This is a genomic window from Paenibacillus sp. cl130 (assembly GCF_900116035.1).
GTDB classification, from domain to species: domain Bacteria; phylum Bacillota; class Bacilli; order Paenibacillales; family Paenibacillaceae; genus Paenibacillus; species Paenibacillus polymyxa_B.
On record NZ_FOYG01000001.1, the window covers coordinates 271,450 to 329,120 of the forward strand.

Genomic DNA, 57,671 nt, shown 5'->3' on the forward strand with positions numbered 1-57,671 from the left:
ATGACTTCACCGATATCCGTGATGAAGATATTTTCAGGCTCTATACCTACGCCTTCAGCAAGAAGAGCGTGACGACGTTGCATTCTAAACTCACCATGAATTGGCAAGAAGAACTTTGGTTTCATCAGATTCAGCATCAGCTTGAGTTCTTCCTGGCTTCCGTGTCCAGAAACGTGGATACCTGGATTAGCTGCGCTGTAATATACATTGGCACCCAGACGGAACAGTTCATCAATTGTGCGTCCAACGTATTTTTCATTACCCGGTACCGGAGTAGCTGCGATGATGACTGAATCCCCTGGAAGAATGTCAACCTTTCGATGTGTGGAACGAGCCATTCTTGTCAAAGCGGACATCGGTTCACCCTGACTGCCTGTGCAGAGAATAACTACACGATCCGCTGACATTTTGCCAACTTCTTCAGGCTCAATCAGCATTCCATCTGGAATTTCCAAATAGCCCAAGTCCGAAGCAATACCTACGACATTAACCATGCTTCGACCAATAACTGTTACTTTACGTCCCGTAGCTTCAGCAGCATTAATTACCTGCTGAATACGATGTACGTTAGAAGCAAAAGTGGCTACGACCACACGCTGTCTCGACTTGCGGAAAATGTCTTCCAGGACAATACCAACGCTCTTTTCCGAAGGTGTAAAGCCCGGTTTCTCGGCATTTGTACTGTCTGACAAAAGAGCCAGTACACCACGTGTGCCAATTTCAGCCATACGCTGCAAATCTGCATATTGTCCGTTCACCGGAGTATGGTCAAATTTGAAGTCACCTGTATGAACAACAGCGCCTTCAGGAGTATCAATACATACACCTACAGAATCCGGAATACTATGGTTGGTTCTGAAGAAAGTTGCTTTTAGTGTGGAACCCAGCTTGATTTCGGAATCAGCATTGATCAAAATACGTTTGGTTTCACCAAGCAGATTCGCTTCCTTCAGCTTGTTTTCCACCAATCCCAGCGTCAATTTGGTACCATATACTGGTACATTCAAATGTTTCAACACGTAAGGCAAACCGCCGATATGGTCCTCGTGACCATGAGTCAGCACAATGCCTCTTACTTTGTCGCGGTTCTCTGTAAGGTAGGAAATATCAGGAATAACGATATCAATGCCCAGCATGTCCTCTTCCGGGAATTTCAGACCGGAATCCACCACGACAATGTCATTGCCGTATTGAACGACATACATATTTTTCCCGATTTCACCGACGCCGCCCAAAGCGAAAATCATCAATTTATCGTTGTTTGTTTTTTTAGACAAATGAATCTAAACCTCCTATGGTAGTTGGACGTCGTACCTTGATTTGTTTATTTAATTTTCAAAAAAATACCGCACCCAGTCACTTGACCCCATTATACATGATTAAAATAAGAAAAAACAAGTCATCCTGTTCGTTACGCTAGGTTTCCCATTGCCGTCTGAAACCATTAGTATCTGTCATTTTATCTACATACATGGTTGAAAGCACAGCAAAAAGGACGTCCTATAAGAACGCCCTTCACGCTGGAGAACCTTGTCAGACAATAAACTCTATCGGTTTTGTACCTACCGACTGCCCTTAACAAGGATACTCCTTAGTATTAATTAACAGCTTACATTCCTATTTCTCTTTAGCGGGTAAATAATTTCTTAATAAATTCCGCTTCATCCTCAGTTGGAGGAATGAGTGGCAACCGAACCGAACCTACCTTAATCCCCCGTAATTCCAATGCATATTTTACTGCCACCGGATTAGGCAGAGGATGAGGACAGCCAAACAAACCCTTGAAAATCGGGAACAACTGCTGATGCAACTTGGCTGCCTCCTGCGAGTGTCCTCCTACAAGTGAATCGATCATCTGCTTCATTTCAGCACCTACCACATGACTCGCTACGCTGATAATACCATAAGCACCTACAGCCATAGCAGGCAACCCAGAAGCATCATCCCCGGAATAAACCAGAAAACCTTCTGGCGCTGACGCTGCAATCTGTGTGACCTGCGCAAGTGATGCACATTCTTTGGTTCCCACAATGTTCGGAATTTGTGCAAGACGCAGCGTTGTTTCAGCTGTTAGACTCGCTCCAGTACGGCTTGGAACATTATACAGTATAGCTGGAAGGGATGTGGAGTTTGCAATACTTTCGAAATGCTGATACATCCCTTCCTGATTCGGTTTATTATAATATGGTACTACCAGTAGAACACCATCTGCTCCTGCCTGCTCCGCGGCACGGGTTAGATGAATAGAGTGACGCGTATTGTTGCTTCCAGTCCCGGCAATAATTTTACATCGTCCAGCTGCTTTTTCTACAACAAATGCAAACAACTTGATTTTTTCATCATCGCTCAGGGTAGGAGACTCCCCTGTTGTTCCAGATACAACAAGTGACTCTGAGTGCTGTTCTTCTATTAAGTAATCAATCAACGAGGACAATGCAGTCCAGTCAATCTCTCCTTGCTGATCAAAAGGTGTCACCATTGCGGTAATCAATCTGCCGAAGTTCACCATGCTGCCTCCTTTTTGCAAGTCCGAGCACGGACAATGCACCTATTGATGGAGTTCAAATTTATTATGCAATGCGCGTACAGCCTGCACCATATCTTCTTTTTTAACAAGTACCCAGATCGTCGTGTTGGAATCTGCGGATTGAAGGATCTGTACGTCTGATTCTGCCAATGCCTCCACAATCGTCGCCATAATGCCCGGTACCCCGTTGATACCACCGCCTATGACAGAAACTTTAGCACACCCGGCCAGTATCTTAGGTTCTAGACCCAAACCGTTCAATACTTCAACCGCTTTGCTTCCATCATGATCGAACACAGTATAAACTGCCCCCGATGGAGTTACGTTAATAAAGTCAACGCTGATTCCATGTTCAGCCATAGATTTGAATACTTGTAATTGCAAGTGCTCCAAACCCGGCTTTAATTCAACATTAATCTGAGTGACATTGCCGACATACGCAATACCGGTCACGAAACGGTCTACGATGTCTGCCTGCACGTCTTTAAAGCCTTCCGGGTGGGTAACTAACGTACCTTCTCCTTCAGAGAAGGTAGAGCGAACACGGACCGGGATATTAGCCTGCATGGCGATTTCAACAGCACGAGGATGGATAACCTTTGCTCCCTGATGAGCCATATTGCAAATCTCCGTATAGCTAACATGTGTAAGTGGCTTTGCATTTTCCACAATGCGCGGATCGGCGGTTAATATACCATTCACATCCGTATAAATATCGACCATATCCGCATGTAGAGCAGCACCCAGAGCAGTAGCTGACGTATCGCTGCCGCCCCGACCCAAGGTGGTCATATCACCGTCTGCTGTTTGTCCCTGAAAACCTGTCACAATGACAACTCTGCCTTGGTTCAACTCTTCAACAACACGGTCTGGCTTTATATCCAAAATACGAGCATTGCCGTATTGATCATCCGTAATAAAGCCCGCCTGTGCCCCAGTTAGCACCGTAGCAGGAATACCTTCCTTCTCCATCAGGCTGCATAATGTAGCAGCAGAAATGATTTCACCACAGCACAGCAGTAAATCCCGCTCGCGCTTCGGAAGACTGTCGCCGTTAGACGCCGCCCAATCCAGCAGCGTGTCGGTGGCATAAGGCTCTCCTTTTCTCCCCATTGCCGACACAACAACAACCAATTGAAGATTTTGCTCCAGCTCCCGCTTCACATGTGCCAGCACAAGTTGACGTGCTTCAGGTGTGGACAGCGAGGTTCCCCCAAATTTTTGCACCAAAATACCCATTATTCTTCCCCCATATCGGAACGTTACTCCGCGTTTGCAGCAATAATTTCCGCGATTTGCACCGCGTTCCATGCCGCTCCTTTGAGCAGATTATCGGATACAACCCACAAATTCAATCCACGGCTATTGCCCAAATCACGGCGTACACGCCCCACAAATACGTCAGGTTTTCCAGCAGCTTCGGATGCCAGTGGATAAAGCTGAGCAGCAGGATCGTCCACTAGCGTTACTCCCGGTGCCGAAGCCAGCAGATTGCGGATTTCTTCTAAATCATAATCTTTTTTAAGTTCTACATATACAGATTCCGAGTGACCGTATACAACAGGAATACGTACACACGTTGCTGTTACGTCCACAGATTCGTCACCCAGTATTTTTTTCGTTTCACGTACCATTTTCATTTCTTCCAGTGTATAACCATTGTCCTGGAATTTATCGATTTGCGGGATAGCATTGAAAGCAATCTGATGCTTTACTGGCAACGAGCCTACTGGCAACAGATCAGGCTGAACTTCATCACCGTTAAGAATCGCTGCGCTTTGACGATTCAATTCATCAATAGCTCGGCTTCCAGCCCCGGAAACGGCCTGGTATGTGGATACTATGATACGAGAAATGCCATACTGATCATATAATGGTTTCAAAGCAGCTACCATCTGAATGGTGGAGCAGTTCGGGTTCGCAATAATTCCTTGATGCTCGGCAATTTTGTCGCTATTCACCTCAGGCACTACAAGAGGAGCTGTCGGATCCATTCGGAATGCATTGGTGTTGTCAATGCAAACCGCCCCATGACGAACAGCATGCGGCGCCAATTCCTTACTTACGTCTCCACCTGCACTAAACAAAGCAATGTCGATTCCTTCAAAGCTGTCGGGGGTAGCAATCTCTACTGGAATTTGCTGACCTTTAAAGCTAATTAACGTGCCGGCAGAACGAGGCGAAGAAAGAAATTTGATTTTGTCCACAGGAAAATCCCGTTTTTCCAGCAGATTTACGATCTGTTCTCCTACAGCGCCTGTTGCTCCAACGACAGCTACATTAAACTTTCTATTGCTCATCTGGTGTATCTCCCCTTCTCGACTAAAAAACCATTTTTTATTCTGAAAGCATCCACCGCCAACAAGAAATTAGACTCGATACAATATCGAATCATCTTCTAGGCGAGGGATGCTCAGCAGTTAACTATAGTACTTCATGGGGTCTTGCGTTCCACAATCATCGGCTGAAGCTGTTTACCTTGCAATGCTTCATAAGCAGCCTCGGGAATCAACTCCATGTTAGCTACAAGCGAGTTCGGCTTTTTAACTGGATTGTCCTGTCCGAACGGCACAAAAAAGATATTTTTGGCTACGAGTAATTTGGCGATATTGGCAGCATTTAGACCCAGTCCATCATTAGTAGATATGGCTAAAAGAAGTGGACGACCGTTGCGCAATTGCGCCTTGGCAGCCATCAAAACCGGACTGTCTGTCATCGCATTCGCTAACTTACTCATTGAATTCCCCGTCAAAGGTGCAATCACCAGCACATCGAGTATTTGGGAGGGACCCAGTGGCTCAGCCTCCACAATTGTAGAAATGATATCATTCCCTGTTATATCTTTCAACTGTTTTTGCCAACTTTGCGAAGTACCAAAGCGAGTATCCGTTGTTAGTACTGTATTGGATATAATAGGAATGACCTTCGCACCCTCATCAACAAAGCGCTGTATAACAGGCATTACCTCTTCAAATGTGCAATGTGAGCCTGTAATTGCATAACCTACTGTTTTCCCTTGCCAACTCATTGTGCATCCCCCCGATCAGGATTATCTTCCATTAACAACTGCACCAGCGTATTCGCTATAATGGCACCAGCAGTTTTGGGAGCAACAATACCGGGAAGACCAGGGGCAAGCATAGCCTTGATTCCACGCTTTTCCGCATAACGGAAATCACATCCGCCCGGGGCGGAAGCAAGATCTATAATCACGGTGCTCAATGGCAATTTAGACAGGATTTGCGCTGTGATAATCATAGAGGGTATCGTATTAAAAATCAAGTCAACTCCCTTTGTCTCTTGCGCTAAATCCCTTGTCATAAAAGGCTTCCAACCCATTTCCACGGCTCTCGCTGCATCCTCTGCCCGCCGTACTCCAACCTTCACTCTGGCTCCCAACCCCTGTAGTGCCCTTGCCATGGTAAATCCAGTCCGTCCCATGCCTAGAACCATACAATCTGCACCGTGAATCGTAAAATCGGTATGCTGAATGGCCATCATCAGTGCGCCTTCGGCCGTAGGTATAGAGTTGTATATGGCCACATCATCTCTCTCCAGCAGCTCTACCAGCTTTAACTCATGTCTGGTACAAATTTCTTTTAAGTACGTCCGCGCCATCCCTGTATATACAACACAATGCGGTGGAAGAGCAGCAGCATGCTCATTCAGAAACTGGAGCTTCTGTGCTCCAAAAAGTGCATTTACGTTGCCTTCCTCATCGCATCCCACCACCGGCAAAATCAGTGCGTCTGACGATTCCAGCAGCTTGACAGACATTGGTTCTAGTGTCACTCCTTTGAGTGGTACTTCAAGCTTGTCAAAACCGACCACACTGACGGTAGCATCCATGTCCACACATTTGCGGATTACCTCAAGCTGCCTCGCATCGCCACCCAAAACAACGACGCGTATTCCTGTTAGCATCCGGATCACTCCTTTCCGAGACACGATATGCTTTTAGTCTATGCGAGTGCCCGGAGAGGGGTGAAAAAACACAAAAAAAAGCCGCCCCTTTATGAGGCGACCTTTATTTGCATGCTTACTCTTAAGCAAGAAATTTGAAGATTTTACAAAATAGACATTCGTACATCGCAAACCAACCATAACCTCAGCGTCCTGTATGGCCAAAGCCTCCAGCACCACGCACTGTTTCAGATAATTGGTCTACTTGTTTCAGCTCTACCTCAGGTACAACCTGAAATACCATTTGTGCAATTCGCTCATTGCGCGTAATCGTGAACGATTCCTCGCCCAAATTAATAAGAAGTACCTTAATCTCCCCACGATAATCCGCATCAATCGTTCCCGGTGTATTGAGACAAGTAATACCATGCTTAAGAGCCAGTCCACTTCGCGGACGGATCTGTGCCTCCAATCCCGCTGGCATAGCTATTGCAAATCCAGTTGGAACGAGGCAACGTTTGCCGGGTTCCAGTACCAGATTTTCCTGTACTGCTGCATACAAGTCAAACCCTGATGCAAGCTCTGACATTTTGCGGGGCAGCTCAATATCTTCATTGCCCGCGAGTCTGTTAATTTCCACGTAAGTTAACAAAATAGTCCCTCCTCATATCCTTTACCGCTGAATCACTCGCTCCCACCATCGACAGGGCAAACGGCTCCGAGAACATCCGATCCAGCACTTTATTCACATCATTTGCCGTCACTTGCTCGATATGCTCGATCATTTGATCCAGCGTATAATGCTGACCAAGCATCAATTCATTTTTTCCAAGCCGATTCATCCGGCTACCTGTACTTTCAAGGCTTAAAATCAAACTTCCTTTTAATTGCTCCTTACCTTTACGAAGCTCATTAGCGTCCAAACCGTTGACAGCCACATCTCGTAAAAGCTCCAGCGTCAAATCCAGCACGTCCTTTGTTTGCTTAGGAGCCGTACCTGCATAGATCGTGAACATACCACTGTCCGCATGGGAGCTATGATAGGAATAGACCGAATAAGCCAGTCCACGCTTTTCCCGAATTTCTTGAAACAAACGTGAACTCATGCCGCCGCCGATCGCGTTATTCAGCAAAACCATAGCATACTGGAGTTCGTCACCCGTTGCAAATCCAGGCAGGGATAAACAAATATGATTTTGCTCCGTTGCTTTCTCATGATACAACAGCTCACCGTTAAACGCAGGTACTGTCAGCGGCGAAACGGTTCCATGAATATCAAAATGTCCAAAATGTCGCTCCAACAATTCTACCAAGCGATCATCAACATTACCAGCCACACTGATAACTGTATTGTCGATTGTATAATGCTCCCTCATATAATGGCTGAGATGTGAGCTATCCATAGCAAGCAGGTGATCTTCGGTTCCGAGAATCGGATAAGCCAGTGGATGTTCACCATAGGCCGCGCGAGATACAAGATCATGCACCATATCATCCGGTGTATCCTCGTACATGGAGATTTCCTCCAAAATCACATTCTTCTCTTTTGCCAATTCTTCCTGATCTAGTTTGGAATTAAAAAACATATCAGACAGCACATCAACTGCGATCGGTAGATGCTCATCCAACACCTTGGCATAATAGCATGTATATTCCTTCGAAGTGAAAGCATTAACATTTCCTCCGATGGCATCGAATTGCTCAGCGATTTCCTTAGCGTTAAAACGCTCTGTTCCTTTGAAAAGCATGTGTTCGATAAAATGAGAAATACCGCTATTGTCCGGCGTTTCATTTCGGGAGCCGGTTTTAACCCAGATACCGAAAGAAACAGAACGCACGGTTGGAATTTTTTCAATGACCACTCTTAGGCCGTTTTTGAGTTGAATTCTTTCCACGATTGGCCCTCCTAAACTGAATTGCATACTTAGCCATAATGTTCAATCCTAACAGAAAAAAGACGTTCACTCAACCGGAGCAGGTAGCTGTCGATCAGGGGAAAGTGTCTGACTGACAGTTCCGAGCACAAGTCCCTTACTACGAATGGCATGGATCATGCCTTTGAGAGCAGCCGCTGAGGAATCTGTTGGGTGCATTAATATCAGTGTGCCTGATTCAACCTTACTACTGATTTTGTTAATCACCGATTCCGGTGACGGATGTTTCCAATCTACAGTGTCCAATGTCCACAACACTGTTTTGAGCCCACGTTCTGCTGCTATATCCACCGTTTGCTGATTAAAATCGCCCGATGGAGGGGCAAACCAGTTATTTTTGACGCCCAAAGTTTCTTGAAGAAGCTCTTGTGTCTTTTCAATTTCTTGTGTGGCTCTGGCCCGACTCAGACGGCTCATATTCGGATGAGAGTAAGCATGATTCGAAAGCTCATGTCCTCTTTTTTGAATCTCCTTGGCGAGTTCAGGATTTTTTTTCAGCCAACTTCCATCAAGAAAAAATGTGGCCTTGACCTTTTCCTGATCCAGCGTGTTCAGTATCGGCAGGATAAATTCATTCCCCCATGCTACATTGATCATGAAGGATACCATTGGCTTTTCGGGATTCCCCCTGTAAATTGGAACATTACCAAGCTGATTTAAATGTATTTTAGGTGCCAATTGCCGATATACATATTGAATGGGTCGATCCGGAGATGCAATCGCTTTGCGATAGGTAGCATCCAAATCCACCTCCAGTCCGTTATAGCCTGGAATAGCCTTCCATACCCTGTCGATCTTGGCATCAACTGGTTCCCGCCGCTGACGGGCTGCCTCTGTTCTTAGTCGCTGCATAAGCGCATTATCGGGTAAAGCCGCCATCGCCATCGTTGTTTCAGCTTTAGGCTCCCCAACTCCTGTAGCGTCTCCATTGCGTAATTGATTAGCGAAGTCACGAACCCCGCTAAACTGTCCGATTACCAGTGTGATGGCTAAACTGGCTACCACCCACACTGCTCTTTTTGCCCTACTCATGATTCCTTCATCCTCCCGCCCGTTTGTCCACATTGTATGCGGGGAGGACAAGAACTATGACGCAGTAGCCTCTAGAAGCCTACTTTGGCGCAGCTTGTGCATATGTATGAAAAAAGAGCCAGAAACGTAGCTCTGCCTCTTTCCAAAAGCTTAAACAATGCTATTCAAATCCCTTGTACTGTTAATATGAAAAGCTACTCCTGCCTTTCTAGTCTGCAACATGCAGGTACCTAGGATTTTGCAGGTGCTTCTGCAGTCAGAACAGCCTTACGGGACAGATTGACACGACCTTGTTGATCAATTTCGGTTACTTTCACCGTAATTGTATCCCCAATAGCAATTACATCTTCAACCTTGGCTACACGTTCAGTAGACAGTTGAGAAATATGAACCAGACCATCTTTGCCCGGTAAAATTTCAACAAATGCACCGAATTTCTCAATCCGTTTTACTGTACCGATGTAAATCTCACCGACCACGACTTCCTTTACGATACCCTCAATAATGGAACGTGCTTTTTCATTCATCTCTTGATTTGTGGAAGCGATGAACACACGACCATCTTGTTCAATATCGATTTTCACGCCGGTTTCTTCGATGATTTTGTTGATGATTTTACCACCAGCTCCAATAACATCACGGATTTTGTCCGGGTTAATGTGCATCGTCATAATTTTTGGAGCATACTGAGACAACTGCTCACGTGGCTTCTGGATCGCTTCCATCATTTTGCTAAGAATGAACAAGCGTCCTTCTTTAGCTTGCTTGAGCGCATCCTGTAAAATCTGGCGGTCAATACCGTTAATTTTAATATCCATTTGAATGGCAGTTACGCCTTCCGCGGTACCAGCAACTTTAAAGTCCATATCGCCCAGGTGGTCTTCCATCCCTTGGATATCAGTCAATACGGAAACATGGTCTCCATCCTTGATCAATCCCATCGCTACACCTGCAACCGGAGCTTTAATCGGTACACCTGCATCCATCATAGCCAGTGTACTTGCACAAATACTAGCTTGTGAAGTCGAACCATTTGATTCCAGTACCTCGGAAACCAAACGGATGGTGTATGGAAATTCAGTTTCGGAAGGAATTACTTTGGAAAGTGCACGTTCACCAAGAGCACCATGTCCGATTTCACGACGGCCTGGCGCACGCAAAGGACGAGCCTCACCTACGCTGAATGGCGGGAAATTGTAATGATGCATGAAGCGTTTTGTTTCTTCCAGATCAATACCGTCCAAAATTTGTACATCACCCAATGCACCAAGTGTACAAATGCTAAGTGCTTGCGTTTGACCGCGTGTAAATAAGCCCGAACCATGAGTACGCGGCAAAATGCTAGTGTCGCTTTCAATCGGACGAATTTCGTCAAGCTTACGACCATCAGGACGCACTTTATCATGCGTGATCAGACGACGTACTTCTTCCTTGACGATATCATAGAGAACTTCGCTCACGTCGCTCAAAAGCTCAGGTGTCTCTATGTATTGTGATTCAAAATGGGCAACTGTCTCTTCGTTGACTGCATCAATCGCCTCTTGACGGGCGTGTTTTTCTGCAATTTTAACAGCTTCCATTAAACGTTCAGCTGCATAAGCACGTACTTCACTGTTCACTTTTTCATCAACAGCATGCAGTTTAACCTGCATTTTTTCTTTACCTGCTACTTGCACCAATTGTTCAATGACTGCCACAATGTTCTTAATCTCATCATGACCGAACATAATAGCTTCCAGCATAACTTCCTCTGGAATCTCATTGCCCTCGGCTTCTACCATCATGATGGCATCTTTCGTTCCGGCTACAACCAGGTACAGATCGCTTGCATTCTGCTGTGCAATATCCGGGTTAATCACAAATTGCCCGTCTACACGTCCTACAGCGACTCCACCGATTGGCCCATTAAAAGGTACATCCGAAATGCTAAGTGCTGCCGAGGTTCCGATCATTGCTGCAATTTCAGGTTCGCAATCCTGATCGACACTCATAACCAGGTTCAACACCTGTACATCATTCCGGAAACCTTCCGGGAACAATGGGCGAATTGGACGGTCTGTCAAACGGCTGGACAAAATTGCTTTTTGACTCGGACGTCCTTCACGTTTAATAAATCCGCCAGGAATTTTCCCTACAGCATACAATCTTTCCTCATAGTTTACGGTCAGGGGAAAAAAGTCCAAATCTTTCGGTTCACGGGAAGCGGTCACGGTACAAAGCACAACTGTTTCTCCGTAGCTCACTTTAACTGCCGCATTGGCTTGTTTCGCAAGACGTCCTGTTTCCAGCACCAGCTTTCTTCCGCCGAGCTGCATTTCTACGCGTTGCTCCATGGTATCCCTCCATTTCATTTCATTGTAAAAGTTCTATACATATCCAGTATTTCCTGCGCAGGGCTTATTCATAAGAAGCTAGCAGACAAATCAGGATATGTAATTCAAAAAAAGATTCCTCATTTCAAAAAAGAACCCGGCTGCTGTCCGCCGTCGCCTTAGCAGGGACAAGCGGTGAACAACCAGGCTTCTTTTCTCATTACATGTCTGAAAATTAACGACGCAGTCCGAGACGCTCGATCAACGCACTGTAACGTTTAACATCAGTCTTCTTCAGGTAAGCCAAAAGTTTACGACGCTGACCGACCATTTTCAACAACCCGCGGCGGGAGTGATGGTCTTTCTTGTGCGAACGAAAGTGACTTTGCAAGTTGACGATGTTTTCAGTAAGGATAGCGATTTGTACCTCTGGTGATCCTGTATCGGATTCATGAGTTTTGTACTCCTCGATCAATTGCTGTTTACGCTCTTGAGTCAATGCCATCCTGTTCACCTCCTTCATTATAATCGCCATTAGCCTCGTAGCCGCCGGTGAAAGCGGACAACCAAGCTAAGGTTCATCGTTGTTTACACAACATAAGTCAGTATAACACAGCGCCTGTCTTATGTAAATAAATTAGCCTAACAGCTTTTTAGCCGTTTGTGCGTCATTGCCAATTTGGCTGATCAGCTCATCCACCGAAGAGAATTTGCGTTCAGGGCGGATGTAATGGTGAAGCTCCACAAGCACAGAATTCCCATAAATTTGCTGATTAAAATCAAATAGGTGTACCTCAAACGACGGATTCAGCACACCTTCATGAAAAGTAGGCTTAACCCCTACATTCATTACACCATTTATCCAACGATCGCCTACAAGCGCCCGTACAGCGTATACACCCTTGATCGGAATCACGTAGGTATCATCCAGTTTGAGATTAGCAGTCGGAAAACCGATCGTACGTCCGCGCTTCTCTCCATCCATTACAGTACCTTGGATACGATAAGGACGTCCCAACCAGCGAGAGGCATGTGCTAGATCCCCGTTCTGTAAAGCACGGCGAATGCCAGAACTGCTCACCTTGTCCCCATCCAGCTCGAACGGTGATACGGTGTGTACAGACATCAGCTCTCCTCCCAGCTTACGGAGGGTATCCTCATGCCCGGCTCCCCGGTGGCCAAACCGAAAATCAAAGCCTACTACCGCTGTTCGAATTTGCAATGGAAGCAGCACATCGCTTATAAACGCCTCAGGGCTGACCTTAGAAAATTCTTCGTTAAAACTCAAAATATAAAGTACGTCCACACCCATATCAGCCAGAATAGTCTGCTTGTCCGCAAGCGGTGTTAAATAACCTTCATAATCGCCTTTTTTCATGACTTCCTTTGGGTGAGGATGAAATGTCATGACAGATACCGGCACTTGCTGTTCACGAGCCAGCGCAACGGCCTTACGTATCACGCTTGCGTGTCCCAGATGAAGACCATCAAACTGACCGATCGCCGTGACCTGTGGACGTCCCCATTGCTGCAAAAGCTCATCACTCAATGGATAAGATAACGATACGGTAATCATTATTAATTCACCTGCATTTCACATCATTTGACTAACTTCGTCAAAATTATAGCACAATTCAAGGTAAAAAAACTTTAATGGGAGCGATCGCGTCTGATTCATCCCGACCATATATGCCTAAAAACGTTTTATCCTCTTTATACAAACGGAAGGGCTGGTTGTCCGTCACAGGTGGTGAAATCATATTCAGCGACAGACGTTGGCCTTGCAGAGCCGCAGTTACCTTGGCTTCAGCCACTATATGCTCAGGCATATAGTCAATCGCCTGATCCGTTGTAATAAGTCGCTCTCCAAGACTACCATCCGCTACGAAACGCTCTATCTCTTCGAAAGTCAGACAACGTTCCGCAGGAATTCCCGCAGACATGGTTCGCTCCAGCTTAACCATCGTTGAAGGATATCCTAATTCACGGCCAATATCAACACATAGTGTACGGATATAAGTACCTTTGGAGCATAAGGCACGAAAAGAAATATCCACATACGCCCCCGTCTCCGCGAATCCCGTCATTTCCAACTCGTAAATGCTCACTTCACGACTTTTGCGTTCCACGGTTTTGCCTTCTCGAGCCAGTTCATATAGACGTTTGCCATCCACTTTTAGCGCGGAGTACATTGGAGGCACTTGGGAAATCGTACCAACAAAACGCTTCAAAACCGCTTTGACTTCCACTTCCGTCACCTCTACTGGACATTCACTCTCTTCCGTGATTTTCCCAGTCAGGTCTTCGGTATCCGTAGCAATTCCTAATCGCAGTGTAGCCCGATATTCCTTGGGCCGCTCTTGCATGTATTCCACCACACGGGTGGCACGTCCCAGACACAAGGGCAAAACACCGGTTACTTGCGGATCAAGCGTTCCAGTGTGTCCGATTCGCTTCATACCTAATAAACGGCGAGCCTTGGCCACCACATCATGAGAGGTAAATCCAGCAGGTTTATAGACAGGTAGAACGCCTTCCCAAGTTGCCTGTTCCTTCTTTATCGGGTTCATAGCTCAGACTTCACCCGCCCTACAACTGTCTCAATGATATCTCCCAGCTTACCCTCTAGCCGGCAGCCAGCTGCACGTACATGTCCACCGCCCCCAAATGATTGAGCCAGCGCAGCTACATCAACATTTCCTGCCGACCTCAAGCTGGCCTTGACCGCTTGATCATTAATAACCTTAAAGAAAATGCCTACCTCAACTCCACGAATATTTCTTGGATAATTCACAATGCCTTCCAAGTCCTCATTTACAGCGCCACATTCCGTCATGTCGTCAGGTGATACTACGACCCAAGCAACTTTTCCATCCTCCGACATCGTGAGCGTCTGCAATGCTTTTGTCAGCACCTTCATTTGTGGAAAAGTCATCTCCTCGAGCAATTTCTCGGATAAAGATGGACCATCTACACCGTAAGCAAGTAGCTGTGACACAGTAGACATCACTTTCGGTGAAGTGTTGGAGTAACGGAAACCTCCTGTATCCGTTAGCAACCCTGTATATAAAGCCGTAGCTATTTCGACATCCCAAGTTACTGCGAACTCTTTCAGTAGGTCAAAAAGAATTTCTGCTGTTGCCGCAGCATCCGATTTAATCACATTAACTGTACCATACGCATCATTCGTTGGATGATGATCAATATTCAGGATAATGGCATCTTCCGTAAAAAACTGCTCTGTCAAACCAACACGACGGTAATCCGCACAATCTACACAAATGATCCGGTTGTATTTCCGTTCTGGCGGTTGCTGGCTCATATCCATAATCTCATCGGCATGCCATAAAAAATCCATACGCTTGGGAATAGGTCCCTCATTTAGCATGGTAAATTTCTTCCCCAGACATGAGAGAAGCCAGCCCACCGTTACGGTGGAGCTGACTGCGTCTCCGTCCGGCTGTACATGCGATACGATCAGGTAATCATCATGCTCCAGAATAAATTCCTTCGCTTGTTGAAGCGCCTGTTCATAGGTATGCATTGCCTTCTCCTTTACATTCAGTTCATGGTTCCTTCAGACAAACTAAAAGTTTTATTTTTCATCCTTGTCGATATCACTCAGCAGTTTTTCAATTCGACTACCGTAAGCAATAGATTCGTCAATTTTGAAAATCAACTCAGGAATATGGCGCAGCCGTATCCGTTTGCCGAGTTCAGAACGAAGATAACCGTTCGCTTTGTCCAATGCCTTCAGGGAAGAATTTTTTTGTTCTTCATCCCCGAGCACGCTCAAGTATATTTTCGCTTGGGACAAATCATTTGTAAGATCGACACCCGTTACCGTGATAAAACCGATGCGGGGGTCTTTTAATTCAGTTTGTATGAGTTGGCTTAGCTCCTTCTTGATCTGCTCGCCAACCCGACCTGTACGTATTTTAGCCATGGATGCTCACCTCTCTGCCGTTAGCGCTCCACTGTTTCCATGACGAACGCTTCAATAATGTCGAGTTCCTTAACATCATTATAGCCATCAAGGGTAATACCGCATTCGTAACCTTGGGCAACTTCTTTTGCGTCGTCCTTAAAGCGTTTCAGTGAGTCGATTTTACCTTCAAAAATGACGATGCCATCACGAATCAGGCGTGCTTCTGCTGAACGGGTAATTTTACCGGATGTCACCATACAACCAGCGATCGTACCGACTTTAGTAACTTTGAATACGTTACGTACTTCAGCATGCCCAATCACATTTTCTTTATATTCAGGATCCAGCATGCCCTTCATGGCTTGCTCTATTTCTTCAATGACATTGTAAATGACACGGTGTAGACGAATATCCACTTTTTCAGCTTCCGCTGTAGATTTCGCCTGGTTATCCGGACGAACATTAAAACCAATGACAATAGCATTGGAAGCTGCTGCCAAAATAATATCGGATTCGGTGATTGCTCCTGCACCACTGTGAAGAATTTTAACGCGCACACCTTCGACTTCAATCTTGTTCAAGGAACCTTTCAACGCTTCGACGGAACCTTGTACGTCACCTTTAATAATGACGTTCAGATCCTTCATTTCGCCATCCTTGATGTGTTGGAACAGGTCATCCAGTGTTACACGGGTATTACTGCCCAGATCAGATTGGCGTTGCGTGATCGCACGTCTATCAGCAATAGCACGAGCTTTGCGCTCATCCTCAAACACCATGAATGGATCGCCAGCAAGTGGAACTTCTGTCAAACCAGTAATTTCAACTGGAGTGGAAGGACCTGCTTCCTTAAGACGACGACCTTTATCGTTGACCATGGCACGCACACGTCCGAAGCAGTTACCCGCTACGAAAGCATCGCCGACTTTCAGTGTACCGTTCTGAACGAGGATACGGGCTACAGAACCGCGACCTTTATCAAGTTCTGCCTCGATGATGGTACCACGTGCCCGTTTGTTCGGGTTCGCTTTGTACTCATTCACTTCAGCTACGAGCAGAATCATCTCGAGCAGGTCTTCCAGACCCATTCTTTGTTTCGCGGAAACGTTGACGAAAATTGTATCGCCGCCCCACTCTTCAGGTACCAATTCATATTCAGTGAGTTCTTGCTTCACTTTATCCGGGTTGGCATCCGGTTTGTCGATCTTGTTCACAGCTACGATAATTGGCAGACCTGCCGCCTTCGCATGGTTAATAGCTTCGACCGTCTGTGGCATAACACCGTCGTCAGCTGCAACCACGATAATCGTCATATCTGTCACTTGGGCACCACGTGCACGCATAGCAGTAAAGGCTTCGTGACCCGGTGTATCCAGGAAAGTGATTTTTTTGCTGTTAATTTCAACTTGGTATGCACCAATATGCTGTGTAATACCGCCAGCTTCGCCACCGGTTACATTAGTTGAGCGAATGGCATCCAGCAAAGTTGTTTTACCGTGATCGACGTGACCCATAATCGTTACAACCGGTGGACGTGTTTTGAGATCCGCAGGATCATCATTTTCTTCCACGGTTTCAAAACGATCTTCTTCGACAGGAATTTTCACTTCTACCTCGACACCAAAGTCTCCGGCAAGCAAGAGGATGGTATCCATATCCAGTTCCTGGTTGATGGTCGCCATTGTTCCGAGCACAATCAGCTTTTTGATGACTTCTGACGCATCCTTATGAAGAAGCTTGGCTGTTTCGCCTACGGTCATCTCACCACGCACAATAATTTTCTTAGGCGTGTTGTCGATTTTCTCGCGACGCTCCTGTTGTTGACCTTTACCACGATTGTTAAATTTCCCGCCACGATTGCTGCCGCCGCGATTATTGCCTCCACGACCACCGTTACCACCGCGTCCGCCGCCTTGACGGTTATCGTCAAAACGTCCTTGACCGGAACGGTTACCACCGTTGCTGGAGTTACTACCTGTACGGTTGCCACCACTACGGTTCGCATTGTTGCTACCTGTGGAGGATGATGTTCTTACAGCCGTACCACCCTGACTACTTCCCTGAGGGCGTGAGTTAGTGCTTTGGTTACCTTGAGGACGCGAACCTGTGTTACCGCCGGGACGCTGTTGTCCTCCCTGTTGTTGACCATTACTGCGGTTCTGTGTACTTTGCTGACCAGTGGGTCTGCTAGTACTTTGTTGACTGCGGTTTTGACCGCCCTGCTGACTGCTTTGCGCTTTTGGAGCGCTACTTCGGTTACTGTTTTGGTTGTTGTTTGTCCTATTCATACTTACCTGCTTTTCCTGTTGATTTTTGGTTTGCTCAGTTGAATGATTACTATTCTGGCTTGAACCGGCCTGATTCGAGCTTACTTGCGCCGTACCTGCTCCGCCTTGCTTGGCCGCAGCATTGGATTTAATATTCTTAAAAAAACTTTCCACTTTACCTACGGCATCATGTTCCATGACGCTCATATGGTTGTTCACGGGAATATCCAGCCGTTTAAGAATGGTGATAATTTCTTTGCTGCTCATGTTCAACGATTTGGCGTATTCGTATACCCGCACTTTGTCTTTGCTTTCTTGTTTACTCAATATACTCCACCTCCGACATTATCCCCGCATGTTTCTTGATCAATTTCGCGAATCCTTGATCCGTCACAGCCAGCACAACCCGTTCAGGTTTGCCGATACTGCTTCCCAAGCTTTCCCGGTCAAATCCTATCAATAAGGGGATTTTGTACGTCCCGCATTTGTCGCGGAATTTCTTTTGAGTATTCATTGAAGCATCTTTCGCAAGAATGACCAGCTTGGCTTCTGAAGACCTGATCGCTTTAAAAACGATCTCATCACCTGTTAGCAGCTTGCCAGCTCTCATGGCAAGACCCAATCCAGACAGCGCCTTATTCATCCTGCACGCTGCCTTGTGCCGCCAGGAATTCTTCCTCGACGGCAGCAAAATCACGACTTAGCTGCTCATAAATATCAGGATGAACCGAGTGCTTCAATGCTCGATCCAGTGCCTTGCTCTTTTGAGCCAGCTTGAAGCAGGCGGCTTTGCCGCACAAGTAAGCGCCGCGTCCCGACTTTTTGCCAGTCAAGTCAATCAATACTTCGTCTTCAGGGGTTTTGACGACACGGATCAACTGCTTCTTTGGCATCATTTCATGACAGGCCACACATTTGCGCAAAGGTATCTTTCTCTGTTTCATGCATTAACCCCCCTACACTCCGCTTAATCTACAGAAACGGAATCCTGATGCATTTCATCGGTGGATGTTCTCGGTCTGCCGAGTTCTTCCTCCGCCTGTGTTTCACTCTTAATATCAATTTTCCAGCCCGTAAGCTTAGCAGCAAGGCGAGCATTTTGCCCTTTGATACCAATAGCAAGAGAAAGCTGATAATCAGGCACAATAACACGCGCCATTTTCTCTTCTTCAAACACTTGCACTTCGAGCACCTTGGATGGACTCAGCGCATTAGCCACGTATTCATCAACATTATCGGAATAACGTACAATGTCAATTTTTTCGCCACGCAGCTCATTTACAATGGTCTGTACACGTGTACCTCTAGGACCCACACAAGAGCCGACCGGATCAACCTCGGCGTTACGGGAATGAACCGCGATTTTAGAACGGAAGCCTGCTTCACGCGCTACGGAACGAATCTCTACAACACCATCAAAAATTTCAGGCACTTCGAGTTCGAACAAACGCTTAAGCAGACCCGGATGTGATCGGGACAGCATAATTTGCGGTCCTTTGGTTGTGTTTTCTACCTTGGTGATATAAGCCTTAATTCGATCCAGATGGCTAAATTTCTCATTAGGCATCAATTCACCTAACGGGAGAACCGCTTCCACCTTACCAAGATCAATATAAATATTACGTGGGTCTTGGCGCTGTACAGTTCCTGTTACAATATCCTCTTCCTTGTCCACAAACTTGTTGTAGATCAGTCCCCGTTCCGCTTCGCGGATACGCTGGGTCACGACCTGCTTCGCAGTTTGTGCAGCAATCCGTCCAAAATCACGTGGTGTGACTTCAATTTCAGCGATATCTTCCAACTGAAAATGCGGGTTAATCTCACGGGCCGCAGGCAACGAAATCTCGGTGCGAGGATCCAATACCTCCTCAACGATCAGCTTGCGGGCATATACCTTAATGACTCCCGAGTTGCGGTTCATATCAACACGCACATTTTGTGCGGTGTTGAAATTCCGTTTGTAACTGGAAATCAAGGCTGCTTCAATGGCCTCAAACAGCACATCCTTGCTGATCCCCTTTTCTCTTTCCAACTCGTTCATTGCTTCAATAAAATCCATACTCATGGATTACTGCTCCCCCTTTCAAATGATGCACCTGCGTACTGGTCGGCACACGAGGTAAAAAAACATGTAGTACATGTCAAACAGCAACAGTCAAATCTGAATTAAAATATGATCGCGAGCCTTGCACCAGCTACCTTGTCATAAGGTATAACATGCTTCTTTTGTCCGCTTTGAACGGTGAGTTCCCCATCTTCAAAAGAAAGCAAACGACCTTCGAATTCCTTCAGGCCGTTGATCGGCTCGTATGTAGTAACGAATACGTTTTTGCCTACCGCTTTAGTAACGTCCTCCGCTTTTTTTAGCGGTCTTTCGGCGCCTGGTGAAGACACTTCCAGAAAATATGCTGTAGAAACAGGGTCATTTTCATCCAACTTTTGACCCAGATATTCACTGATCATACTGCAGTCGTCCAGATCAATTCCTCCGTCTTTGTCCACAAAAACGCGAAGAAACCAATTGCTGCCCTCTTTGACATACTCGACATCGACCAGTTCAAAACCATGCTCATCGAGGTAAGGTTGGGCCATTTCTTCTACTACTGATTTGATCTTTGGTGTGCTCAAAGATTATAACCTCCAAAAGTGAACTTTCCTGTGGTGAAAAAAAGACGCCCTATTACCATGGACAATGCTTCTCCATCACCGGCATTTTCATTTTCATTTGATGTAATGTTCATTTCGGGCTCACTGCAAATAAACCGGCGTACCGGTTTCGTGCCCAAAAATAACCTTTTCACGTTGTAACTGTATATCAAACAGTAAAGAGTGGGTTTCCCCACTCTTTTAGCAACGGTTTTATCTCCATGATTACCAAAAAAATTATAACATAACCATAGTTATGTGACAAGTGCCAGAGCTTGACTACTGTAGTTCGGATTAAAACAGAGACAGCTGATTACTCTCTGGCAAACCTCGAAAGCATCCCAACTGGGATAGCATTTCGACAATGGTTTTACTTGCCTTCGATTTTTGTTGAAAATCCTCGACAGACAAAAATTCACCCTGTTCACGGGAGGCTGCGATGTTACGTGCTGCATTGTCTCCAATTCCCTGAAGAGCTCCGAATGGCGGAATGAGTGAATCTCCATCGACCTTGAAGCGTGTAGCTTCGGAACGGTACAAATCAATGGATTTAAAACTAAACCCGCGAGCCGTCATTTCCAGAGCCATTTCTAGGATCGGAAGCATCCCTTTTTCTTTGGGCGGTGCCTGAAAGCCAAGCTGCTCGATTTCGACAATCTTCCGCGCGATTGCATCATATCCCTGACAGCACAGCTCAATATCAAAATCAGCTGCACGTACTGAAAAGTAAGTCGCATAATATTCAATCGGATGATACAGCTTAAAGTACGCTGTGCGCACTGCTGAAATAACATAGGCTGCAGCATGCGCCTTCGGAAACATGTACTGGATTTTCAGACAGGAATCAATGTACCACTGTGGCACCTTGCATTTTTTCATTTCCTCAATCCATTCGGCACTAAGCCCCTTACCTTTACGTACGCTCTCCGTAATTTTAAAGGCCAGACCTGCGTCCATCCCTGCCTTGTAAATCAGAAACAGCATAATATCGTCACGGCAACCAATTACAGTCTTGATGTTGCAGGTATTATTCTTAATCAGTTCCTGTGCATTCCCCAGCCATACGCCCGTGCCGTGAGACAGTCCGGATATTTGCAGTAAATCAGCAAAAGAACTTGGCTGCGACTCTACTAGCATTTGGCGTACAAACTTCGTCCCCATCTCTGGTACACCATAGGTTGCTACAGGCGTACGGATTTGCTGGGGGGTTACACCGAGCGCCTCCGTGGAGTTGAACATGCTCATCACTTTAGGATCATTCATTGGAATGGTCGTAGGATCGACACCGGTCAAATCCTGAAGCATTCTCATCATAGTCGGATCATCATGACCCAGAATATCGAGTTTGAGTAAATTCGCATCAAAAGCGTGATAATCAAAATGCGTTGTTTTCCATTCCGAGCTTGTATCATCGGCGGGATACTGTACCGGCGTAATATCCTCGACCTCAATATAATCGGGAACAACGACAATTCCGCCTGGATGTTGCCCTGTACTACGTTTGACCCCTGTACAGCCCGAAGCCAGCCTGTTCAGCTCAGCCCCACGCCATTTTTTATGATGCGCCTCTTCATATTTCTTTGCAAAGCCAAAGGCAGTTTTTTCGGCAACTGTACCTATGGTTCCAGCACGAAATACACTTTTCTCACCAAATAATACTTTCGTATAGTTATGTGCGACAGGCTGATATTCGCCAGAGAAGTTCAAGTCAATATCGGGAACTTTATCTCCCTTAAACCCAAGAAACGTTTCAAACGGAATATCCTGTCCCTCACCCTTCAATTTGCCACCACAGTTCGGACAGTTTTTGTCCGGCAAGTCAAATCCGCTCGGCACACTACCGTCCAAAATCCATTCGCTATGTCTGCAATCAGGATTACCGCAAATATAATGTGCAGGCAGTGGATTAACCTCGGAAATTCCGAGAAAGGTAGCGACCACAGAAGATCCAACAGAACCCCGTGAACCTACCAGATATCCATCCTTATTAGACTTTTTAACCAGACGCTCGGAAATGAGATAGTTGGCAGAGAAACCGTATTTAATAATCGGCTCCAGTTCTTTTTCAAGGCGGGCTACAACCACCTCGGGCAATTCCTCACCATAGATGGATTTAGCCGTCTCGTAGCAAGTGTTGCGGATTTCCTCGTCCGCCCCATCCAGCAAAGGTGTAAACAGCTTATCAGGGAACAGCTCCAGCTCCTCAAACCGATCCGCCAGCTCAATGGTATTCTTCACAACGACTTCATAGGCTTTCTCCTCGCCCAAAAACTCGAATTCTGCCAGCATTTCGTCTGTGGTGCGTAAATGCGCATCTGGCTTACGAATATCTTTTAGCGGGCTAAATCCCGTAATGCCATGTATCGTAATATCACGGTACAGCTTATCGCGAGTTTCCAAATAGTGAACATTACCTGTGGCAATTACGGGCTTATCAAGTCGCCGTCCAATTTCGCATACTTTGCGTATCGCCGTTTTCAGAGCATCAGGACCGCTTACCAGTTGTTTTTCCACTAGATGCATATACATTGTCAAAGGCTGAATCTCCAACACATCATAAAACTGTGCAATTTCCTCAGCCTCTTCCTCGGACTTGTTCAACACAGCCTCGAAGAACTCTCCTTTTTCACAGCCAGAAATAATAAGCAATCCGTCTCTCATTTCTGACAATTTTGATTTAGGAATACAAGGCACACGCTTGAAATATTCGGTATGAGACATCGAAACCAGCTTGTACAGATTTTTTTTACCAATCGGATTGAGGGCATAAATACAGCAGTGAAAAGGACGAACGGTCGATAAATCCTTACCCACATAATCATTCAGACGATCGAGCATTTTTAAACCCTTAATTTGTTCCGCATCATTCAGCAGGCCATTCAGCACTTCAGTCAGTGCGACTGTATCGTCAATGGCCCGGTGATGGCTTTCGAGCGCCACTTTATATTTGGTCGTCAGCGTATTCAAACGGTGGTTTTTCATCGTTGGAAACAGTAAACGAGCCAGTTCGAGCGTATCAAGTACCGGATTGGTCATTTCAGGCAAGCCCATATTTCGAAGGGTGGCCTGGATAAAGCCGACATCAAATCGCGCATTATGGGCAACCAATACAGCATCGCCAGCAAAAGCTACAAACTCCTTCATAACAGGTTCTACATCCGGCGCATCCTTGACCATTTCATCGTTAATGTTGGTCAGTTGCTGGATATTGTAGGGTATACGCTCATGCGGATTGACAAAGGTAGCATAACGATCAACTTCTTTGCCATCATGCATTTTTACAGCCGCAATCTCAATAATTTTATTCTGTGTAACCGATAAACCGGTGGTTTCAATATCAAAAACGACATAAGTCGCTGTTTTCAAATTTAATGGTTGTGCCTGCATTACAACCTCAACGGCATCATTAACCACGTTGGCCTCAATACCGTAGATCATTTTAATTCCGTTTTTCTTTGCTGCTTTTGCTGCGTCAGGATAGCATTGCACACCACCGTGATCGGTGACCGCAATCGCTTTGTGCCCCCATTTGGCGGCTGTTTTGACGTATTGATCAATCGAGGCGACAGCATCCATTGCACTCATCTTTGTGTGTAGATGGAACTCAACCCGTTTTTCCTCTGCCTTATCCTTACGTGTGGGTGGAGCCTGTACTTCAACTAGATCGGAAGGAATCATAACCAGCTCGGGAATTTGCATAAAACGATCATATTCAACTCGCCCCCGCACTTTGACCCATTTCCCGTTAGCCAACAAACTGAGGATCTTCAGATCTTCTTTAGTTTTAGCAAACATTTTCATTTGCAGGGAATCACTAAAGTCGGTCAAATAATACGTAAACAACGTACTGCCATTGCGCAATTCTTTACTATCCAAACCGAAGATTGTCCCTTGTAAGGTGACTTTCTTTTCTTCGTCCTGAATATCTTGCATCGGAACAGCCGGTTCTTTGATGTCATAACCAAATTGAAGCCGTACGTCTCCTTCTTCTTCGTCCAAAGGCGGCATTTCGGATTCCATACTTTCCATCATCTGCTGAATAACTTCGCGTTCTTCCTGCATCTTCTTCTCTTGGAATTGCTGTAATGCCTCCTGGTTACTTTCACCCACCTGGACTTTAATGCGCATAGAGAGCCCGAAATATTTATTGTAAAATTTGATGATAGCTTGATCTATCTGCTTTTTACGCGCCAGTTCCAATGACATACTGTCGCTCATCGTTAGCAATAATAGACCGTCTTCCCACTCATGCACAGCCCGATTCAACCAACCGTTAACAGAAGGAATCTCACGATGTACCCACTCTAGAAAAAGTTTCCAGTATTCACTAATGATATCACCCGGCTGAATCTGCTCACTATACTGAAAACGGAACGTAATTTTTGCGATGTGACTCATTTTTTCCTGTACTTGAATACAGAACGTACGATACACCTGAGCGGGGACCAGTGTCTCCTTGGCAATAGTGATATTCCAATCCTTATTGGTACGGCTAATCTCCACTTGATCAATCCAACCGTCCAAAAAATAAGGTTCAACCACTCCCGTCGGCATCACAACCTGCTTCATCAGCAGTTCCAGCCGCTTTCTCTTTTCTTCAGCTCCGCCCATGGCTCTCCCCCCAATTTCAAATCTACCATTCTGAAAACATGAAAAGCTTCTGCGTCAAAAACATCTCCGACCGCAAAAGCTTTTCGTAACCCTCTTTAATCCTCCTCACAACGACATAGATCCTTCGGAACATTGTCCGGTAACAGCTACCCTGTCGGCGAAGAGAATGAAGTGAGTATAGTGGTATTGCCCTACTTCTATATTAGTACGCCCGTGCGAACACTACTGTATGCTTGGCAGGTTTGCCACAGCACAAACATGTGGACTTTTGCTCGGTTGTTTTAAACGGTATATTACGGCTTGTAGCACCTGTCACTTCTTTAACTTTGTCTTCACATTCTTCAGATCCGCACCAACCTGCCAAAGTAAAACCGCGTTTTTCCTCCATGAGAGTCTTCATTTCGTCCAACGTATCGACGGAATAGAAATTTTCTTCCATGAAATTTTTCGCACGATCAAACATCTCCTGCTGTACCTGTGCGAGCATCGCGTGTACTTCCTCAACCAGATTATCCTGCTGCACGATTTTTTTCTCACCGCTGATACGGGATACGAGCACACAGACGCCGTTTTCCATATCACGAGGCCCGATTTCCATACGAACCGGCACACCGCGCATTTCATATTCATTAAATTTCCAGCCTGGGCTTACATCACTGCGGTCATCCATTTTAACACGCACTCCCGCTTGTTTCAACTCAGCAAATAGTTCATCTGCACGAGCGATAACCGCATCACGCTTCTTAGGTGGTCCAATTGGAACCATAATAACCTGCGTAGGCGCAACTTTAGGAGGCAATGCCAGACCACGGTCATCTCCATGGACCATAATCAGTGCGCCGATCAAACGTGTACTTGTTCCCCATGAAGTCGTATGCGCGAATTCCAGGTTGTTTTCACGGCTCAAATATTTAATGTCAAATGCAACAGCAAAATTAGTTCCCATATAGTGGGAAGTCCCAGCTTGTACCGCCCGTCCATCCTTCATCATCGCTTCCAGTGAAAATGTATCCTTCGCACCTGCAAACTTTTCAGAAGGTGTTTTCTGTCCAGTAATAACTGGAATAGCTAGAACTTCCTCAATAACCTCACGGTATACTTCCAGCATTTTCATCGTTTCTTCACGTGCTTCTTCTTCTGTTTCATGGGCCGTGTGACCTTCTTGCCACAAAAATTCACTTGTGCGCAAGAAAGGCAGTGTGCGTTTTTCCCAACGCACTACGTTAGCCCATTGGTTAATAAGCACCGGCAGATCACGATAGGATTGAATCCATTTAGAGTACATATGACCTATCATGGTTTCCGAAGTCGGACGTATTGCAAGACGCTCTTCCAGCTTTTCTCCACCAGCCTCGGTTACCCAAGGCAGTTCAGGATTAAACCCTTCGACATGCTCTTTTTCCTTTTGAAAAAAGCTTTCGGGAATGAACATTGGAAAATAGGCATTACGGTGGCCTGTTTCTCTGAAGCGCACGTCCATGGCTTCCTTGATATGCTCCCAAATTTCAAAACCATCGGGGCGGAATACAATACATCCGCGAACAGGGGAATAATCCATCAGTTCTGCTTTTTTAATAACATCAATATACCATCGGGAAAAATCTTCGCTCTGCGGCGTAATTTCCTCGACAAACTGTTTATCATTCGACATAGAAATGCATGTCCTCCCATACAGACCGTTTTTATATAAGTCCGTCTCTAATTAACCATTAATTAAGCGTAAAATATCGTTATACGTGACCGCAATCATAAGCAGGAATAGCATAGCAAAACCAACGAAATGGACCATTCCTTCCCTGCTCGGATCAACGGGACGTCCTCTTACCGCCTCCACACCAAGGAAAACAAGTCTGCTTCCATCCAGCGCCGGAATAGGCAATAAATTAAATATCCCCAGATAAAGACTCATTATAGCAGTCCAATACGTCAACTGCTCAATCCCCTGCTTGGCAATTTGCCCCGTCACTTCAAAAGTACGTACCGGGCCTCCCAGGTCGTTGATAGAAAAACGTTGAATGAGCTGGCTAAATCCTTGGAAAATAATATCGGTCGTTCTGACCATGGATTGTCCGGCAAATTTGAACGTTTCACCCACACCTGCTTGGCGTTTTGGAAGTTCAGGCACAATGCCCACCTTGCCACCCTTTTGTCCTTCCATTGCACGAGGTGTAATAGTAAGATCAAAGGTCTTATTATCACGGCGAACCGTCCACTTCATCGGCTTGTCTTGAGAATCCGCAATCAGTTTGATCATGTTTTCAACATTTGCACCAATGGCTATTCCATTCACCGATTCGATGATATCTCCCTTATGCAAATCAGCTTCAGCAGCGGGCATACCTGCTGTAATTTCACTAATTTGGACATAGGTCGGGTTGTCCACTTGTATGCCGACCATCTGAATATGAAGACCAAACAGAATAAAGGCAAGTATAAAATTCATCAGTGGTCCAGCAAAAATAGCCATCGCACGCTGTCCTACTGTTTTACTCCCATACTGCCGATCCTTTGGTGCAATCTGAATGGATTGTCCTTTGGTTACCATCATCGCTTGCGGGTGTACTGTGTATTGCTGATCTTCGCCATCTACATCCAATTTTAAAGTTAACGACTGTTCCAGATCAATATCCAACACTTCGCCGCGTACCACATTCTTGCGATTATCCAGTTGATCTAGATAGATGGTTTTAACGACGTCATCCGTTACGCGTACAGCAATCGTTTGTCCGGTCTCAATTTCATTGATCTCCGGATCCTCTCCCGCCATGCGGGCAAAGCCACCGAACGGCAACAAACGCAGCGTAAATCGCGTCTCGTTTCTTTTATAAGAAAACAGTTTCGGACCGAAACCGATCGCAAACTCCCGTACCAGAATCCCGGCGCGCTTGGCAAAATAATAATGCCCCCATTCATGCACCGTCACTATGACGAAAAACATGAGCACCGTCATCAACACTATTTGAATCGTTTCCAATCGTTTCCGTTCCCCTTTCAATGAGATCGAGTTTGTCTTCCTAGATTATCATTATTCTCCAATCCCGCACAAGAGAATCACATTTCGTTTCTTAACCCAACATTAGCCTACAACCCCACAGCTATGCTACGAGTCTCTCCGTCACAGGCTTCAATCGCAGAAAGATCAGGATTAGCCACATTGACATGCCGCTCCAGCACACGTTCAATAATAGCTTCAATATGCAGAAAAGAAATTTCTCCACGCAGGAAACGGGCAACAGCAATCTCATTAGCTGCATTAAATGCGGTCGGTGCTGTACCACCCATTTTACCACATTCGAAGGCAAGCCTTAAACAAGGAAAACGATTATAATCCATTTCCTTAAAATGGAGTCTACCCACTTCAGCCAGTGACAACGGCTTCGCCGGGGACTTCATACGCTCAGGGTAAGTCAACGCATATTGAATGGGTACTCTCATGTCCGGATTCCCAAGTTGAGCAACAATGCTTGTATCCTGAAACTCAACATAGGAATGAATAATGCTTTCCGGATGAAGCAACACATGAATCTGCTCATAATCAAGTCCGAATAGCCAATGCGCCTCAATGACTTCCAGCCCCTTGTTTACCATCGTTGCTGAATCAATCGTAATTTTGGCCCCCATTGACCAATTGGGATGCTTGAGTGCATCTTCCACGGTAACTTCACGCAACTGTTCTCTTGTCAAATCTCGAAAAGAACCCCCTGATGCTGTGAGGGTAATATGTGCCACATCTTTCATACGCTCACCATTCAAGCATTGGAAAATAGCTGAATGCTCACTGTCAATCGGCAGCAACGGCACTCCTTTCGCCCGAGCCCGCGCTGTGACCAGATGACCAGCAGTAACCAGTGTTTCCTTATTGGCCAAACCAATCTGTTTTCCAGCCTCAATCGCGGCCAGCGTGGAGTGCAATCCGACACTGCCCATTACAGCCGTCACAACCATATCCGCCTCTGTGTTCGCAGCAAGCTCAACGAGTCCTTCATTTCCCCAATACAGTTCCATTCCAGAAGGCAGTAAAGGACGAATTTCATCTGCCAACTGCCGAGTACCTACAGACACCTTTTTGGGTTTATAGAGATGCGCCTGCTCAGCAAGTAACTTTATATTAGAACCACCTGCTAAAGCCTCAACAGTAAACTGATCCGGGTGCATGGACACTACATCCAGCGTTTGAGTTCCAATAGATCCGGTTGAACCAAGTACCGTAATTCTTTTCATGATGCACCTTCCTATCCTGAAAATCACTTTTAGCCAGGAGCTCATTGTTTGTTATTCAGGCAGCTATGCTACTGGTTCCATCCTTCTAATAACGCAGAGTGAGCAACATAGAGATTAAGCCTGAGCATAAACTGTAATCAACAGACTCATGGAAGCAGCATCAGCATATGTACAAATGGAAAAACGACAATCCAGCTGTCGCAGCGGTCTAGTATACCACCGTGCCCTGGCAGCAGATTACCGGAATCTTTAATGCCGTACACTCGTTTGTATGCAGATTGTACCAAATCGCCCAGTTGTCCCACAACTGCACATGACAAACCGATGCCGATGGCTTTGCCCCATGGCAGCAGTCCACCTGACAATCCAGCGAATACTAGAGCTATAACCAACGCTAAAACAATGCCGCCAATGGATCCTTCGACCGTTTTGTTTGGACTAATCGCAGGCCATAGTTTCGTCTTCCCTGCCATTTTGCCTACAAAATATGCCCCTGCATCACTTGCCCAAATACAAGCCAACAATAAAAAAGTCCATAACAGTCCATGTTCCATATGACGTGATTCCGCTATATACGAAAATCCAAACCCTATATAAACGGTACCAAGGAATAGTATAGCTACCATTTGAATTGGGATTTTATTTTTCGTTCCTACCGTGATGATCATAAAAGCTATCATTACCAGCCAAAGCATACTGGCAATGGGTAAGGGTGAGTGCAAACCAAAAGGTTCATATGGAAATACAAAAGCTAATATGCTTACGTATCCGAGTATTGCTGTACCTCCAAAAGGAGATACCTGCGTCATTCGTGCGAACTCATTAAATCCGATTAGGGCCATCGCCAATATAAGCAAATGGTAGGCCAAGCCGCCCCACAGGACCATCGCCAAAAAGAATATGCCTGCCAGAATACCGGTAATTAATCTCTGTCTCAACGGCTTTCATCCTCCATTTACTTCAGTCCGCCATACCGCCGTGTTCTTTGCTGATATTCGATCACTGCTTCGTATAAGTGTTCTTTCTTAAACTCAGGCCAATAAATATCAGTAAACCACAACTCACTGTAGGCAAGCTGCCAGAGCATAAAATTACTAAGTCTAAGCTCACCGCTTGTTCGAATCAGTAAATCAGGGTCTGGCATACCACTAGAAAGCAACGTATTACCGATCAGCTCAGATGTTATATCTTCTGTTTTAAGCTTCCCATCCGCAATTTGACGCCCCAATGTTTGCATGCATTCTGTGATTTCCAACCGACTTCCATAATTTAATGCGAAATTAAGAACAAGTCCGGTATTATTTTCAGTTCGTCGAGTCGCTTCAGTCAGTGCCTCAACGGTATGGGAAGGTAAATGTTCCTTGTTTCCCATCATACGCACCTGCACATTTTTTTCAATCAGCTCATCTAGCTCAATAGCCAAAAATTCCTGCGGTAAGCGCATTAGAAAATCAACTTCGTCCTTTGGACGCGTCCAATTTTCAGTTGAAAATGCAAACAAAGTCAAATACTTAATACCCAGTTCATCCGCCGCAATTGCTGTGCGTTTCACTGCCTTCATTCCATTTTGGTGCCCTACAATCCGCGGCATTCCAATCCGTTTGGCCCATCTGCCGTTCCCATCCATGATGACAGCAACATGCTGCGGAATATTGTCTTTTGAAATGGCCGGTGTTTGCTGTTTTTGTTCCCCGTTCCACCAAGACCGAACCCGTTTGATCATTCCAGTTCCTCCAGCATTCTCTGAAAATGTGCCTCAGGCTTGAAAAGAGACAAACCCCACCGTAAGGGAGGGGCTGCCAATCTTTTAAACTTCCATAATTTCTTTTTCTTTTGCAGCTAAAACTTTATCCACTTCAGCAATAAATTTATCAGTTGTTTTCTGGATATCTTCCTGATATTTACGAGATTCGTCCTCGGAAATATCACTTTTCTCCATTTTTTTGATGTCATCATTTGCATCACGACGAATGTTACGAATAGCGACCTTCGCTTCTTCACCGTTCTTTTTCGTCAACTTCACCAAGTCAGTTCTGCGCTCCTCCGTCAAAGCAGGAATGCTCAGACGAATGGTGTTGCCATCATTCGAAGGTGTCAAACCTAAATCGGATTTTTGTATAGCGCGCTCGATATCGGCCAAGGAAGATTTGTCCCAAGGCTGAATCATCAAGGTCCGGCTGTCAGGTGTATTGACATTCGCCAGCTGGTTGACTGGAGTCATTGCACCATAATACTCTACCTGCACACGGTCCAGTAAAGCTGGTGTCGCCCGTCCTGCACGCAAAGATGCAAGATCACGTTGCAATGCTTGGATTGCTTTTTGCATGCGCTCCTCAGCACTCTTTTTCACAGATTGTGGCATTAATTTACACTCCCTTTGACGATCGTACCAATTTTCTCACCCAGCACGACACGTTTAATGTTACCTTGCTCTGTAATAGCAAAGACAATCAACGGAATATTGTTATCCATGCACAACGAGGAAGCAGTAGAATCCATGACACCGAGATTTTTGTTGAGCACATCCAAATACGTAAGCTGCTCATATTTCTCAGCTGTGCTATCTTTAAACGGATCAGCAGAATATACGCCATCCACTTTATTTTTAGCCATCAGAATCACTTCCGCTTCAATCTCAGCGGCACGCAGTGCAGCTGTAGTATCAGTCGAGAAGAACGGATTACCTGTACCTGCTGCAAAAATTACAACCCGACCTTTTTCCAAATGACGGATAGCTCTACGGCGGATGTATGGTTCTGCAATCTGTTGCATCGCAATGGATGTTTGTACACGCGTAGGTACTTCAATCTGTTCCAAAGCATCCTGTAAGGCCAGTGAGTTCATCACTGTTGCCAGCATACCCATGTAATCTGCCGTGGCCCGGTCAATTCCGTTGGCACTTCCAGCAATACCACGCCAGATGTTACCGCCACCACACACGATAGCAACTTCTACTCCCAGTTCCACCACATCTTTGACTTGTTCAGCAATGGACGCAATCGTATCCGCATCAATACCGTAACCGTTAGGGCCTGACAGCGATTCACCACTAACTTTCAGGACAACACGCTTAAACACAGGTTTTTCCAAATGATCACCCTCCAATATCATTTATACTTTATGTAACAGGATAGGTGTCCTGTTGCAAGAAAAGGAACACTGATGTGTTCCATTTCCGTTTTTTTCATATGCAATTACCGTTCGTTGGTAATTATTGTTTCACTTGAGACATAACTTCTTCGTAGAAGTTGTCTTCTTTTTTCTCCAGACCTTCACCCAGTTCAAAACGAACAAAGCGACGCAGGGAGATGTTTTCGCCAATTGTACTGATTTTTTCGTTGATAAGCGTGGAGATTGTTTTGTCCGGATCTTTGATGAAAGATTGCTCCAGCAAACAGAACTCTTCATAGAACTTACCAATGCGGCCTTCAACCATTTTCTCAACGATTTTCTCTGGTTTACCTTCGTTCAGAGCTTGTGCTTTCAGGATTTCTTTTTCTTTTTCGATTTCTTCCTGTGGCACTTCTTCACGACGAACATAACGAGGGTTCGATGCAGCGATATGCATTGCAATGTCGCGTACAAAATCTCTGAACTGGTCTGTTTTAGCTACGAAGTCTGTTTCGCAGTTTACTTCTACCAGTACGCCGATACGGCCGCCAGCATGAATGTAGGATTCAACAACACCTTCAGTAGCAATACGACCAGCTTTGTTGGCTGCAGCTGCAAGTCCTTTTTCGCGCAGAACTTCAACCGCTTTTGTCAAATCACCGTTTGCTTCTTCAAGCGCTTTTTTACAATCCAGCATTCCTGCGCCTGTTTTTTCACGAAGCTCTTTTACTGCGCTAGCATTAACTGCCATATTATTTCCCTCCAAATTTGATTTTCAGTGGTATACCGTGCTTTATTCCTTAAAAAAAGGGTAGTGAGAGGTTATACACCTGCCAACCACCCTTTTCATTTAATTCATATAGGTATTTCCTAATGGAAATATTATGCTGTAGTTTCTTCGCCTTGGTTTGCTTCCATAACTGCATCAGCCATTTTACCTGTCAGCAATTTAACAGCGCGGATTGCGTCGTCATTACCTGGGATAACATAGTCGATTTCGTCTGGATCGCAGTTTGTATCAACGATACCAACGATTGGGATACCCAATTTGCGAGCTTCAGCAACCGCGATACGTTCTTTACGTGGATCAATGATGAACAGAGCACTTGGAAGGCCCTTCATGTTTTTGATACCGCCCAAGAATTTTTCAAGACGATCTTTTTCTTTGCGAAGAATGATAACTTCTTTTTTAGGAAGAACTGCGAATGTACCGTCTTCTTCCCAAGCTTCCAGTTGTTTCAAACGGTCAATACGTTTTTGAATCGTTTGGAAGTTAGTCAGCGTACCACCCAACCAACGTTGGTTAATGTAGAATTGACCAGCGCGTGCTGCTTCTTCTTTAACGGAATCTTGTGCTTGTTTCTTCGTGCCTACGAACAGAATTGTACCATTCTCAGCTGCAATGCTTTTTACGAAGTTGTAAGCTTCCTCAACCTTTTTCACTGTCTTTTGCAAGTCAATGATGTAAATACCGTTTCTTTCAGTGAAGATATAACGATCCATTTTCGGGTTCCAGCGACGTGTTTGGTGACCAAAGTGAACCCCAGCTTCCAAAAGCTGTTTCATGGAGATTACTGCCATCTTCACGCACCTCCTAAGTTTGGTTTTTTGTGTGTCCTCCGCCGACATCATTTTTCATAAAGACTTTCCATTAGAAAGCACCCTTTATAAAATTAACCGACGTGCGTTTTTAACACCGTCAATTAATATACCATAACACTTGCATCGTTGCAACCAACTTTTCGACAATAGTTGGAACAACGCAAAATGTGACGTTTTACGCCTCTCATCGAACTTGTCAGCAAGAATAAAAGCCGCCCACTTCCCAGTCTGGTCAGTTGGACGGCTTTTTCGTAATTTTAGTAATGATAGAACTGAAATCCTCACCCTTAGCAAACTGATAGGTACCAGTACGAATTTTGGTATTGATTTTTTGAGCCTTAGCTGCTGCCTCAAATGCACTAGCATCAGATACGACCCCTGCCCGTTGCAATCCTGATGCCACACTTCTCAAATTGCTTCCCGATGCAATGCTATACTGCACTTGTGGGGTGGCAGGCTGCTTGGGGATATTGGGAGTCGGTGTAGTGCCGGATCTTTGAGTTTGCGGCTTATTCGGACTTTGTGGAACCGATGTGCTAGTCGAAGGTTTAGACGCAGTCGAGGATGTGCTGTTTGCAGGTGCCTTTGGTGTTGCCGGCGTTTGAGCTGGTTTAGCCTTTTGGGGTGCAACCGGAGTTTTATTACCTTCCTTGATCACCTTATTACGCCATTCCTCTTCTGTCATTTTCGGATCAGAGCTGTCACTGATCTGAAGATTTAATTCGGCTGCTGCCTTTTCTAATTGCTCTCGCGTCATGTTTTTCGGGTCTGTGGAAGATTGCTGCGATTGTCCCTGACCGATCATTGCCAGTTGCAACAGCAATGCCCCCGTTATCAGACCAGTACCCATGCCTAGCATAAATGAACGGTTTTTGATCACGTTACATCCTCCCGCTCCGCGAGTTGCAATATGAGCTGTACTTCACCCCGTTGAATGCCTGATTGCTTGGCTATATAGTCCACTGACTTGCCTTGCTCATGCAGCGCAAACAACTCTTGATAACGATCACGGATGGACTCTGCTTCCTGCTCAGTTTCAGGGTCTTGTAATACCGTCTGCTCCTCCATAGTTATGAGGGGAGCTTCTGAACCAGAGTAGCCTTCCTGCACAGACATTCCAGGTTGCGGACTTTGAAATTGACCGTATGCAACCGCTGCCTGATGAGAAGTAGCTGTATGTTGTATTTCCTTAGATACAGGCTCGGTTTGCATAGAGACAGTAGCAAACATAGCCTGGTGCTCAAGCTCCACGATACGGCTCCGAAGCTCAGCTACTTGCTCCTGTAATGCCGCCTGTTTAACTGTATGCTCCTGCTTCATACCCGAAACGAGCTCAATCAACTCGTCATTATCGTTTTCAATATCGGCCATATATTGCTCCAATGTGGCCTCGACCTTTTGGACGACGGCCTCTTCTGTTCCCCGGCTTGGCTGACGCTTAGGCAGAAGCCAGGCGTAGACAACAGCTGCGGCGCCCAGCAGAACAATATAAATCCATGGTTGATCCACTGCCCATCGTCTCCTTTAATAACGCTTCTCCACCTGTCGGATCAGAGCGAAAAATCAATATGGTGTCCCTTGAACGGATGCTCTGCCGGATGCTCCTTAGGTAGCTCAGACTCATCTGAGCGGGAGCGGCTCTGCTGGGAAGAATCTCTGCTCTGCCCTCCTGTTTGCCGCTCACCGACGAATGTTTCCGCAGACTGGTCTACGGCACTGCTTCGCTGACGCATGTTTTCCGTCTCCAACGCGGCCTTTTGTCCAAGCAATGCTTGATCATTCATCGGCCGCTGCTGGGACTCACTTTGGTATTTTCCTGCTTCGCTGGTGCGAGGTACGGCAATTTGCAATTCAACAGCCTTCAAGCTCATTGGACCACACCCTTTCCGATTGGGCATCCGTTCCGTCTTCCAAGGAATACAATGTTGAATGTTGTTTTTCAGTGTGCCGAATTACACGTAGGAGGACATGCTGATGTCTCCTTCGTGATAATAAAACGCCATTCTTTCCACTGAATCTTTAATAAATTTTGTATATCTGCCGATAACTATTTTAGAGCCACCGTAAATCACATTTTTCACTTCTACCCGTGCGCGGCTTGTATCCTCTAATGTTCGTTCAATTTCAAGCATTCTGGACTTGGTTTCCAAAAGCTCCTGTTCATTAGACTTTTTAGTAGATGTCAGCTTGATTCGCATAGCCATTCTTTCAGGTGCAAGCTGTCCGGCGGCGGCAAGCTGATCCAATATGGTAAGAGCCTTATTCGTTTTATCCTGACTGTCTGTCTGCTGCTTCAAACGTGCGCGGAGTTCTGTCAGTTCATCGCGCAGTTCGGGAAGCACACCAACTTCGATAACAGTAGCTGTGGACATCGTATTACCGATGGTACGAGCCACTACCTTTTTACCAGCTTGTACACTGCCACCTACGATAAGCCCTTTGGTCCCCTCACAGAGTACATTTACACTCGCTTTAATCTGGGAATGCATGATGCTCTGGGATACAAGTATATCGCCTCCGGCAATCACGTTACCATCTTGTATGAATGAGCATTTGACATTTTGTGCAGCTTTCACGAACCCCTTATGGTATCCGATAATACCGCCACTGATTTCCACTGAACCTTCCGCCTCAATTTCAGCGCCTTCCACACCACCGATGACACGAATGTCGCCAGCCGCCCGAACACGAAAACCAGTCAAGACATTCCCACGAATGACGACGGTTCCAACAAAATCAATGTTACCGACACTATAATCGACGTCCCCGTTCACTTCATATACAGGGAATACATTAAGTTTGCCCTTTTCAGTCGTAGTCACCAGTCCGTCAATAGCCGCATACATCGCAACACCTTCTGGATGGATCACTACATTTTTTCCGACTTTAAAACGCGCCTCTTTACCTGGAAGAAAAGGAATTTCCTCTCCGGTTACAGCAATCCCCGGTACACCCGGCACAGGATCAACCCGTTCGGCAATCAGTTGACCACGTTTTACATTTCTTAAACGAGTTAATTCTTTATAATCCACCCGTCCATCCACGGTTTCAAGCGGCTTATGTGCATCTTCGCCAGTCACAATATCAGCCAGATTAATTTTTCCGTCTGTGCCATGGATCGGCTGCTTTCCCTGAGCAATCAGTAATTTTCCGAAGAAATGATCTTCCGGACTTGCCGCAAATACACGAATTGCATCGGTCATTAAACCGTAGGATATTTTTTGGTTGCTTAGAAAACGCTCTAATTCTTCCACAGAACAGGCAAAGCCTTCTTCACGTTTGGCAAACTCCAAGTAGGCGGTTTGTTTGTCAGGTGAGACAACCACTTTTAAAAACTGGTCCAAAGCATATTGCTTCTCCACAAGGGTGCTCCTTCCGTCTAACTGTTACTGTAACCTCCCGTACGTTAATCTTTACGCATTAGCAAATCCCGTTGTTTGTCCAATGTCGCTCTCAGACGTAATATTGCTTTGGAATGCAACTGTGAAATTCGCGATGGAGATAGCGACATGACCTCAGCGATTTCACTGAGTGACAAATCCTCGTAATACAATAAAGAAACAACGATACGTTCTTTTTCAGTCAATTTATCAATGCCTTGTGCAAGGGCATCACGAAGTGTAAATTCATTGACCTTATGATCCGGATTTTTCGCCTTCTCGTCCACCAAAAGGGAAAGCCGTGTTTCCGATTCCTCTTCGCGGATCGGGTCCTCCAGTGAGACAATCGACATAACGGCGACCTCCTGGATCATATTTTGAAACTCTTTCTCAGAAACGTCCAAATAATGACTCATCTCTTCGTCGCTTACCGTGCGTAGATATCTTTGTTCCAAATGCTGGTAGGCATCCTCGATTTTTTTCGCTTTTTCCCTAACTGAACGAGGAACCCAATCCCCTTGACGAAGACCATCCAAAATCGCTCCACGAACACGCCAAGAAGCATAGGTCTCAAACTGCAAGCCACGCTCATAGTCAAATTTCTCTAAAGCGTCAATCAAACCCATAACGCCATTACTCGCCAGGTCATCCTTGGATACATTTTTAGGCAATCCTACTGCAAGACGGCCTGACACATATTCCACAATATGGAGATACTTTTCAATTAACTGTTTTTTTGCTTCCTTGTCACCGTGTTCTTTCCATTGTTCCCATAGTTCGGAATGGTTTAAATGAGCGGCTTTTCGCTCGTTCATCGGCTTCACCCTCCTTATTTGTCTGTCAGGTGACGAACGGCCTTGGCCAATTCTTCAGGGTCCTTGTTGGAAACCAGCTTAGGTGGGTTTAAAGGTGCGAAACCATTATTCCCCTCGTCCGTCTGCTCTGGTTTCGGTTTCAGCAATTCATTCAGGTCTTCATTTTCGTCTGGTGTCGTCAGGTCCAGGTTACCCCCTACGCCATCTACCTGAGAGCTTGCCCGGCTTTGGGCATTCCCCAGATCTGGCCGCGCCACAACACCTAGTGTCCAGCGCAGCACAAATGCAAGTAGGAACCAAAAAACGAAGGCGATCAAGCCACGAATTAAGCTCGTGGTCAGCAGATTGCTGCCAACGGACAACACAAAAGTCAGAATAAATCCGACTACTCCAGACCAAAGATTAATGCGTAAGCTGCCAAATAACATGTTTATAATTCCTTTACACCTTTTTGTACGCTTCGAATATTCAAAACGCCAGTTTCAGAGTCCAACTCAATCGTTCGTCCATAATTGCCACCTGTGTCCTCCGCAATCAAAGGAATGCCGAGATCTACGAGCATTTCCTTGCATGATTCTACATTACGTGGACCAATCCGCATGGTGTCTCCACTACCAGCAAAGGCGAACATCTGCGCTCCCCCTGCCATTTTGGCAATCAGTCTGCGTCGTTCAGCACCCAATTTCAGCATCCGCTCAAATAACTCGGGCAGCGCCGTATCGGCGTATTTAGCAATATTCAGTTGCCCTTCACGTGCAATATCCGAGGATGGTAGCATCACATGTGCCATACCTGCCAATTTCAAATGAGGATCGTAGAGAGTCAATCCGACGCAGGAGCCAAGTCCTGTCGTGCGAATCGAGTTCGGGTTACTGGTAACATTTAAGTCAGCCATACCGACTTTAATGATGCTTTTATCCTCAATCATCGTTCATCGGGACTCCTAACGACCTAAAGATTTTCCCGAACGATTCTGGATCAGGAATCAGGAAAAATTGACCCTCTATCTGATTCTGCCCTTCCAGAAACGATGTGTCAATCAATAATGCAGCATCCCCCATCTGCCCAAACTGCAGCAGTCCATAGCTGAGAATTGCTCCTGCCATGTCCAACGCCAACGCAGGGACTGTTGGATACATAGATAAACGCGTAAAGTCTGCCAGCGAAGACAGGTATGAGCCCGCTAAAATGTTTCCGATCTCCGACAGGGCTGAGTGCTCCATTTCGTTAAAACTGTCCTCGTCATCTGAAGGAATATTCGCCAAACGGGAAAGTAAGCTTTTTGCCGCCTGAGGCTGCAATATGAAGAATAGATTCCCGGGGGCTTCCCCTTCTACCCTAAAAAATATTGCAACAACAAGTTGCTCATAGCCGCCGACTTTCTCGGCAATTTCCTCAAAGGGCAGCATTTGTACTTTGGGGACACCCATATCGACCGGTTTATTGAGAAGCCGGGAGAGCGCTGTAGCAGCGTTCCCCGAGCCAATGTTGCCGACTTCTTTCAACACATCCAACTTGAAGTCTTCAAGATTTCCGAGATTTTCCATATGTTAATCCTCTAAGCCTTCCAGTTGGTTCATCTCGCTACGATTCAGGACTTCGGACAAGTTCAGCATAATCAACAAGCGCTCTTCACCAATTTTAGCAACTCCGCGAAGGTATTTAGCCTTAACTCCGCCAATCACTTCCGGTGGTGTCTCGATATTGTCAGTATTCAGGTCAATAACGTCATTCGCTGAGTCAACGATAAAGCCGACTTGCATTTCACCCACTGCAACGATAATGATGCGAGTTTGATCGGTATATTCAGCTTCAGGCAATCCAAATCGGCCACGAAGATCAATAACCGGAATGACTACGCCTCTCATGTTGAATACGCCTTTAACAAAATCGTAGGTTCTTGGAACCCGTGTAATCGGCACCATGCGTTCAATAGATTGGACTTTTTCTACTTCAACACCGTATTCCTCTTCACCAAGCTTAAATACGATAACTTTAATTTCTTCTCCCATGTCTAAAAACCCTCCTTATTGATGTCAGCAACTTCACATTTCTTTCATTTCTGATGAAGACATTATTTAATGAAAACATTCGGGTCAATGATCAAAGCAACCTGACCGTCACCCAGAATCGTGGCGCCTGAAATTCCTTGGATGTTTGGAAGGTATTTGCCCAGATTTTTAAGGACAATTTCACTTTGCCCCAAAAAGTCCTGTACGGAAAGAGCTGCCAGACGGTCTCCCTTGCGGATGACCACGACCTCTGTCTCTTCTTCTTCATCTTCATTGAAGTCCGGTACCTCAAACAGCTGACTCAAGGAGATGAGCGGGATATGAGAATCGCGGAAAGCAATCATTTTATTGCCATGTACAGAACGAATTTGTGTCCGTTTGACGATCGCAGTTTCCACAATGGAGGACAATGGAATCGCATATTTTTCAGAACCGATCTGTATCATCATGGCTGCAATAATGGATAGGGTCAGCGGCAATTGCACAGAGAAATTAGTGCCTTGGCCCAGTGTAGAGTGAACCGTAACATTGCCACCCAAAGCGGTGATTTTGGATTTAACAACGTCCAAACCGACACCGCGTCCTGATACGTCTGAAATGACTGCAGCTGTGCTAAAGCCCGGAGCAAACAATACCTGATAGGCTTCCTCGTCGGTCATGACCGCTGCCTGCTCTGCCGTCAAAATCCCTTTAGAAATAGCACTGTTTAGTACCTTATCGCGATTAATACCATTTCCGTCATCTTCAATCTCGATGAATACGTTATTTCCGCTATGGAAAGCACGCAAGTTAACCGTTCCTGTCTCAGGTTTACCAGCTGCTATCCGATCGGCTACCGACTCAATGCCATGATCCACGGAGTTACGAAGCAAATGCACCAGAGGATCGCCAATTTCGTCGATAACAGTGCGGTCCATTTCAGTCTCTGCTCCAGTAATAACCAAATCAAGTTTTTTATCCAGCGATTTGGCCAGATCGCGCACCATACGCGGAAAACGATTGAAAACAGTATCTACTGGTACCATCCGCAATTTAAGAACGACGTTTTGCAAATCGCTGCTCACACGACTCATGTGCTCTACGGTTTCTGTCAGTGCTGGATTGGAAGCTTCACTTGCCAACTGCTCTAACCGCACACGGTCAATAAGCAACTCGCTAAATAAGTTCATAAGTACATCCAGACGTTCAATATCTACACGAATCGTACGGTTATGCGTAGGCGCAGCTGCCTTAGCTGCTGGCGCCTTACCTGCAGCTGGCTTAGCCACAGAGGCCGCAGCTGGAGACTGCGGCTGGGAAGGAGCAGGTGGTTGCACGGCAACAGGAGCTTCCTGTACTACAGCAGTCTCAGCCAGTCCAGCAGTAACTTCGCTCATTTGTTTAAGCGATTCCTGATCTAGTTGTACCACTGAGACAGTCTCAATTTCAGAGATACCCGCGATTTCCTTTTCCAGCTCCCCAACTTCTTTCTGCGTTATGTAATATAACGAGAAGCTTTGCTCGAATTTCTCCTGCTCAATATCCTGTACCGACGGATAGGCCTTGACGATTTCACCAGAGTTTTCCAGCGTATTGAACACCATAAAAGCACGTGCCGCCTTCAACTGGCTCTCTGAGCTGATTGTTACCTGTATATAGTGAACACGATGTCCTTCAGAAATAGATTGCTCCAGTACAGAATACTGGAACTGATCCAAGACAAGCCCAGCACTATCGTTTTTGTCCACTTTTTTAGATGGAGACTCCTCAGTGGCAGCATTTGCGCCAGACTTTTGGAAATCCCCGCTCACGATGGATTGTAGTGAAGATACAATAGAGGAGACATCCGCTTTTCCGTCGCCTCCCTCTGTAATGTGCTGCACCATGGACTCCAAAGCATCCAATCCTTTAAATAAGGTATCGAATATAAATTCATGCATCGCCAGCTTGTTGTTACGTACCAGATCAAGAACGTTTTCCATTTGGTGAGTGAGCGATGCTAGGTCTTCAAACCCCATCGTAGCAGCCATTCCCTTGAGGGTATGGGCAGAACGGAAAATCACCTGAACGATGCCTAGATCGGTTGGATTGCTTTCCAGTTGAAGCATTTTTTCGTTAAGAGATTGCAGATGATCATTCGACTCATCAATAAACATGTTTAAATATTGGTTCATGTCCATTGTGAGACACCTCCTCCATGAGTTACACTCCGATTATTTCACAACTTGTACAAGCTTGGGGGCGATCTCCTGCATTGGCAGAAGGTGACGCACACATTTTAACTCTACTGCTGAGCGGGGCATTCCGTACACTACACAAGTTTCCTCATTTTCAGCAAATGTGGATTGTACCCCAGCATCATAAAGCTTTTTCATCATTTTGGCCCCGTCGCTCCCCATTCCAGTGAGCAATACTAGATGCCGCTCCAACGAGGTTAACGAGAGCAACGATTCAAACATCGTATCTACGGAAGGACGGTGACCATTGCGAGCTTCCTCCATCTTCAGTGACACAGTGTATTTACCACCGGCTCCTGGCACAATTCTTAGTTGATATCCCCCTGGGGCAATGTAGGCCGTTCCAGTCTCCAGCGTCATTCCCTGCTCAGCCTCCACAACTCGGAGTGGACTTAACGTGTTTAAGCGTTGTGCCAGCGAACGAGTGAAGTTTGGCGGCATATGCTGAACGATAACGATTGGAGCAGGAAAATCACCAGGAATGCGTTCCAACAGCGTCTTGAGCGCCCGCGGACCGCCCGTAGAACATCCCACCGCCACCAGTTTGCGAAAGCTGGACGTGTGCACACCTTTTTTAAGAGAAAATCCCTTAGGTGTGGCAGGAACTGTAGGTGCAGTTACTGGAGGCGTAGCAGCCGCAGGAGTAGGCGTAGCTGATGAAATCACCGTCTTACGGGGCTCCGGCTTAACCAGCCCTGCTTTATCCTTACCATGCAGCGATTTGCCAGCGGCCGTATTAGAACTGTTTAGTTGCCCTGGTGTTCGTCCCATCCCCTTGGACAAGTCTTCCTTCTTCTGAACAGTAGGTGCTTGGACTGACTTGCTTGGCTGAGCACCTGGCTGTTCTATGCGCCCCGCTGTAACAGATGTTCCAGACTGTTGTCGTTTAGTTTCCTGCTTGGCTGTTGCCGGGACGGACTTGCCCGCATCACGCTTCGGCTGAGCTGATACAGCAGGTGAAGGAGCAAGCGGAACAACAGGAGGCTTGTCTGTCGAAGCTTGACTGCCTGTTCGTTTCTCAGTCACAGCCTGTCCTGGAGGCTTTTCCTGTGGCGTTTTCTCCGCTTGTTCCAATGCAGCTTTGCGCTCATTAGCTTCCTTGCGTTCCAGGCGGCTCCGCACTGCTTGCATAGCAGTGTGCATCTGTTCCAGCAGCGCCTTGCTCACTTGCTCAATATCTTGCGCATGAGCAATGGAAGGCTTTCTTATAAAATCGAAAGCTCCTGCCTCCAGAGCCATGATGGTCTCCTTCATACCTTGTTCATTAATGCCTGACAGCATAATAACAGGTAGCGGATGGGCTGCCATAATCAATGGCAATGCTTCAAGACCATTCATTTCAGGCATCTCGACATCCATGGTGACCAAATCGGGCTGCAATTCCTTCACTTTCTCTACAGCCTCTTTGCCATTGGCGGCTGTACCTACGATGTTGAACGACTCATCCCTTACAATTAAATCTGTAATAATTTTGCGCATAAAGGCCGAATCATCTACAACCAGCACCTGGTAAGCACACATGTTAAACACCTCTGTTTCCTCTCATCAAAATCAATGTACAGAACGCCGCAACCATTTTTGCATAAACCCTTTAATTCCACTCAATGCACCTGATTGCGGAATCTGTGGCATTGCTGCAAAACGGTGTGCCAGATTCAATACATCTCTTGAAGCCGCACATCCCGGAAAAGCAACCATAAAAGGTACTTGCCTTTTGACTGCTTGCATGACATGAGTATCATCACTGATATGTCCAAGCAACGGGATTTCGATCTCCAAAAAGCGTTTCGCAACCAGTGCGATCTTATCGGCAACTTGACGGGCCTCATTATCGTTATCGGCACGATTGACTATAATTTTGAATACCGTATCCTTTTGTAACCCGCTGACGACTTTAATTAGCGCATACGCATCTGTTAAGGACGTCGGTTCCGGTGTGGTTACGACCAGGCATTCGTCAGCTGAAGTGATGAATTTAAGGTTTTCTTTGGATAAACCTGCACCTGTATCAAATAGAATGTAATCCATATCTGCCGCCATTTTCTCTACTTCTTCGGCAAAATAATTCAGATCGTTATCCGATAACGTAAACAATTCGCTCAAGCCCGATCCTCCAGCAATATAAGGCAAACCACCTACACCCGTTTGAATAATTTCATCAATTGATTTCTCACGTTTTAGCAGGTGAAGAAGATTGTATTGTGAATTGGCTCCCATTAATACATCAATATTGGCCATACCTATATCAGCATCAAACACAAGTACCTTTCGACCAAAGGATTGCAGAGCCAGAGCAAAGTTCAGCGTGAAATTGGATTTGCCCACCCCGCCTTTACCACTGGTGATCGTTATAATTTTTGCTTGACGATTACGTGGGGGCAATCGATATTTATCCAAGGAAGAAGCCATTTGTCTAAGTGATTGGGCTTGGTCACTCATATGGAATCTCCGTTAACTCCTGTTGATGCTTTGGGTCCAAGCAGCATGCTTGTCACCATTTCTGTATCGGGATGAAGCAGGTCGTCAGGAACATTTTGTCCATTGGTAATATAGGCCAGCTGCATCGGAAAATGATGCAAAAGGTTAAACATCCCACCACAGCTACCTGTCTCGTCCATCTTAGTAAATACAACCTTACCAAGACCAAACTTGCTGAAATGTCCAGTTATATTGAGCATATCTTTACTTTTGGATGTCAGACTGAGTACCAGATACGTCTCACTTTCATTAATAGGCGAGAGCAGACTTTGCAGTTCCGAAACAAGTAATTCATTACGATAATTTCGTCCTGCGGTATCCATGAGGATCAGGTCACAATGTTCCAGACGTTGAATGGCTCTGTGGACGTCACCAGGAGATTGCACAACTTCAAGCGGTACATTCAAAATCGTAGCATATGTACGCAGTTGCTCGACGGCTGAAATCCGGTACGTGTCAGAAGTAATAAATCCAACTTTGCGATGATGCTTAAACAACTGCTCTGCTGCTAACTTGGCAATGGTTGTCGTTTTCCCTACTCCGGTAGGACCTGCCACATACACAATTTTGGTATCTTTAGAGATCCCTTTGTCCAGTCTTGTCTGAATAAAACTGGCCACTTCCTCACGAAAGGCTTGTTCCCAATCAAAAGTTTCAGGCGCAAAAGGGTGCTCACTCCGACGCACATATACCTGTTCGAGCCAATACTCCAGTAAATCACGTTCCACTTCCTGCTCCAGTACACGCTCACAAATCTCTTGCAACGGCTCCGGCCAAGTACTTTCCAATGAAGAATTTCGGGAAAACCGAGTCATCATGGCTTTCATTTCCCGCAATTCATTAAGCAGAGCCTGATTTTCTTCTACTCCGCTCTTATCTGGAGCACTTACTTCAATGGGCTGTTTAAACAGTTCACTGGATGATTTCATGTTCGAAAGCAATGCTTCATGATCAAGTGCTTGAGATATAGTCTCCAGATTATTTGCAGACCTAGATGACAAATGCTCAGTTGCTGAAGCAGCTTGTTCTTCATTAATCGTTAATTCAGCTTGTTCTTCTTTGGAACCACCCGTCATCTGCGTTACCCGTCGATAAGCTTCTGGAGCAGCTTGTCTGGGAACCACAGGCATAAATGATTTTTCTGGCTGTTCAGGAGCGTTCATTAGAGGTGAAGCCGCCTGGGCAAGTTCTTGTGAAGAGGGTCCAAACCGTCGTGGCTTTTGAGGTTGCTTCTCCTCTACCGCAGCAACCACTTCGATTTTCTTTTTACTGAACATTCCCATGAAACCGCCGACCTTCATTTCTTTTGTACTTAAAATGACGGCGTCTGTTCCTAAGTCACCCCTGATTTGCAGCATAGCTTCTGGCATGGTATCCACTACATATCGTTTCACTCTCATAAGTTCACCACCCCGACACTTTGAATTTCAACGTTCGGCTCCAGCTCACTGTACGACAGCACCGGGACATCCTGCATCGTCCGCTCCATCACTTGCCGCAAATACATACGAATTGTCGGTGACGTTAACACAATAGGCTGCTGTCCAGATTGAATAAGGCGGTTGATTTGCTCCATCATTCTTTGATACACCGTTTGCGTAGACACTGGATCAAGAGCCAAGTAGCTACCTTGCTCCGACTGTTGCACGCTTTCAGCAATTTTCTTCTCCAATCCTGGTCCCACTGTAATAACGCGTAACGTCTCCCCTTGTTGGGCAAATTGCTGCGTAATCTGGCGGGACAACGCCTGACGGACATATTCAGTCAGCACGTCGGGATCTTTTGTATAAGTGCCGTAGTCAGCTAATGTTTCGAAAATAGTCACCATATCGCGAATGGAGATTTTTTCTTTCAACAGCTTGGCCAGCACTTTTTGTACATCCCCAATCGCAAGCACAGAAGGAATAAGGTCGTCCACCAGCACTGGATAATTCTCTTTGAGATTGTCGACCAGCGACCGTGTTTCCTGTCTGCCAAGCAACTCATGAGCATGTTTCTTGATCGTCTCCGTAAGATGAGTAGCTACAACTGAAGGTGGATCAACTACGGTATAACCCGATAGTTCCGCAACATCCTTGGTGTTCTCATCAATCCAGAGCGCAGGCAATCCGAAGGCTGGTTCCGTCGTTTCGATTCCTGTAATAGAATCATCGTCGTATCCTGGACTCATAGCCAGGTAATGATTTAACAGAAGCTCTCCGCCGCCCACGGTATTACCTTTAATTTTAATTACATACTCGTTAGGCTTGAGCTGAATGTTGTCCCGAATACGAATGACCGGCACAACCAAACCCAGTTCCAAAGCACATTGACGACGGATCATAATAATCCGATCTAATAAATCCCCGCCCTGCTGTGTATCCGCCAGCGGAATTAACCCGTATCCAAATTCAAATTCAATTGGATCTACTTGAAGCAGATTAATGACACTTTCCGGACTACGGACTTCTTCAATTTGTTGCTCCTCTTCCAGCTGTTCATCGGCTATCTGCTTGCGCTCCATATTGCCCTGCATTCTTCGAGCCGCGAAAAACAGCAGTATCGCCAGTGGAAGAGTTGTAATGATATGAATAGGTGTGAAAAGTCCCAATAATGCAATTGTGGCTGCCACAATGTAGATCAGTTTTGGATAAGAAAAGAGCTGTCCAGTTAAATCCTCCGCCAAGTTGCCATCCGACGTAGCCCGCGTAACAATCAAGCCTGACGCCGTCGATATGAGCAGTGCGGGAATCTGGCTGACCAGTCCGTCACCGATGGTGAGGACAGAATAAGTCGACAGCGCCTCTTGAAATCCTTTTCCCTGAACGGCCATACCGATAATAAAGCCACCGACCAAGTTAATGATCAAAATGATAATACTAGCAATGGCATCACCTTTAACGAATTTACTCGCACCATCCATCGCTCCGTAAAAATCTGCTTCCCGTTCGATTTTACTGCGTCGTTCACGGGCTTGCTGCTCATTGATCAAACCTGCATTCAGATCAGCATCAATACTCATTTGTTTACCCGGCATCGCATCCAACGTAAAGCGTGCGCCTACCTCAGCAACCCGCTCAGATCCCTTGGTGATAACAATGAACTGTACGACCACGAGAATGAGAAAGACAACAAAACCGACGGCAATTTGCCCTCCTGCAATCCAACTACCAAACGTAGCAACTACTTCCCCTGCATGGCCCTCTCCTAAAATAAGTTTGGTTGTAGAAATATTAAGTGCCAATCGAAACAACGTTGTAATGAGCAACAATGAAGGGAAAATAGAGAACTGTAATGCTTCCTTCGTGTTCATAGAAACGAGTAGAATCATCAAAGCAATAGAAATATTAATGACGAGTAGGATATCCAGCAGCCATGATGGGATCGGGAGAATCATCATAAGAACGATACCGATGACGCCTGCAAGGACAGTTATTTCTTTTATTTTCACGGGTCTCTAGCCCTCCGATCCCTTTATTTCACTTTACCTTTTAATTTATATACATACGCCAGCACTTCGGCAACGGCCTGGAACAGATCAGCTGGTATCGCATCCCCGATTTCGGCTCGTTGAAACAGCGCCCGCGCCAGCGGCTTGTTTTCCATCGTTATTACGCCGTTTTGCTTGGCAATTTCTTTAATTCGGAGTGCAACGTAATCTTGCCCTTTCGCAATAATCTGCGGCGCTTCCATCTCCGAACCGTCATATTTCAATGCCACAGCAAAGTGCGTAGGGTTGGTGATGATGACATCTGCATTAGGAACCTCCTGCATCATACGCTGCATAGCCATACGGCGCTGACGCTCGCGAATTTTCCCCTTGATCAGCGGGTCACCCTCCATTTTCTTGTATTCATCCTTGATGTCCTGTTTGGACATTTTCAGGTTTTTCTCATGTTCGTAACGTTGATACATATAATCCAACACCGCTAAAACGAACAGCACCACACCAATTTTGAGCCCCAGTTCCATTGTTAATGAAGCTGTAAAGCTCAACATCTGATCGCCGGACATTTCAGCTAGTTTGGGTAGGTCAGCCTTTGTTTTCCAGAGTACGCTGTACACCAGATAACCAATTACGGTCATCTTTAAAACAGATTTCAGGAATTCAACCAATGACCTCATGGAAAAAATATTTTTGAATCCTTTAATCGGATCAATCTTGCTAAACTTGGGCGTAATGCCCTCTCCGGTTAATAAAAAACCGATCTGCATGTAATTTGCTACTATCCCGATGACAATAGCCCCAATAAAAATAGGTGCCAGCATAATCAAGATTTGCACGCCGTACTCACCCATCATCAGCAGCGTTGTGTTCGGCGTTACCTCCATAGAGAGCCGATTCACAAAAATATCTCGAAATAGTCGAACTGCATGATCCTTAAAATACCCGCCGAAAATCATGAGGCAAAAAAACGTAACCAGCAGGACACCAGCGGCGGGCAACTCCATGCTTTTGGCAACCTGCCCTTTTTGTCTTGCATCCTGTTTCTTTTTGGGTGTAGCTTTTTCCGTTTTTTCCCCTGAGAACAACTGCAGGTTCATAGCATATTTAAATGACAAACTACGTTCCTCCAGACCAGACATTAAGGACGATTACCCATAATATCCAACAAGTTGCGCATGGATTCGAACATCACAGAAAACAATCTTTCGAATATAAAAGCAAAACTTGGCATGAGAAGCAGTAACATGAACAGTCCCACAATAATTTTAAGAGGTACACCAATAACAAAAATGTTGAATTGTGGCGCTGTTTTAGCTAAAAAACCGAGTCCCACATCTGTTAAAAAGGTAGCCACTACAATGGGAGCAGCAATTTGAAAAGCAAGCATAAATGATTCCGCAAAAGAACGTACCAGGAATTCAGTTACACTGCCACCATACAGCTTTACAAAAAAATCATTTGTCAACGGTACCCAATCATAGCTGTATAAGATAGCATTTAGCAGATGATGGTGCCCATTTATACTTAAAAAGAACAATACAGCTATGGCAAACTTGAAATTCCCCGTTAAAGGCGTTGAAGCCCCTGTCATGGGATCAAACACACTCGCCATTCCGAAACCCACCTGTAGGTCTATAAAAGAACCTGCGGTTTGGATCGCTGTCATGAACAGATATGCAGTAAACCCCAATAACAACCCAATCAGCACTTCACGGCCCACTAAGAGCACATACGCTACATCAGTCGGTACCTGTTGATGCGTACCATATGTAAGATACACGACCAAAGCTAGAAATCCTGAAATTCCGACCTTAAAGATATTAGGTACCCCTCGGGTTGAAAAAATAGGCGCTACTACAAAAAATGAGGTAATCCGACAAAAAATCAGCAAAAAAACAGGAAAACTCTGTAACAATATGTTCATAACATTCAGCCTAACCTATATATTTGTACAAATTGTCCAGAATGTTATACGTAAAGTCCACTAATGTGGTCAATATCCAGGGCCCGAACAAAAGCAATGCCAGCAATACGGCGACAATCTTCGGAACAAAGGCCAGTGTTTGCTCCTGAATTTGGGTTGTCGCCTGAAAAATGCTGATAATCAAACCCACGACTAGCCCCAAAATCAGCATCGGAGCGCTCACCTTGAGTACAATGTACACCGCTTGCCCAGCCAGGGAAATAATAAACTCCGAAGTCATTGCCGTCCTCCTTGATTGCTGTCCTTGCATGAAGTATTCATGTGTTAAAACTCAGAAGCAATGATTTGACAACCAAATACCAACCATCTACAAGTACGAAAAGCAGTATCTTAAAAGGAAGTGAAATCATTACTGGTGGTAGCATCATCATCCCCATAGCCATGAGTGTACTCGACACCACAATGTCTATAACTAAAAACGGTATGAAAATCATAAAGCCCATCTGAAATGCCGTCTTCAACTCACTGATTGCATAAGCCGGAACCATCACCGTTAGTGGAATATCCTGATAATTCTTTGGTTTTTCCATCTTGGTGTATTTCATAAAGAGCAGTAGATCCTTCTCACGTGTATGAGAGAACATAAAGGTCTTGATCGGTACCGATGCCTTATCCAGCGCCTGAGACTGTGTTATATCCCCCTTGAGATACGGCTGAAGTGCAGTTTCATTCATAGCTGAGAACGTCGGTGCCATAATGAATAAAGTGAGAAACAAAGCCAGCCCGACAAGCACCTGATTAGGCGGCATCTGCTGGGTTCCCAGCGAAGTTCGCACAAAGCCAAGCACAATCACAATTCGCGTAAAACTTGTCATAAGTACAAGCAACGCCGGCGCTACACTAATGACAGTAATAAGTAAAATAATAGACAGCGAGGTGGCACCGGGCTGTCCTTTGTCCGAATTGCCGACTTGAATATCAATGTTCGGAATCGGTTCCGCAGAGGCCGCCGTCACCGAAATGAAGCTGAACAAGACAAGCAGCAAACATGCAAGTATAATCTTTTTTCTCATGAATCTCCCGACCGATCTGTAGTATTCTCCTCATTGCGCAGCTTTTCAAGTTTATCCTTGCGATTCGGCATTTGCCGAAGCTTGGATTCAAACATCTCGTGAAAAGATGTCTCCTCTTCAGGCTGCTGCTGTGCCGCGTTGTTCCGGCGAAGCTTATCCGCAATTTTAGCGAATAGCGGGGCAATCGGGCCGCGCTGCAGAGAAGCTTCTTGCTCCAGTGCGGCCAAAATTTGCTCCACTTCTTCAGGATCGGATACTTTGTCAACAAGCCGGATATCTTCTCCCACACCAATGAGGTACACACTGCTACCAACTTCAACAAGCTGAAGGGATTTATTGGGACCAAGTCCCACGCCTCCCAGTATGCGAACGGAGCGGTTGCTGAACCAGCTCTGATTTCTTTTACTCAAAAACCGTATCAAGTACACGATCAGTACGATGATAAAGATTAGCACGAAAAGGACCCAGGCAATGTTGCCTATATTGCTGGATGTACTCAATGCGTCAGAGGCACCCTGTTGTGTATCCATACTGGGTGCGCCTTACACACCCAGTGTTTTGTTGATGGCTTCGATAACCCGATCCGATTGGAAAGGCTTAACGATAAAATCTTTTGCGCCAGCTTGAATGGCATCAATAACCATTGCTTGCTGACCCATCGCGGAACACATGATAACCTTTGCGTTCGCGTCAATTTGTTTGATTTCCTTCAGAGCGGCAATGCCGTCCATTTCAGGCATCGTGATATCCATCGTAATCAGGTCCGGACGAAGCTCCTTGAATTTTTCAATGGCCTGTGATCCGTCCTGGGCCTCTCCTACTACTTCAAATCCATTTTTGGACAGGATGTCCCGAATCATCATTCTCATAAATGCAGCATCGTCCACGATCAAAATACGGTTTGCCATCTGAAATAAATCCTCCCTAAATTATGCTTTTATTGTAATTTTTGAATACGGTCCCATTGGCTTACAATATCTGTTACACGCACGCCAAAGTTCTCGTCGATTACGACAACCTCGCCCTTGGCAATCAGTTTGTTGTTAACCAAAATGTCCACCGGCTCCCCGGCAAGCTTGTCCAGTTCAATAATTGAACCTTGTGAGAGCTCCAGAATATCTTTAATTTGCTTTTGGGTCCTTCCTAATTCTACGGTGACTCTAAGGGGAATGTCCATCAATAAATTTAAATTGTTTTCATCCACTTGCGCAAATGCACCGGACTGCAAGTTAGAAAATTGTACAGGTTGTACATTTACATTACGTCCCGGTACTGCGCCGTAGTGATGAGGCGTTCCGTAAGGAGCTTGCGGCGGTACACCAGCTGGCATTCCATAACCCGGTGTTCCATAGCCTGGAGCGCCCTGCTGCCCATATCCCGGGTCTTGAGGATACATTGGCGGTTGTTGCCCATAGCCTGCGTCTTGCGGCGCCTGCGCGGCTGCAGGCGGCTGCTGATAGGCTGGTGCAGGCGGTTGCTGCGGAACGCTAGCTTGTTGCGGCGCTTCAGGAGCTGCTGTTGCAGCTACCTGCTGTGCGGACGCTTGCGGTTGTTCCTCATCCTCTCCGCCATTCATTAGGATGCTCACCATTTTTTTGGCGAAATTAACAGGTAACAGTTGCATCAGCGTAGAGTCAATAAGATCCCCGATCAATAAACGGAAGGATACTGTAATGAGCGTCTCTTCATCCGGCAGACTGGATACTCCATCACCGTGCATAGGATCCAAAATATCAATCCCCGGTGGAGAGATATTAACAAAACGATTAAACATGGTAGACATAGAGGTCGCCGACGACCCCATCATCTGGTTCATCGCTTCCTGCACGGCACTGATGTGGATTTCATTCAATTCTTCATCTACTGGGTTTCCTTCACCACCAAGCATTAAGTCAGCTATCACTTGTGCATCACGCTTTTTGATTACGAGTGAGTTAATACCCTCGAATCCATCAACATAATTTACATGTACAGCTACGTGTGGCTTTGGAAATGCAGTTTCAAATTCAGAACGGGTAATAATTGAAACTTTAGGTGTCGTAATATCCACCTTTTGACCGAGCAGTGTGGAAAGAGCCGTAGCTGCGCTGCCGAACGTTATATTACCGATTTCCCCGAGAGCATCCTGCTCCAGAGGAGTCAGAAAATCGTCAACGGTCTTGTTGGCGGGAGTAGAATCCGTCCCCGCTTCAGACTGTTTCAGCAAGGCATCGATTTCCTCCTGGGACAAATAGTCTTTACTCGTCAATTTCTTCAACTCCTTCGTTGACAATTTCATCAATTTGTACGGCAACACGATCTCTTACCATGCCGGGACTTCCCATAAACTTCAATTTCTCGCCTACCCGGATGGATAGTCCTTCTTTGACAGGCTTGTTCAATGAAATGACATCCCCTACCGAAAGACCCAGAAACTCGGCTACATTTATCCGGGATTCACCCAACTCCGCAATAATAGGGAGCTCTGCTTTGGTGACCCGTAATCTCAAGGCGTCGATCTCTTCGGGCGCCCTTGATTTCTTTTCGGATGTAAACCACTGGTGCGTGGACAGTCTGGCCATAATGGGTTCCAATACCACGTGCGGGATACAGAGGTTAATCATCCCTGTGGTATCACCAATTTTGGTGCTAAGCGAAATCAGAGCAATCGTTTCATTCGGCGAAACAATCTGCATGAACTGCGGATTTGTTTCCATCGCCTCTAGGCGCGGTTCAATGTCCAGTACCGTTTTCCAAGCCTCTTGCAGGCTATCAAAGGTACGACTGAAAATCCGCTCCATGATCGTCGTCTCGATTTCGGTCAACGCAGCAACCTTTGACGGTGCCGAACCTGTTCCTCCGAGAAGCCTGTCCAACATGGCATAAGCAACGTTCGGGTGAACCTCAAGCACCATACGGCCTTCCAGCGGTTCAGCTTCAAAAATGTTTAGAATGGTCATTTTCGGAATGGAGCGAATGAATTCATCATAAGGAAGCTGCTCCACCTGAACGACATTAATTTGGACAAAAGTACGAAGCTGCGCTGAAAAATATGTGGTCAGATACCGTGCAAAGTTCTCGTGTATCCGCGTCAGACTCCGTATATGATCCTTGGAAAACCTCAGCGCTCTTTTAAAATCATAAGCGCGAACTTTCTTTTGGGTATCTTCCTTTTTAAGTTCTTCCGCATCCATTTCACCGGACGAAAGAGCTGCTAAAAGGGCATCAATTTCCCCTTGTGACAGTACATCCACCAATGTTATTCACCCCCTTACGTGTTCCTGACAAGTTCACCTGGAATCAAATGGCTGCCAGCAAAAAGTCTGTAATTTTGGCGTTCCCCAGGTGACCTTCAGGGAGCGACTTGTTGATGAGATCCGTCAGCTTGTCACTGAACTGGTCCCGGCCTTTAGCCGTTCTGAGCTCATCAGGTTTGGTGTCTGCAAGTAATTGAATAACGATGGGCTTAATACTGATATCTTTGATTTTTTCAAAAGATTCTTTTGCTTTGGCATCGTTCAATTGAAAAGATAGGTTCATCTGGACAATGTAATCTGCGTCTGCCAAATTCGTTTTGATACCGGTAATTTCAGAGCTCACTTCCACCAATTCATCTGCTGACAATCTTGGAAGTTGTTCTGCTTGAGCAGCTTGCGCATTCGGTATGACTTCCGACTTCTTCCCGCTAAGCGCTGGTATAAGTACAAAGGCCGCGCCTGCAATCAAAGTAATCGCGAGTAAAATTGTAATGAGCCATGGCAGCATCTTCTTCATTCGTCTTCCTCCATTTGTTGCACTTTTATCGTGGCGGCATGCATGCCGATTTCACGGCTGTAACCCTTGATCAAGGAGACGACATCTGCCGCTTTTTCCAATACAATCAACCGTTTCCCCGTCACCAAAGTGACGTATGTATCCGGTGTTTCCTCCACAGTCTCAATGAGCAGCGCATTAAGCCACATAGGCGAGCCGTTCAGCCGCGTTAACGGGATCATCGTAACACCAACCTCCTGATAGGTGCGGAGGAGCCTCTACTCCTCCGCGTTTAAATGAGATTATCGTTTCAAGTTTACAACTTCCTGAAGCACTTCATCCGAGGTCGTAATGATACGCGAGTTCGCTTGGAATCCGCGCTGAGCTACGATCATTTCGGTAAATTCGCCTGTCAGATCAACGTTGGACATTTCCAGCTGACCCGCGATGATAGCTCCACGCCCCTCTGAGTTGGCTGCTCCAGGCTCAATTGCATCAATATTTGAGTTGACCGTAGTACGGTACAAGCTCCCACCGATTTTTTCTAAACCTTCTGGATTCGTGACTCTGGCTAATCCAATTTGTGTACCATTATCAACTGTTCCGTCATCCAATTGTTGTACAATTGTACCGTCCTGTGAGATAGAGACTGCCGTAACATTGTCAGCAAGTGTGATTGGATCTCCACCCAAATCTCCCACAAAAAATCCATCGGAAGTAACCAGATTCCGGTTTGCATCTATGTGGAAATCACCCGCACGAGTCAGATAAGGAACTTCCTGTGCATCATTCATTTTGACCAGGAAAAATCCGTCACCGTTAATACGTAAATCCGTTGGGTTGTTCGTAGTCATTGCACTACCTGGAAGATGCAGTGTATCAATTGAGCTGACCGATACCCCCAAACCTACCTGCTTGGCATTCTGCCCGGCGGTTGTTGTTCCGTCTGGTGCACTTGCGCCTGAACTCGTTTGGCTCAAGATATCCTTGAACATTACTCGGCTGGACTTGAAGCCTGTAGTATTTACGTTTGCAATGTTGTTACCGATAACGTCCAGCTTCGTTTGAAAGCCCTTCATGCCCGATACACCTGAATACATTGATCTCAACATTGAGTATAAATCCTCCTCTGATTGGTTGCTTAGTTGACCGCATCAGTCGATCCGCGGCTTTTTCATGGCTTTCCTATTCGGGCCAGCCACTTCGTATACATTTTTCATGAAATAATTACAGCACTATCTATCTGCGTAAATACGTTATCCTCCATGGATTTCTTATCCATCGCGGTAACAACTGTTCGATTAGGTACACTTACAATCAAAGCCATATCCTGCATTAAAATCAATGATTCTTTGGCGCCTTTGGCAGCTGCTTTATCCACAGCAGAGTTGATTTTCGCCATTTGGTCACTTCTCAACTCTATTCCCCGCTGCTCCAGACGCTTGGCTGCATGGTTGCTCAGCTTGAGCACCTGATCCTGCAACACCTGACCGAACGGTCTGGCATCCTTGGATACCGAATTCACTCGGTTTTGTGTGATTGCTGCCGGGGGCACGTTGGCGGGAAAAAGGCGTCCGACCGTTATCCTGTCATTCATGAGTTCTCACCGCTTCCAGTAGAGGAAGAAGATGAAGTATCCGATGTACCTGTAGCGGGAGTCGTTGTGTTAGCTTGGCTCACTGATGTTACATCTTTTAATGCCACCTCAGCCGCTCCCATTTTGGCATACTGCACACCGTCGCGAATAACGATGGAATCTACGATTCCACTTTTTACTGTACCCGCACCTGTTTCACCTGTAATGGAGTCTTTTTTACCTGCCTCAATCCAGCTGACTTCTTTTCCTATCAAACCGGAAGCCGTACCTAAAGACTGTCCCAATGCATTCAACTGCGTAGAAATGTTCATTAGTTGTTCTACCGAGGAAAACTGGGCCATTTGAGCGATAAATTCTTTATCCTCCAAAGGCTGCATCGGATCCTGATTTTGTAGCTGGGTGATCAAAATTTTCAGAAATTGATCTTTACCCATCGTTTTAGTATCCTTGGCACTTGCTGTTTTGACATTATTCACATTGTAATTCGGCCAGACGTTACTGGTGGATACATTGTTGTCTGTAGTCGTCATTGTGTTCTCACCTCCATCATTACGCTTGTGCTGTAAAGGAGCCTGTCCGATTCATATCATCTGCGCGTTGTTCTGCTGTCCAGTTACGAAGCTCTTCTGCCATTTCAGCTACCTTCATAGCATCCTCGCTCTCTTCTCTACCACGAGCTTTGGAACGTTGGTTGGATTGCTGCTGCTGATTAGCTCCAGATCCGCGTCCATCCTGATACATATGGGAGGAAAGCGACTCATTGTGCGTTACTTCTACCTTATCTACCTGGATACCTTGGCTCTGCAGGCTCGAACGCAGCTGCGACATTTGCTGTTCCAGCAAATCCTTCGCTCCGCTATGCTCAGTCATGAACTGGGCAACCAGATGACCATTTTGCATCGTCAGCTTAACCTCCAGCTGGC

58 protein-coding genes (2 of these 58 only partly in view) are annotated in these 57,671 nt (G+C 45.8%); all 58 read right to left on the bottom strand.

The features are described 5' to 3' along the window. A protein-coding gene (locus BM358_RS01195; RefSeq protein ID WP_013309942.1) for a ribonuclease J crosses the window boundary here: on the bottom strand, window positions 1-1,277 show its 5' portion. The gene continues 403 nt to the left of window position 1, outside the view; 1,277 of the gene's 1,680 nt are visible here — the first part of the coding sequence; its start codon is at window positions 1,275-1,277; its stop codon lies beyond the left edge, outside the window. Between the two features lie 350 nt (window positions 1,278-1,627). Next, complete coding sequence (dapA, locus tag BM358_RS01200) at window positions 1,628-2,509, bottom strand: 4-hydroxy-tetrahydrodipicolinate synthase (protein ID WP_028542708.1); 882 nt, start codon at window positions 2,507-2,509, stop codon at window positions 1,628-1,630. Window positions 2,510-2,548: 39 nt separating this feature from the next. Beyond that, complete coding sequence (gene dapG / locus BM358_RS01205) at window positions 2,549-3,766, bottom strand: aspartate kinase (RefSeq protein WP_013309940.1); 1,218 nt, start codon at window positions 3,764-3,766, stop codon at window positions 2,549-2,551. A gap of 23 nt (window positions 3,767-3,789) precedes the next feature. Next, window positions 3,790-4,827, bottom strand: a complete 1,038-nt coding sequence (locus tag BM358_RS01210; RefSeq protein ID WP_013309939.1) for an aspartate-semialdehyde dehydrogenase — start codon at window positions 4,825-4,827, stop codon at window positions 3,790-3,792. Window positions 4,828-4,961: 134 nt separating this feature from the next. Beyond that, window positions 4,962-5,555 (bottom strand): dipicolinate synthase subunit B, encoded by a 594-nt coding sequence (locus BM358_RS01215; protein ID WP_023988226.1) that lies wholly within the window; start codon window positions 5,553-5,555, stop codon window positions 4,962-4,964. Beyond that, a complete protein-coding gene (dpsA, locus tag BM358_RS01220; protein WP_028542709.1) occupies window positions 5,552-6,451 on the bottom strand; it encodes a dipicolinate synthase subunit DpsA in 900 nt (299 codons plus the stop codon). The genes BM358_RS01215 and dpsA overlap by 4 nt, the downstream gene beginning before the upstream one ends. Window positions 6,452-6,635: 184 nt before the next feature. After that, the gene (gene dut, locus BM358_RS01225; RefSeq protein WP_013309936.1) at window positions 6,636-7,082 is read right to left on the bottom strand and encodes a dUTP diphosphatase; all 447 of its coding nucleotides are present in this window, start codon (window positions 7,080-7,082) and stop codon (window positions 6,636-6,638) included. Then, a complete protein-coding gene (locus BM358_RS01230; protein WP_028542710.1) occupies window positions 7,060-8,325 on the bottom strand; it encodes a M16 family metallopeptidase in 1,266 nt (421 codons plus the stop codon). Before BM358_RS01230 ends, dut begins: the two co-directional genes overlap by 23 nt. Window positions 8,326-8,391: 66 nt before the next feature. Beyond that, the gene (locus tag BM358_RS01235; protein ID WP_177235812.1) at window positions 8,392-9,396 is read right to left on the bottom strand and encodes a polysaccharide deacetylase family protein; all 1,005 of its coding nucleotides are present in this window, start codon (window positions 9,394-9,396) and stop codon (window positions 8,392-8,394) included. 230 nt (window positions 9,397-9,626) lie between these two features. Beyond that, entirely contained in the window at window positions 9,627-11,729 is a 2,103-nt protein-coding gene (gene pnp, locus BM358_RS01240) for a polyribonucleotide nucleotidyltransferase (RefSeq protein ID WP_023988221.1), read from the bottom strand. A gap of 214 nt (window positions 11,730-11,943) precedes the next feature. Beyond that, window positions 11,944-12,213, bottom strand: a complete 270-nt coding sequence (rpsO, locus tag BM358_RS01245; protein WP_007430074.1) for a 30S ribosomal protein S15 — start codon at window positions 12,211-12,213, stop codon at window positions 11,944-11,946. Between the two features lie 132 nt (window positions 12,214-12,345). After that, entirely contained in the window at window positions 12,346-13,284 is a 939-nt protein-coding gene (locus BM358_RS01250) for a bifunctional riboflavin kinase/FAD synthetase (RefSeq protein WP_028542712.1), read from the bottom strand. 58 nt (window positions 13,285-13,342) lie between these two features. Further along, window positions 13,343-14,278, bottom strand: coding sequence for a tRNA pseudouridine(55) synthase TruB (gene truB / locus BM358_RS01255; RefSeq protein ID WP_028542713.1), 936 nt, complete (start codon window positions 14,276-14,278; stop codon window positions 13,343-13,345). Further along, entirely contained in the window at window positions 14,275-15,252 is a 978-nt protein-coding gene (locus BM358_RS01260; protein WP_023988218.1) for a DHH family phosphoesterase, read from the bottom strand. Before BM358_RS01260 ends, truB begins: the two co-directional genes overlap by 4 nt. Before the next feature lie 51 nt (window positions 15,253-15,303). Further along, on the bottom strand, window positions 15,304-15,654 hold the full coding sequence (gene rbfA, locus BM358_RS01265; protein WP_010346342.1) for a 30S ribosome-binding factor RbfA: 351 nt from the start codon (window positions 15,652-15,654) through the stop codon (window positions 15,304-15,306). A 20-nt stretch (window positions 15,655-15,674) separates the two neighbouring features. Then, window positions 15,675-18,230: a translation initiation factor IF-2 gene (infB, locus tag BM358_RS01270; protein ID WP_028542714.1), complete on the bottom strand. Its 2,556-nt coding sequence runs from the start codon at window positions 18,228-18,230 to the stop codon at window positions 15,675-15,677. Next, window positions 18,223-18,546 (bottom strand): L7Ae/L30e/S12e/Gadd45 family ribosomal protein, encoded by a 324-nt coding sequence (locus BM358_RS01275; RefSeq protein WP_025720915.1) that lies wholly within the window; start codon window positions 18,544-18,546, stop codon window positions 18,223-18,225. The genes infB and BM358_RS01275 overlap by 8 nt, the downstream gene beginning before the upstream one ends. Next, the gene (gene rnpM / locus BM358_RS01280) at window positions 18,539-18,847 is read right to left on the bottom strand and encodes an RNase P modulator RnpM (protein ID WP_007430067.1); all 309 of its coding nucleotides are present in this window, start codon (window positions 18,845-18,847) and stop codon (window positions 18,539-18,541) included. The genes BM358_RS01275 and rnpM overlap by 8 nt, the downstream gene beginning before the upstream one ends. A gap of 23 nt (window positions 18,848-18,870) precedes the next feature. Beyond that, window positions 18,871-19,968 carry a transcription termination factor NusA gene (nusA, locus tag BM358_RS01285; protein WP_013309927.1) on the bottom strand — a complete coding sequence of 366 codons (1,098 nt, stop codon included), beginning with the start codon at window positions 19,966-19,968 and terminating at the stop codon, window positions 18,871-18,873. A gap of 101 nt (window positions 19,969-20,069) precedes the next feature. After that, window positions 20,070-20,531 (bottom strand): ribosome maturation factor RimP, encoded by a 462-nt coding sequence (rimP, locus tag BM358_RS01290; RefSeq protein WP_013309926.1) that lies wholly within the window; start codon window positions 20,529-20,531, stop codon window positions 20,070-20,072. Window positions 20,532-20,843: 312 nt separating this feature from the next. Further along, complete coding sequence (locus BM358_RS01295; protein WP_025722350.1) at window positions 20,844-25,160, bottom strand: PolC-type DNA polymerase III; 4,317 nt, start codon at window positions 25,158-25,160, stop codon at window positions 20,844-20,846. A gap of 202 nt (window positions 25,161-25,362) precedes the next feature. Next, window positions 25,363-26,811 (bottom strand): proline--tRNA ligase, encoded by a 1,449-nt coding sequence (gene proS / locus BM358_RS01300; protein WP_013309924.1) that lies wholly within the window; start codon window positions 26,809-26,811, stop codon window positions 25,363-25,365. Window positions 26,812-26,862: 51 nt separating this feature from the next. Further along, window positions 26,863-28,134 carry an RIP metalloprotease RseP gene (gene rseP / locus BM358_RS01305; protein WP_023988213.1) on the bottom strand — a complete coding sequence of 424 codons (1,272 nt, stop codon included), beginning with the start codon at window positions 28,132-28,134 and terminating at the stop codon, window positions 26,863-26,865. Window positions 28,135-28,241: 107 nt separating this feature from the next. Next, window positions 28,242-29,381, bottom strand: a complete 1,140-nt coding sequence (locus BM358_RS01310) for a 1-deoxy-D-xylulose-5-phosphate reductoisomerase (RefSeq protein WP_028542715.1) — start codon at window positions 29,379-29,381, stop codon at window positions 28,242-28,244. Between the two features lie 146 nt (window positions 29,382-29,527). Then, complete coding sequence (locus tag BM358_RS01315) at window positions 29,528-30,319, bottom strand: phosphatidate cytidylyltransferase (protein WP_028542716.1); 792 nt, start codon at window positions 30,317-30,319, stop codon at window positions 29,528-29,530. Between the two features lie 17 nt (window positions 30,320-30,336). Next, complete coding sequence (locus tag BM358_RS01320) at window positions 30,337-31,104, bottom strand: isoprenyl transferase (RefSeq protein ID WP_023988210.1); 768 nt, start codon at window positions 31,102-31,104, stop codon at window positions 30,337-30,339. A gap of 84 nt (window positions 31,105-31,188) precedes the next feature. Next, window positions 31,189-31,743, bottom strand: coding sequence for a ribosome recycling factor (gene frr / locus BM358_RS01325; RefSeq protein WP_023988209.1), 555 nt, complete (start codon window positions 31,741-31,743; stop codon window positions 31,189-31,191). Beyond that, window positions 31,743-32,471, bottom strand: a complete 729-nt coding sequence (gene pyrH, locus BM358_RS01330; protein ID WP_013309918.1) for a UMP kinase — start codon at window positions 32,469-32,471, stop codon at window positions 31,743-31,745. Before pyrH ends, frr begins: the two co-directional genes overlap by 1 nt. 121 nt (window positions 32,472-32,592) lie before the next feature. Continuing rightward, window positions 32,593-33,243, bottom strand: a complete 651-nt coding sequence (gene tsf, locus BM358_RS01335) for a translation elongation factor Ts (protein WP_013309917.1) — start codon at window positions 33,241-33,243, stop codon at window positions 32,593-32,595. Between the two features lie 131 nt (window positions 33,244-33,374). Further along, window positions 33,375-34,073, bottom strand: coding sequence for a 30S ribosomal protein S2 (rpsB, locus tag BM358_RS01340; RefSeq protein ID WP_013309916.1), 699 nt, complete (start codon window positions 34,071-34,073; stop codon window positions 33,375-33,377). Window positions 34,074-34,326: 253 nt separating this feature from the next. Then, window positions 34,327-34,974 carry an endolytic transglycosylase MltG gene (locus BM358_RS01345; RefSeq protein ID WP_028542717.1) on the bottom strand — a complete coding sequence of 216 codons (648 nt, stop codon included), beginning with the start codon at window positions 34,972-34,974 and terminating at the stop codon, window positions 34,327-34,329. Further along, the gene (locus BM358_RS01350; RefSeq protein ID WP_023988207.1) at window positions 34,971-35,603 is read right to left on the bottom strand and encodes a hypothetical protein; all 633 of its coding nucleotides are present in this window, start codon (window positions 35,601-35,603) and stop codon (window positions 34,971-34,973) included. Before BM358_RS01350 ends, BM358_RS01345 begins: the two co-directional genes overlap by 4 nt. A gap of 41 nt (window positions 35,604-35,644) precedes the next feature. Continuing rightward, complete coding sequence (locus BM358_RS01355; RefSeq protein WP_023988206.1) at window positions 35,645-35,965, bottom strand: hypothetical protein; 321 nt, start codon at window positions 35,963-35,965, stop codon at window positions 35,645-35,647. Window positions 35,966-36,046: 81 nt separating this feature from the next. Next, complete coding sequence (locus tag BM358_RS01360) at window positions 36,047-37,456, bottom strand: DUF342 domain-containing protein (protein WP_023988205.1); 1,410 nt, start codon at window positions 37,454-37,456, stop codon at window positions 36,047-36,049. A gap of 44 nt (window positions 37,457-37,500) precedes the next feature. Then, window positions 37,501-38,289, bottom strand: coding sequence for a FliA/WhiG family RNA polymerase sigma factor (locus tag BM358_RS01365; protein WP_013309911.1), 789 nt, complete (start codon window positions 38,287-38,289; stop codon window positions 37,501-37,503). Window positions 38,290-38,303: 14 nt separating this feature from the next. Further along, window positions 38,304-38,717 (bottom strand): hypothetical protein, encoded by a 414-nt coding sequence (locus BM358_RS01370; protein ID WP_013309910.1) that lies wholly within the window; start codon window positions 38,715-38,717, stop codon window positions 38,304-38,306. 2 nt (window positions 38,718-38,719) lie between these two features. After that, complete coding sequence (locus BM358_RS01375; protein ID WP_010346358.1) at window positions 38,720-39,217, bottom strand: chemotaxis protein CheD; 498 nt, start codon at window positions 39,215-39,217, stop codon at window positions 38,720-38,722. Beyond that, complete coding sequence (locus tag BM358_RS01380) at window positions 39,210-39,836, bottom strand: chemotaxis protein CheC (RefSeq protein WP_023988204.1); 627 nt, start codon at window positions 39,834-39,836, stop codon at window positions 39,210-39,212. Before BM358_RS01380 ends, BM358_RS01375 begins: the two co-directional genes overlap by 8 nt. A 3-nt stretch (window positions 39,837-39,839) precedes the next feature. Continuing rightward, window positions 39,840-40,301: a chemotaxis protein CheW gene (locus BM358_RS01385; protein ID WP_007430046.1), complete on the bottom strand. Its 462-nt coding sequence runs from the start codon at window positions 40,299-40,301 to the stop codon at window positions 39,840-39,842. 62 nt (window positions 40,302-40,363) lie between these two features. Beyond that, the gene (locus BM358_RS01390; RefSeq protein WP_028542718.1) at window positions 40,364-42,460 is read right to left on the bottom strand and encodes a chemotaxis protein CheA; all 2,097 of its coding nucleotides are present in this window, start codon (window positions 42,458-42,460) and stop codon (window positions 40,364-40,366) included. Window positions 42,461-42,493: 33 nt separating this feature from the next. Further along, window positions 42,494-44,038 (bottom strand): chemotaxis protein CheB, encoded by a 1,545-nt coding sequence (locus tag BM358_RS01395; protein WP_028542719.1) that lies wholly within the window; start codon window positions 44,036-44,038, stop codon window positions 42,494-42,496. Between the two features lie 30 nt (window positions 44,039-44,068). Next, window positions 44,069-44,956, bottom strand: a complete 888-nt coding sequence (locus BM358_RS01400; protein ID WP_023988201.1) for a MinD/ParA family protein — start codon at window positions 44,954-44,956, stop codon at window positions 44,069-44,071. Next, entirely contained in the window at window positions 44,953-46,395 is a 1,443-nt protein-coding gene (gene flhF, locus BM358_RS01405) for a flagellar biosynthesis GTPase FlhF (protein ID WP_028542720.1), read from the bottom strand. The genes BM358_RS01400 and flhF overlap by 4 nt, the downstream gene beginning before the upstream one ends. Continuing rightward, a complete protein-coding gene (flhA, locus tag BM358_RS01410; RefSeq protein ID WP_016820963.1) occupies window positions 46,392-48,425 on the bottom strand; it encodes a flagellar biosynthesis protein FlhA in 2,034 nt (677 codons plus the stop codon). Before flhA ends, flhF begins: the two co-directional genes overlap by 4 nt. 23 nt (window positions 48,426-48,448) lie before the next feature. Beyond that, window positions 48,449-49,561: a flagellar biosynthesis protein FlhB gene (flhB, locus tag BM358_RS01415; protein WP_023988199.1), complete on the bottom strand. Its 1,113-nt coding sequence runs from the start codon at window positions 49,559-49,561 to the stop codon at window positions 48,449-48,451. After that, a complete protein-coding gene (gene fliR, locus BM358_RS01420; RefSeq protein WP_023988198.1) occupies window positions 49,561-50,346 on the bottom strand; it encodes a flagellar biosynthetic protein FliR in 786 nt (261 codons plus the stop codon). Before fliR ends, flhB begins: the two co-directional genes overlap by 1 nt. A gap of 10 nt (window positions 50,347-50,356) precedes the next feature. Beyond that, window positions 50,357-50,626 (bottom strand): flagellar biosynthesis protein FliQ, encoded by a 270-nt coding sequence (fliQ, locus tag BM358_RS01425; protein ID WP_007430038.1) that lies wholly within the window; start codon window positions 50,624-50,626, stop codon window positions 50,357-50,359. Between the two features lie 37 nt (window positions 50,627-50,663). Then, the gene (gene fliP, locus BM358_RS01430; protein WP_013309901.1) at window positions 50,664-51,419 is read right to left on the bottom strand and encodes a flagellar type III secretion system pore protein FliP; all 756 of its coding nucleotides are present in this window, start codon (window positions 51,417-51,419) and stop codon (window positions 50,664-50,666) included. Further along, a complete protein-coding gene (locus BM358_RS01435; RefSeq protein WP_023988197.1) occupies window positions 51,416-51,949 on the bottom strand; it encodes a flagellar biosynthetic protein FliO in 534 nt (177 codons plus the stop codon). Before BM358_RS01435 ends, fliP begins: the two co-directional genes overlap by 4 nt. Before the next feature lie 12 nt (window positions 51,950-51,961). After that, the gene (locus BM358_RS01440) at window positions 51,962-52,327 is read right to left on the bottom strand and encodes a response regulator (RefSeq protein WP_010346372.1); all 366 of its coding nucleotides are present in this window, start codon (window positions 52,325-52,327) and stop codon (window positions 51,962-51,964) included. Between the two features lie 29 nt (window positions 52,328-52,356). Further along, complete coding sequence (gene fliY / locus BM358_RS01445; protein WP_028542722.1) at window positions 52,357-53,667, bottom strand: flagellar motor switch phosphatase FliY; 1,311 nt, start codon at window positions 53,665-53,667, stop codon at window positions 52,357-52,359. Then, window positions 53,657-54,655, bottom strand: a complete 999-nt coding sequence (gene fliM, locus BM358_RS01450) for a flagellar motor switch protein FliM (RefSeq protein ID WP_023988195.1) — start codon at window positions 54,653-54,655, stop codon at window positions 53,657-53,659. Before fliM ends, fliY begins: the two co-directional genes overlap by 11 nt. Before the next feature lie 43 nt (window positions 54,656-54,698). After that, a complete protein-coding gene (locus BM358_RS01455) occupies window positions 54,699-55,172 on the bottom strand; it encodes a flagellar basal body-associated FliL family protein (RefSeq protein WP_023988194.1) in 474 nt (157 codons plus the stop codon). Next, window positions 55,169-55,393, bottom strand: coding sequence for a flagellar FlbD family protein (locus BM358_RS01460; RefSeq protein WP_013309896.1), 225 nt, complete (start codon window positions 55,391-55,393; stop codon window positions 55,169-55,171). The genes BM358_RS01455 and BM358_RS01460 overlap by 4 nt, the downstream gene beginning before the upstream one ends. Window positions 55,394-55,453: 60 nt before the next feature. Further along, complete coding sequence (gene flgF / locus BM358_RS01465; RefSeq protein WP_023988193.1) at window positions 55,454-56,263, bottom strand: flagellar basal-body rod protein FlgF; 810 nt, start codon at window positions 56,261-56,263, stop codon at window positions 55,454-55,456. Between the two features lie 104 nt (window positions 56,264-56,367). Continuing rightward, window positions 56,368-56,748, bottom strand: coding sequence for a TIGR02530 family flagellar biosynthesis protein (locus BM358_RS01470; protein ID WP_023988192.1), 381 nt, complete (start codon window positions 56,746-56,748; stop codon window positions 56,368-56,370). Beyond that, entirely contained in the window at window positions 56,745-57,278 is a 534-nt protein-coding gene (locus BM358_RS01475) for a flagellar hook capping FlgD N-terminal domain-containing protein (protein WP_023988191.1), read from the bottom strand. Before BM358_RS01475 ends, BM358_RS01470 begins: the two co-directional genes overlap by 4 nt. 19 nt (window positions 57,279-57,297) lie before the next feature. Next, window positions 57,298-57,671 carry the end of a flagellar hook-length control protein FliK gene (locus BM358_RS01480; protein WP_028542723.1) on the bottom strand. Its footprint extends 1,084 nt past the window's final position, so 374 of the gene's 1,458 nt are visible here — the last part of the coding sequence; its start codon lies off the right edge, out of view — the gene reads right to left on this strand; its stop codon occupies window positions 57,298-57,300.

Bases quoted from the DNA above. Each gene is read 5' to 3' on its own strand.
- fliP (WP_013309901.1), bottom strand. From the start codon at position 51,419: ATGAGAAAAAAGATTATACTTGCATGTTTGCTGCTTGTCTTGTTCAGC.
- BM358_RS01210 (WP_013309939.1), bottom strand. From the start codon at position 4,827: ATGAGCAATAGAAAGTTTAATGTAGCTGTCGTTGGAGCAACAGGCGCT.
- BM358_RS01355 (WP_023988206.1), bottom strand. From the start codon at position 35,965: ATGAGCTTGAAGGCTGTTGAATTGCAAATTGCCGTACCTCGCACCAGC.
- proS (WP_013309924.1), bottom strand. From the start codon at position 26,811: ATGTCGAATGATAAACAGTTTGTCGAGGAAATTACGCCGCAGAGCGAA.
- dapA (WP_028542708.1), bottom strand. From the start codon at position 2,509: ATGGTGAACTTCGGCAGATTGATTACCGCAATGGTGACACCTTTTGAT.
- frr (WP_023988209.1), bottom strand. From the start codon at position 31,743: ATGCCACAATCTGTGAAAAAGAGTGCTGAGGAGCGCATGCAAAAAGCA.
- BM358_RS01460 (WP_013309896.1), bottom strand. From the start codon at position 55,393: ATGATCCCGTTAACGCGGCTGAACGGCTCGCCTATGTGGCTTAATGCG.
- BM358_RS01435 (WP_023988197.1), bottom strand. From the start codon at position 51,949: ATGGATACACAACAGGGTGCCTCTGACGCATTGAGTACATCCAGCAAT.
- BM358_RS01295 (WP_025722350.1), bottom strand. From the start codon at position 25,160: ATGGGCGGAGCTGAAGAAAAGAGAAAGCGGCTGGAACTGCTGATGAAG.
- BM358_RS01250 (WP_028542712.1), bottom strand. From the start codon at position 13,284: ATGATTACCGTATCGTTATCTTATCCATTGAGTGATGAGCTTTTGCAG.
- flgF (WP_023988193.1), bottom strand. From the start codon at position 56,263: ATGTTGAGATCAATGTATTCAGGTGTATCGGGCATGAAGGGCTTTCAA.
- BM358_RS01275 (WP_025720915.1), bottom strand. From the start codon at position 18,546: ATGAATAAGGCGCTGTCTGGATTGGGTCTTGCCATGAGAGCTGGCAAG.
- rpsB (WP_013309916.1), bottom strand. From the start codon at position 34,073: ATGGCAGTAATCTCCATGAAACAGCTTTTGGAAGCTGGGGTTCACTTT.
- BM358_RS01260 (WP_023988218.1), bottom strand. From the start codon at position 15,252: ATGCATACCTATGAACAGGCGCTTCAACAAGCGAAGGAATTTATTCTG.
- BM358_RS01475 (WP_023988191.1), bottom strand. From the start codon at position 57,278: ATGACGACTACAGACAACAATGTATCCACCAGTAACGTCTGGCCGAAT.
- rbfA (WP_010346342.1), bottom strand. From the start codon at position 15,654: ATGGCTAAAATACGTACAGGTCGGGTTGGCGAGCAGATCAAGAAGGAG.
- BM358_RS01310 (WP_028542715.1), bottom strand. From the start codon at position 29,381: ATGAAAAGAATTACGGTACTTGGTTCAACCGGATCTATTGGAACTCAA.
- rnpM (WP_007430067.1), bottom strand. From the start codon at position 18,847: ATGAAACAGAGAAAGATACCTTTGCGCAAATGTGTGGCCTGTCATGAA.
- BM358_RS01380 (WP_023988204.1), bottom strand. From the start codon at position 39,836: ATGGAAAATCTCGGAAATCTTGAAGACTTCAAGTTGGATGTGTTGAAA.
- BM358_RS01385 (WP_007430046.1), bottom strand. From the start codon at position 40,301: ATGGGAGAAGAAATTAAAGTTATCGTATTTAAGCTTGGTGAAGAGGAA.
- fliQ (WP_007430038.1), bottom strand. From the start codon at position 50,626: ATGACTTCGGAGTTTATTATTTCCCTGGCTGGGCAAGCGGTGTACATT.
- rpsO (WP_007430074.1), bottom strand. From the start codon at position 12,213: ATGGCATTGACTCAAGAGCGTAAACAGCAATTGATCGAGGAGTACAAA.
- dapG (WP_013309940.1), bottom strand. From the start codon at position 3,766: ATGGGTATTTTGGTGCAAAAATTTGGGGGAACCTCGCTGTCCACACCT.
- BM358_RS01365 (WP_013309911.1), bottom strand. From the start codon at position 38,289: ATGAACGAGCGAAAAGCCGCTCATTTAAACCATTCCGAACTATGGGAA.
- nusA (WP_013309927.1), bottom strand. From the start codon at position 19,968: ATGAGTATGGATTTTATTGAAGCAATGAACGAGTTGGAAAGAGAAAAG.
- flhB (WP_023988199.1), bottom strand. From the start codon at position 49,561: ATGTCTGGTCTGGAGGAACGTAGTTTGTCATTTAAATATGCTATGAAC.
- tsf (WP_013309917.1), bottom strand. From the start codon at position 33,243: ATGGCAGTTAATGCTAGCGCAGTAAAAGAGCTTCGTGAAAAAACAGGC.
- BM358_RS01375 (WP_010346358.1), bottom strand. From the start codon at position 39,217: ATGATTGAGGATAAAAGCATCATTAAAGTCGGTATGGCTGACTTAAAT.
- pnp (WP_023988221.1), bottom strand. From the start codon at position 11,729: ATGGAGCAACGCGTAGAAATGCAGCTCGGCGGAAGAAAGCTGGTGCTG.
- BM358_RS01400 (WP_023988201.1), bottom strand. From the start codon at position 44,956: ATGAGTGACCAAGCCCAATCACTTAGACAAATGGCTTCTTCCTTGGAT.
- BM358_RS01370 (WP_013309910.1), bottom strand. From the start codon at position 38,717: ATGTTATTTGGCAGCTTACGCATTAATCTTTGGTCTGGAGTAGTCGGA.
- flhF (WP_028542720.1), bottom strand. From the start codon at position 46,395: ATGAGAGTGAAACGATATGTAGTGGATACCATGCCAGAAGCTATGCTG.
- BM358_RS01320 (WP_023988210.1), bottom strand. From the start codon at position 31,104: ATGATCAAACGGGTTCGGTCTTGGTGGAACGGGGAACAAAAACAGCAA.
- fliR (WP_023988198.1), bottom strand. From the start codon at position 50,346: ATGAACATATTGTTACAGAGTTTTCCTGTTTTTTTGCTGATTTTTTGT.
- dpsA (WP_028542709.1), bottom strand. From the start codon at position 6,451: ATGCTAACAGGAATACGCGTCGTTGTTTTGGGTGGCGATGCGAGGCAG.
- BM358_RS01215 (WP_023988226.1), bottom strand. From the start codon at position 5,555: ATGAGTTGGCAAGGGAAAACAGTAGGTTATGCAATTACAGGCTCACAT.
- BM358_RS01390 (WP_028542718.1), bottom strand. From the start codon at position 42,460: ATGGACATGAACCAATATTTAAACATGTTTATTGATGAGTCGAATGAT.
- BM358_RS01440 (WP_010346372.1), bottom strand. From the start codon at position 52,327: ATGGCAAACCGTATTTTGATCGTGGACGATGCTGCATTTATGAGAATG.
- BM358_RS01455 (WP_023988194.1), bottom strand. From the start codon at position 55,172: ATGAAGAAGATGCTGCCATGGCTCATTACAATTTTACTCGCGATTACT.
- BM358_RS01470 (WP_023988192.1), bottom strand. From the start codon at position 56,748: ATGAATGACAGGATAACGGTCGGACGCCTTTTTCCCGCCAACGTGCCC.
- BM358_RS01235 (WP_177235812.1), bottom strand. From the start codon at position 9,396: ATGAGTAGGGCAAAAAGAGCAGTGTGGGTGGTAGCCAGTTTAGCCATC.
- truB (WP_028542713.1), bottom strand. From the start codon at position 14,278: ATGAACCCGATAAAGAAGGAACAGGCAACTTGGGAAGGCGTTCTACCT.
- BM358_RS01395 (WP_028542719.1), bottom strand. From the start codon at position 44,038: ATGTGTGCTTACCAGGTGCTGGTTGTAGATGATTCGGCCTTTATGCGC.